Here is a 56,000-nt window from a genome sequence, read left to right on the forward strand (position 1 = left end):
GCCAAAAATCAGACCGTTGCGCCAATAACATCAGCGCGCCCGCCTAAATCATTCCCTAAGATGCCCACCGTCTCTCCAGTGTGTCCGGCCGTCTCTCCAACCCGTCCCACCGTCTCTCCAGTGTGTCACAAGCGCCTCAGCAGCGCCGGTGAAGGGGGTTCTAAGCATTACAAACATACACCGCAAGCAGAAAATCACGCCCTGAGCAACTTTTTTGCACTTTCTTATTTTACTCAATAAATTCAGATAATTAAGGTGATAAATTCGACCGATGCACCCAGGAAAGCCCATTATCACGCCTAAGGTATCCACACTGCTTTCCGTACGAGCTATGCCCGATATCAACATATTGTTGAGCTCCCCACGTCTACTACAAGACTCGTATGAGTCGCCGGGTATGAAACACACCCGCACCGAGTCGGAATTTGCCTGCACGCGGTCTGAAACGGGGATGCACCGGCAAATACTTTGCACCCTCTCTTGCGAAACGCTCTGGATTGCGTTCAGGTCACCTGACTAGTTACATACTGGCACGCAGCGAGATGACACGAACACACGCCGCCATCTTCCCACGCATATGCACCGTCGGCTTTGACGGCCTGCTGGTCTCTTTCGCCGAAACCATGGCCGAGCCATCGAACCGGGCAGCATTGGCGTTTCGAGCTGCGGTGGATTCTGAACGGTGGGAAGGTGTCATTGAAACCTCTGCGACGCTGGCGTCGACTTATATCCGATTTGAACCATCCCAATTTGCCCACGCAAACCTTCGCGACCGGGTCGAGCAGCTGTTGCGGCGGCAGGATTGGTACAAAGCGCCCCTCCCCCAGGGGCGCAGGTTATGGAGTGTCCCCACGGTTTATGGCGGCACGCTTGCCCCTCAATTAGATGAGGCTGCGGCTGCGGCCAGGCTGTCCCCCGATGAAGCCGTTCATCGATTGAGCGCCACAACCGTCCGCGTCCTGACGATCGGATTTGCTCCCGGTCAACCATATCTTGGCCCGCTCGGCCCCGAGTTCAACATACCGCGCCTCAAGAAGTTGACCCCGATGGTGCCCGAGGGCGCTTTGGTATTGGCGATTTCGCAATTTGTCCTTTTCTCGGGACCCACACCAACCGGGTGGCGACATATTGGCCAAACCGCTTTTCGCTGTTTTCGTCCTGAAGCACAGAACAGCTTTGCCCTGAAACCCGGCGACGAAATGCAGTTCGCGTCAGTCACGCGTGAGGAACTAGAGGCGATACGCGCTAATGACGTTGATGGATCAGGCGGCGCGACCTGTCAGGAGATCGCAGTTTGAGCCTGTCTGTCCTGCGCATAGGGCCTGCTTGTACAATACAGGACCAAGGCCGCCACGGATATCTGGATCAAGGGCTTTCCCGATCTGGCGCAGCAGATTTACGTGCCCTGCACGAAGGCGCCGCATTGTTGAGACAAAGTCCTAAACTTGCCGCGCTTGAAATGGCCGGAATGGGCGGTGAGTTTGAGGCCACTCATCCCATACAGATTGCACTGACGGGCGCACCGATGCAGGCCAGTATTGATGGCGCTGCCATTTCGTGGAATGCCTCCTACCACCTTGAGACCGGACAGCGGGTGATAGTCGGGGCCGCCACACGGGGAACCTATGGATATTTGCACCTGGGCGGCGGTATTGAGGTGCAGGAGTTTCTGGGATCCCGCTCAACTCACCTTACTGCCAAAATCGGGCGCGCCCTACAGGCCGGAGACAGCTTATCCACCGGGGCAGCGTCACAGCAGGCAGGACAGAAGTTGCGCGCTGAAGATCGGTTCTCGGGCGGTTCGCTGCGGGTTGTGGCCAGTTTTCAGACCGAACTGTTCGACCGGCAAACGCTGGACCGCTTTTTGCGCACGACATTCACTCGCGGGCCCCGCGCAAATCGCATGGGAATGCAGCTGGAAAGCGACGGAGAGGGTTTCGCCGCAAAGGGGCAGCTGAACATATTGTCCGAGGTCATCACCCCCGGCGACATTCAGATGACCGGCACTGGCAATCCCTTTATTCTGCTGCCCGAGTGTCAGACAACTGGCGGGTATCCCAGAATTGCGACCGTCCTTCCCTGTGACCTGCCGCGGGCTGTGCAAACCCCGGCGGGCGTACAGCTTCAGTTCAGGCTGGTCGAAATGGACGAGGCCATTTCCCTGCAAGCGGCTTTTCAAAAAGAACTGGCCAACCTGCCATCCAAGGTCGAACCGCTGATCCGTGATCCTCATGACATTGCTGACCTGCTATCTTATCAACTGGTCAGCGGAATGATCTCTGCCACAGACTAAGGAGTTTGCCGATGCCCAGCGTAGATCTTAATGCCGATATGGGGGAAAGCTTTGGCCCCTGGAGCATGGGCGATGACAAAAGCCTGTTGCGGATTATCACTTCGGCCAACATTGCCTGTGGCGTTCACGCGGGCGATCCGGACGTCATGGCGCAAACGATGACCCTGGCTGTGGAAAACGGTGTCGGCATTGGCGCGCATCCCGGCTTTCCTGACCTACAGGGGTTTGGCCGCCGCAATATGAAAATACCCCATGATAGCCTGCGAAATCTTGTTCGGTATCAGTTGGGATCGGCGATCGGTATGGCAAACGCCGTTGGAACGCAGGTCCGGCATCTGAAGCTGCACGGTGCATTGTCCAACATGTGTTCGGTCGATATCGACATGGCGCGGGCCTGTTATCAGGGCGCGCTGGACGTGAACCCAGATATCATCATCATGGTGCTGGCCGTCACCAACCAGGAAGAAGCCGTTCGGGAATTGGGCTGCAAGTGGGTCGGCGAAATCTTTGCCGACCGCGCCTATAACGACGATGGCACTCTGGTCGACCGAAGCTTGCCCGGAGCCGTCATCCACGACCCCGAAATTGCAGGGCCTCGAATTCTGGAAATGGTCCGCGAAGGGGCCATCATTACCGAAACCGGCAAAAGGCTTGAAACCGCGATCGACACGATCTGCCTGCACGGGGATGGACCAACCGCCGTTCAGATTGCGCATTCGGTCCGCGAAAACCTGATCGCGGGCGGGGTCGAAGTGACAAAGTTCCTGCGGTAATCCCGCGGGTGCAATGCGTCCGCCCGTACTCAGACTGTTGCCGAGGCTGAATTCCCTCCCTAGCATGTCAGCAAGCATATGTTCTGAATACCACAATCCCGGCAACGAACCGCACCTGGGTTGCCTAGTCTGGGCAAGGAGTAACTTTATGTCTTTTGATTTAGCGTCTTACGAACCACGCGGCGACAAGAAGAATTCGGACTTCTTCAACGAGTATTTGCCAAAAATTTACGAACGCCGTGCCAGATCTGGTGTCGCCCAGCAGGTTGGGCCCATGCGCGCTGTCGTGCTTCAGGTCGAAACTGACGTTCTTTTCGACACTCTGGTCGAGCTATATGTGATGTCGCCATACCGTCACACGGCCAGCTATCTTGGACGGACGCATAAATACTCGGTCCTGCATTCACACCTGGACTACCCGGCGCTCATCGTGATGGCTCCGCTTAGCCCGACATTCGAAGACTTCATCCCGCGCATCAACCGCATGTACCCGTTGGCACGAAACACGCCGCAAACGCGCTATGTTGGCGAAGTGTTTGGCGCCACTGACCTGAACACGCTGACCAAAACGCTGGAGGATCAGAATATCCGGTTCGAATATTCCGGCGACACCGAGAACCCGTTTTACACGCTAAAGGGCCTTCGGTTCACCACCCCTTCTGATTTCACCTGCAACCGGGTCGGTTATTCAACGCTGGATTTCAACGATACCGACAGTTTGGGTCTGGGCGACAGGGTATTGCTCAGCAGCGCAGAACAAGCGCGACTGGATGAGGCTGCTGCCTTTGGTGCCGATAGCAATATCTCTTCACTGATGTTGGGCATCGACCATCTGGCGACACGCGTTCTGGCTGGTGAGCGAGAGGATGCGATCCTCGAATTTCTGACGATGGTGCCCTACTATTTCTGGGGGGCGTACAACATTTTCGACATGAATTCGTCGACCAATGTGAACCGCAATGCCGGTGTGGATGATGACAAGAAATCCCCGGCCAAGGTATTTACAGCCAATAATACGCCTTCGTTTGTAAACTCTTTTGCCAAACGGCCCATGCCAACCGAGGATTTCGTCCGCAATTTCGGACGTCGGCTGCATCACATGGCGATCGAGATTCTGGACGGCGATCACGGTGCGGGCGAAAAGAATGTGGATTTCGTTGTGAACACTCTGAAAGACCAAGGGGTGCCATTCCTGGCCCATGTGGTTGGAGAGTGCAAAGACGATCCGAACCTCAAGCAGATCTTCTCAAAACACTCGAAGAACACTCTGCTGATCACCGAGTATATCGAGCGCTGTCATAAGTATGATGGGTTCTTTACCAAAGATAACGTCGCGGCCCTGACTGCGGCCGCCGGTCAGGATGAGCAATATCAGCACGGCCACGTATTCGACTGACCTGATCCCTGCCGCCTACTACGGCACGCTCGCTCAGCAAAAAAAGGCCACGGAATTCCGTGGCCAGACCCATCCACGAGAGTATATGTCGGGTCTTATGACGGCCCGATCATGAAACAGGTGACATTGCGGGCCTGAAGTCTGCGGCAGGCCAGATCGGCTTGCTCTCGGGTCATGCCCTGGAACGTCGCATCGAACCCGCGTGAGTTTTGATTGACCTTGCGCAGCGTGCCTTCCAATGTGGTCATTTCCGACAGGGCCGTTTTCAGTAGAACCTTTTCAGCCTCGTACCGGGTCGTATAGCGCCCCACATTCACGCCCCACAAATGACCGCCAGAGGTCGACAAGCGTGTGACGATTTCCTGCTCTGGCTCGGGCTGTTCTGCCGAGGCCAGCACCAGATCATCCGTGCGTACCGTCGGGCGCGTCGTTCCTTCGGTCGGCGTCTCTACACCTGCCGAGGCGATGGCTGCGGCGATACCGTCCTGAATCCGCGCGTCGTTCTTGGCTGCGGTTGCGGCGACATTGTTCGCCACTAGAACGGTACTCCCCCGCTGAGGTCGAAGAACAGGTCGCAGGCTTCTGGTGGGCGCGCCGCTTACGCTGGCGACTTTCGCATTCAAACCTGCATTACCGGCATAGGCCGGCCGGGCTGGTTTGCGGATCGGCGCGCGCGACGGGGCGCGGCGGAAACCCATGTCCAACAGCTCGGCTACTTTGGCATTGCGCGATGCGCCGGATTTGCCACCAAAGACAGTCGCGATGATCCGTTCGTCCTTGCGCTTGGCCGAGGCAACCAGATTGAACCCAGCTGCACGGGTATAGCCCGTCTTGATCCCATCCGCACCGCGATAGGCCGCTAGCAGGCGACGGTTCGTATTGGGAACGGTTTTGATCCCCGCATTCGTGGATTGGCGCGAAAACAGGTTGTAATATTGCGGGTAATCATACAGCAAATGCCGTCCCAGCGTGGTCATGTCCCGTGCGGTCGACAGATGTCCGGCCTCGGTCAGACCATGTGCGTTCTTAAAGGTTGTACGGCTCATTCCCATCGCCTTGGCGGTACGTGTCATGCGGCGCGCAAAGGCAGCCTCGGACCCGCTGAGGGCGACACCAATGGCAGTGGCAGCGTCATTGGCCGACTTCACCGCCGCCGCACGGATCAAATAGCGGAAAGCAATCTTCTGCCCCGAACGCAAACCCAGCTTTGAAGGCGGTTCAGAGGAAGCCTTTTTGGTGATGGTCACCTGCGTATCGAGAGTGATTTCGCCGTTCCGAACCGCTTCAAATGCGATGTACAGTGTCATCATTTTGGTTAACGAGGCCGGATGGAGGCGTGTATCGGCGTTTCGGGAATGCAGCACTTCGCCCGTTCGCGCGTCGATCACCATCGCCGCATATGGGGCAGCAATGCCCTGCGCCGGAGCGAAGGAAAACAACAACAGGAATGCTGCAAGGAATACGCCCATAGGGGCCGGAACTGTCCGCCGTACCTGCACGATTTTTGCCTCTGTCTACCTCAGGCCGCCGGGTTTTCCCGGTCAGCTACTATCTATTTTATTGCCCATCAGCGTAGCACAGCACCCCCGCGAAAGAAACCGAAAGCTCATAACTTTAACGCTTTCAGCGTATGTCAAAGACCCACTAGATGTGGCGGTGCAAACGGCGGCGCACCGCTAAACCTGCCATATCGTCAAGACTGTGTCGTCGACCGGCCCCTATTTTTGGAAACTGCGACCAAATGGCAACATCAACTCAAAGAGCGAACCAGCGCCGTCAATCCACCAAGATCGGGCAATTCGTGGTATCTGGAACTGTCGGCCGGCACGTCGGCCTGCTCGATCTCCCAGACCAGCCCATGCGCCACGTATACGCCCCAGCATCCGGCTTGAATCGGAGCAACCACATCGGACCGCATCGAATTTCCGACCATCATAGCCGCAGCGGGCCCCTCGCCATGCTGCGCGAAGATCTGGCGATAGATTTCCGGGGTCTTTTCAGACACGATCTCTACCCCGTCGAACAGATCGCCCAAACCGGACTGCGCAAGTTTGCGTTCCTGGTCTATCAGATCGCCCTTGGTGATAAGGATTACGCGGTGGGTGTCGGCAGCGCCTTCGATGGCCTGCCGAGCATAGGGCAACAGCTCGATCGGATGGGCCAACATCTCTTGCCCCGCTTCGATCAGTTGGCGAATGACCGCTGCAGGAACACGGTCTTCGGTCACTTCGATCGCCGTTTCGATCATGGAGAGGGTGAAGCCTTTGATTCCATACCCATAATGCCGGATATTGCGTTTTTCGGCAGCCAGCAATCGGTCCATCAGGTGATCCGATTCGGCATGATCTGATAACAGGTCGACAAAATGTGCCTGCGTCAGCTGAAAGAACCGTTCGTTGTGCCACAGCGTGTCATCGGCATCGAACCCGATTGTGGTTAGTTTTTCGCCCATTTGGATAACGTCCTGCTGGCTCTTTTATCTGACGCATTGGACGTTATATAAGCGCACAGATAAACCGAAGCCTGAATCGGACGTTTGCGCCTAATGTTTGAGAACCAATGGATGATGTCTGACAAACCGGACGACGATGCAGATTCGTCGATCCTGGTACAGACGCGCCCCAAGACCAAACGCCCGCCGCTGTACAAAGTGCTGCTTTTGAATGACGACTACACCCCGATGGAGTTTGTCGTTCACGTATTGGAACGTTTTTTCGGCATGACCCACGCAGAGGCGTTCGAGATCATGCTAACCGTCCACAAGAAGGGCGTCGCCGTTGTTGGTGTCTTCAGTCATGAGATTGCCGAAACCAAGGTCGGGCAAGTCATGGATTTTGCTCGCCGCCATCAACACCCCCTGCAGTGCACTATGGAACGCGAAGAGTAAGGCGACGCCTGACCTCTTTTCGGAATTGCCAATGTCCCTTCGCCTAGACCTTGCCTTGCAAAGCGGCCTTGAAATCGCGCAACCCCTGTCCGTGATTGGGCCAACGCCCGAGGAAGACCTCGCTGGGCTGGCTTCAGATACGCAGGTAGTCCAGCCATTCAAGCCGTTTCACGACCATTTTGCGGATCACGGATTCAGGGCCACGCCCGAGGCTGATGACCCGTGCCAGGATGCAATCGTGTTCCTGCCCCGCGCCAAGGCCTTGGCCCGCAGCCTTGTGCATCAGGCCTGCCTGCGCGCGGCCGGATTGGTTGTGGTCGACGGCGCCAAGACAAATGGCGTCGACAGCCTGTTGAAGGATATTCGCAAACGCGTAACCGTGCAGGGGCCCATCGCAAAAGCACATGGCAAGATCTTTTGGTTCCAGTCCGACGTAAACGCGTTCGAGGACTGGGCCGCACCCGCCTCCCAATCCGCCGACGGATTTCAGACAGCGCCCGGAGTATTTTCTGCAGACGGGGTCGACCCGGCCTCAGTAATGCTGCTTGCCGCCCTGCCTGAAAAACTGGGCGGTCGGGTCGCCGATCTGGGGGCTGGCTGGGGATACCTATCCACAGGGCTAATGGGTGCAAAGGGGCTGCAGGAATTGCATCTGGTCGAGGCCGATCACATCGCCCTGCAATGTGCTCGTGCAAATGTAAAAGACGACCGTGCACAGTTCCACTGGGCCGACGCGGTCACCTGGCGCGCGCCTGAGCCGCTGGATACGGTCATTATGAACCCGCCGTTTCACACATCGCGCTGTGCTGATCCCACGTTGGGTCAGGGATTCATCAAATCTGCTGCGCGCAGTCTGACACGGGGCGGTTCCCTTTGGATGGTCGCCAATCGACACCTACCCTATGAAATTACGCTGAACAAGGCCTTCGCGCAGGTGAAGGAAGTGACCGGGGACAATCGTTTCAAGGTCTTCCACGCCTCTCGCCCTCGGCGGTGATACCCGCTAACCTGCACCGCACATCAGGAGAACACGCATGTCCTTTTCCATAGCCGGCAAGACCGCGATCGTCACAGGTGGTGCAAATGGTGTCGGATTGGCCATCGGACGTCACTTCGCGGATGCCGGGGCCAATGTCATGTTCGCCGACATGGATGAAAAACGACTGGCCAATGAACTGGGCGAGCAGGCAGATGACAGCAACATCCGTTTCTTCGCCGGGGATCTGCGTGAAAAGCTGACGATTGCGAACCTGCTTTCGGCCACGATTGACGCTTTCGAACAGGTCGACATCCTGATAAATGGCTCGCGCCAGGTTATTCCGTCTGATCCATTGGACATGGAAGACGACTCGGTCCGCACCTTGTTGAACCAGAACCTGATGCCGGCCTTGCGACTGAGCCAACTAGTTGCCAAACGGATGATCAAGCAATCCGGTGATGATGAAAACGAAAACCCTGCGGGATCCATCATCAACTTATCTTCGATTGCTGCCCGTCGCACCCATCCCGATCTGATGGCCTATTCGGTGTCTACAGCAGCGCTTGATCAGTTGACCCGATCCCTGGCCGTTGCCCTTGCCCCAAACCGCATCCGCGTGAACTCGATCGCGCTGGGATCGGTGATGAGCGCTTCGCTGCAATCCACGCTCAAGGAAAATCGCACATTTCGGGATGATATCGAAAAGCACACACCCCTTTCCCGGATTGCCGCGCCAAACGAACTGGCCGAAACCGCACAGTACCTTGCCTCGGACGCCGCAGGTTTCATCACTGGACAAATCCTAACCATTGACGGTGGACGCACTTTGCTGGACCCCGTCGCAGCCCCGGCCCATTAAACAGATGTTCGATACTGAAAAAGCCACCGCCGCAGCCTGGTTTCGTGACTTGCGCAATGAAATCGTAAACGTTTTTGAGCAGCTTGAGGATTCCCACGACACCGGACCTTTTTCCGATGCTCAACCCGGTCGTTTCGAAGTCAATGAGACCAAACGGCATTCGGATGACGGGGCGGACGCCGGTGGCGGTTTGATGTCCGTGATGCGCGGCGGCCGCGTGTTCGAGAAAGTCGGCGTCAATGTCTCGACAGTATTCGGCCAGCTCGGGGAACGGGCGCAACAGGCAATGGCTGCCCGAAAAGGCATTCCCGGAATGACCGAGGACCCGCGGTTCTGGGCCTCGGGTATCAGCCTGGTTGCCCATATGCAGAACCCGCACGCTCCCGCTGTTCACATGAATACGCGCATGTTCTGGACACCTCACGCCTGGTGGTTCGGCGGCGGATCAGACCTGAACCCCTGTATCGAATATGACGAAGACACTGCCCATTTCCACGCAACCCAGAAGGCCCATCTGGATCCCCACGGACCGGGCCACTATCCGCGTTTGAAAGAGTGGGCCGACGAGTATTTCTTTATCCCGCACCGCAAGCGCGCCCGCGGTGTCGGCGGTATCTTTCTGGATGACTATTGCACCGGAGACTGGTCATCGGACTTTGCCCTGACACAGGATATCGGGCGGGCCTTCTTGCCAGCCTTTCTGCCTTTGGTTGAAAAGCGCAGGCAACAGAGCTTTGACGCCGTCGATAAGGATACCCAACTGATTCATCGCGGGCTCTATGCCGAATACAACCTTGTCTATGACCGCGGAACCAAATTCGGGCTAGAGACCGGGCACGACCCGGACGCAGTGCTTATGAGCCTGCCGCCCTTGGCCAAATGGGTCTAACGCCTGACCTGCTTCTGCGGTGCTTTCTACTTCCGGGGTTTCAGAACCCGAAATCCATGAAATTGTCAGAGCAATAGCGCTGCGCCGATGCCGCTGACATGTTCTCGCCAACGCGTTTGACAGTAACCGAATAGCCCGGCGTCGTATCAGCCCCTTCGGGCGCAGTCAGCGAGAATTGCACCGTCCGTGTCTGTTTGTCATAGGCCCGGGTTATGTAAATACGCTGGTTCGATTTGGTTCTAAGCGTGCGTATCGCAAAATCCCCGATCCCGCACCAATAGGCCACTGGCGCAGAACTGCCGCTGGTTGAGACCTCGTAAACGCCATTGTCACGTGGTGTCACTGTCGTTCGGAATGCGGGGTTTATACCGACCCCGAACCCAACAGCCTGGGCCATGGCAGGCACCATCATCAGCGTTAGAATACATGTTGATACAAAGTATTTCATGGTGCTCGACCCCGGACAAAATGGTTTCCTTGGGAAATCATAGAACAGATGCGCTTTCCGTAAAGCGCAGTTTCAATCCGCAAAGTGCAGCCGCCCACCAACATCCTGCGGTGCCAGCGCCACGGTTTTGATCACCGCAAAGCAAGGTTTGCCCGCCACAAGCCCAAGGGTGTCAACCGAACGTCGCGTGATCCGAGCCAGAATAGTCCCTGCAGGTGTAATGACAGAGACGATCGCACCGGGGCCTTCCCCGGCTCGGATCGTATCAACCCTGCCCTCCAGTACATTCAGCGCTGACAGGCCCTCGGGCCGCTTACTGGCAAGGATCACCTCTTGTGCGGGGATGCGAATACGCAGGCTTTCACCGACCTTATGGGGAATACGCGGCAGAAATAGGCGCGCCTCTTCGACTGCCAACTCGGTCAACCCGTCTGCATGGTGAGCTGATACCTGTACCTGAAGCACCGCACCAACGGCTCTGACACCGAGCGGGGCCACAGAAGGATCAGCCATCACTTCGGAAGCCGGGCCTTGCCGAACCACCTTGCCGTCCTGCAGGGCAACGACAGAAGTTGCCAGCCGCGCAACTTCGGCTGCCGAGTGGGTCACATAAAGGATCGGCACCGAAATCTCATCCCGAAGCCGCTCGAAATAGGGCAGTATCTCGGCCTTCCGTGCATCATCCAATGCGGCCAGAGGCTCATCCGCGAGGATCAGACGCGGGCTGGCCAATAAGGCGCGGCCTATGGCAACACGCTGCTTCTCGCCACCTGACAAGCTCAGTGGACGACGGTCCAGAAGATGCCCGATCCCCAACATCTCAATTACCTTATCGGGGTCTTCGCGCGGCACGCTTTTGGGCGCAAACCAGCGCCCATAGGACAGGTTCTGGCGCACTGTCAGATGCGGGAACAGCCGTCCTTCCTGAAAAATATACCCCAAGCGGCGTTTATGTGGAGGCAGCCAAAGGCGCTTTTCCGTATCGAACAACGTCCACCCGTCCACGGATACGCGACCAGCTTTGGGCTCCAGCAATCCCGCAACAGCGTTAACGATTGTCGTCTTACCGGCGCCGGACCTTCCATACAGAACTGTCACCCCGGCAGGCGCATCAAATTTGGCATCCAACTGAATACCTGGCAGATCATGTTGCAGATTGACCGAAAGGCTCATGTCCCCGACACCCTTGCCGCGGCGCGACGACCGACAAACTCTGACAACAGCAGCGCCCCCATCGCGATGATGACCGATATCACCACTAGCCGCATCGCCGCCGCCTCTCCACCCGGAACCTGCAGAAACGCATAAACGGCCGATGGCAACGTCTGTGTCTGTCCAGGTATGTTCGAAACAAAGGTGATCGTCGCGCCGAACTCACCCATGGCTTTTGCAAAGGCAAGGATGGTCCCGGCGATCACCCCCGGCAGAATCATCGGCAAGGTCACGGTGACAAAAACCCACAGACGCGAGGCACCCAGCGTGGCTCCAGCCTGTTCCAGCTTAGGGTCGACGGCTTCGATCGAAAGGCGAATAGCACGGACCATCAGCGGAAACGCCATGATCCCAGCGGCCAGCGCCGCGCCGGTCCAGCGAAACGCAAAGACAATTCCAAGCCCCGCCAGAGGTCCACCAATCGGGCCCTGAATACCAAAGGTCAATAGCAGCAGATATCCCGTAACAACCGGCGGCAGGATCAATGGCAAATGCACCAACCCATTCAGCACTTGTCGCCCGGGAAAGCGCCAGCGTGCCAGTGCATAGGCAACGAATACACCAAAGGGCAAAGTAACCAGCGTTGCCCAGAAAGAGACACGCAGCGACAATTTCAGCGCCTCAAGTTCTTCCGGTCCCAGCCAACCCATCGGCTAGTCGCCCGGCAGGGCAAATCCCTGCTCTGCAAAGACTGCCATCGCTGCGTCGGTCTGTAGGTAGCTTAGGAAAGCATTTGCCTCGGCTGAGGCTTGCGTTGTTACAGCGGCCGGGTAGACAATTTCCGGGTGAAGATTTGCAGGGAAAGAGGCCACCACCCGCACCCGATCCTCGGCCTGGGCATCCGATCGGTAGACAACACCCAAGGGGGCAGCCCCCGCGGCAACCAAAGCCAGAGCCGCGCGTACATTGTCGGTCTGTGCCACCTGCTGCTGAACACTATCCCAAAGACCTAGGTTTTGCAGCGCCGCTTTGCCGTAAATTCCCGCAGGCACGGCATCGACCAGGGCCATCGCAAGATGCCCACCTGACAAAGCGGCTGAGATGTCCGTCTGCGGGGAAAGCCCCTCAATTTCAACGGCCGTCGGCCCACCGATCAGGACAAGCCCATTTCCCAAAAGGTTAACCCGCGATCCAGCATCAATCAGCCCATTCTCCTGAAGGACATCCATCCAGTCACTGTTGGCTGAAATATACACATCCGCCGGGGCGCCCTGTTGAATTTGACGTGCCAGTATAGAAGACGCCGCATACGATATGACAACCTCCTGACCGCTTTGCCGTTCAAAACCCGGTACAAGTGAATCCAGAGCATTTTTCAGACTGGCAGCAGCAAAAACCAAAACATCGTCGGCCTCTGCACGCTGCGGAGTCGATATCAAACTACCCAAAACAATAGCAGCAGCCAGAAAACGGCTTGCGGATGACAGGGTCATATTGTTCCCGTCTCGTAGGTTAAGGTTCCATCAGGGGATATCTGAGGCGGCGGGGGGCGCGCAAGCATCGATAGGACGCATCGTGAATAAGAACCTTTGAAACGGGCAATTCATAGCCGCTACAACACCCAAGATATTTTGGAGGTGCCTGGTCCGAAACGACCGGTTCAGATTTCGTGATCCCTCAAAAAGTCTGATAAATCAGAGCCCGGTTGGCGGAGATATCACCCCAGATGCCCGCCTTGTCTAAATTCAGTGAAAGAAATTGTGCCAGACCCTCTTGCGCCCGCGCGCCGGCTTGGCTAAATGCAGCCTCACGGGTGATTAGCTCAGTTGGTAGAGCGCTTCGTTTACACCGAAGATGTCGGGAGTTCGAGTCTCTCATCACCCACCATTCTTTCCCTACAATGTATCAAGGTCTTACGCGGCTAGCACCTTTTGCTGTGCTGCGCATGAAACTGTGTCCGCTGCGCCTCCGCTGCACATAAACGGAGATGATGTCTCCAACACAGGAGATAAGCCACATGGGTTTCGCACGTATTCAGAAGAGGTCAACCTTGAGCCTGGGACTTATGGCATCGAAGTCCGATATGTCGAGAACCACGGCCATGCGGGGCTGAAGCTGGAATGGGACGGTCCGGATACCGATGGCCGTGAGGTGATGCAGGCCGATCCCGGTTTGTCGGTTCCCAAGGACGACGCGATCCAAGTTGGCATCCAAGTGTCGCATGCGTCTGATCAGGCGAATGTTACACTGGAGGGGTTGCCGGCAAATACCCTGATAATCAGTGGTGAGCATTCAGTGATCACCAAAGGTGATCCGGTGGATTTGTCGGGTTGTAATCTGAACCACCTGGAGCTTTCCCCGCCAGTAGGTTTCGAGGGCGTAATTCATGGTCAGATCGTTGTGTCAGACATAGACAGCGCCGGCACTCTCATCACTTCGGAAAACCCATTTGCCCTGACCGTCGGTGACGACCCTGTCAGCGCAGGGAATTCTTTGGACGAAGGACTGGCTTACGAAGCGCTGTACTCGAGTACTCCTGGAACCCTGCCTTGGGATGCTATCCATTCGACCGACAATGCCCCAGAGGTGGATGTTCTGGACGAGCCGATCTCAACCCTCGGAGATGCAAATATTACTTGTATTGAAATAGATACTTATGAGAGATTTGATTGGTAGTGAATGCAATGCCAAGCGGAGCCGACCTGCATTCTGTTCTGGGATGCGATCTTTGCCACAGACTTCTTGCCGAGACGCTAGAATCTTGATTTTGCAGACGGTCCAACACCTATATTTTCTTTGGTTGTGCCCAAGGCACAGTCTGGCCAGAATTTCAGCAAATTTATGACAGAAATCACACCTAGCTGCGGCGTTCGAAACGAATCTGCTCTAGGTGAGATCAAATGAAAAAGTTGGCGATTCTTCTTATATTTATGCCCTTCACGGCGCTTGCAGAAGAGCGGGTGTTTGAATGTCAGTCACCAGACGAACAGCATCCCGAAATGGCTGCGAAACTGATCAAATATGAAGATCAAAACAAAGGTCGTATCAAGATCGGTGACATCGACAAAGAGGTCGATGTTTTCCCGGGGCTCGATACCTTGACCTACCTGTATATCGGCGAGGATCACACGCTGAGTTATAACGTCCACCCCCAGAAAGGCACGTTCGATTTCTCTGCCTCTGGTAGTAGAACCGGTTGGGGCAAAGGAACTTGCACGGAAATCACAGGGCAATAACCCGCATCTCCTCCCAACAATGCACCGGCCTGATCCATGGGCGTGTGCTTGCGGCAAACAGTGGCTACACCCGCAGTAGCGCCACATATCTATCGGCGGGCCAACCAGCACTGTGCCTTTTTCAAATATACGCATCGCGCCGCTTCCGTCCCGAAACGGCGCGATGACATTTCAGTTAATGCGCGCCACTGCGCTTGGCGTTGACGACTGTCTGCTCCAGAGGGTTATAGCCTTCGGGAACAGGCACAAGATTTACCCTTTTTGCATAGTCCTCAAAATAGGCCTGCATCGCTGCGACACGCTCGGGCATCTGGTCCGCCAGATTGTGTAATTCCGACGGATCAGCTTCGATATCAAACAGCTCCCATTCGCCTGTGCCTTTAGGGGCCAGATTCTGCATCAGTTTATATTTGCCCTGGAATACTGCCGAGGACCCTGCAAGCTCATATCCGACCGGGTTGTTATCGTCGCGCACGGTTTCCGTCTCACCCTTCAGGACCGGCATCATACTGATACCGTCTGGCGTATAAATTTCGCGACCGTCATAGACCGGTCCGGGAACGTCTACGCCGGCAACTTCAAGAAGTGTCGGAACGATATCGCGAACAAAGGCAAATTTATCGACTTGCGATCCAGGCTCGACAACACCCGGGAATTTCACGATCAAAGGGACACGCAAACCACCCTCGGTCGAGAATGTCTTAAAGTAGCTGCCCGGAACCGCTGCGGCTGCCGCCCAGCCAGGGCCGTAATCAGCATAGACACCCTGCTGCCCCATATCCGAATAATCGCCGTCAAAATCCTCGATATAGACCTTGTCGTAATGGGCTTTGTACCAATCACGATAGGCTTCAGACAGCGGCAACTGGTTCGGATCCGGGCCGTTATCCGCAAGGAAAATGACGATGGTGTTGTCCGCAATACCTTTTTCATCCAGATAGCTCAGGATCCTGCCGATATTGACATCCATATTGTCCAGCATTCCGGCATAGGTCTGCATCCGTCGCGCGTTGAATGCTTTTTCTTCGTCGTTAAGCTTTTCCCAATCCGGCATCTGCCACGGTTCATAAGAGGTTTTCGCAAACTCCGGGTCCAATTCCACATCCGGAGAGATCAGCCCAAGTTCCTTCTGCTTTTCCAGACGCGAAACCCGCAGGGCCTCGAACCCTTCGTCATAAACGCCGTCATATTTGTCGATGAATTCTTTTGGCGCCTGATGAGGGTAATGGACGGCCTGATACCCGACCCAGGCCAAAAATGGTTTACCGTCATCCAGGTTGCTGTCGATGTAATCGATCATCGTTTGGGTATAAAAATCGGATGAGAAGTAGTCGTCCGTTGGCAGGCTGACAAGCTTGTCGTCCTCGTAATAGTGCACCCGCGTATAGAACGGGGCATAGGGCTGCTCGACCCAGTTATCCGCACCGCTTTCGCCCAGCATAAAGGATTTCTCAAATCCGCGGTCATAAGCGATCGTGCCAGGCTCATGACCTAGGTGCCATTTGCCGGTCATATAGGTGTGGTATCCTGCGTCGCGCAACAGACGCGGCAACGCAACAACTTTGTCGTTCAAATGACCTTCATAGCCAGGCTTGCCGAATTGGTTATCGGCCTGAATCTCTAACATATTGCCGAGGCCTGCGAGATGGTTGTCGACACCGCTGATCAGCATAGTCCGAGTGGGCGAGCAAGACGCTCCGACGTGGAAATTGGTGAACAGCATACCGTCATCTGCCAGTTGGTCGATCGAGGACGTTTCGATTTCACTGCCAAATGCGCCAACATCGGAAAACCCCATGTCATCTGCGATTAGAATAAGAACGTTTGGGCGTGTATCCTCAGAATCGGCAAGTGCTGCAGTCGTTGATAACGCCAAAGCGCCAAGCACAGCTAATATATTCCTTAAAGGAACCATTGAATCCTCCGTTATGTGGGAAGTCCGGGGCGTCGTGCCACGGTCGACAATAATGTCGCAGGAAACGACAATTCCGACTACAGAAAGAGACGGTCATACCATCAATTGGTATGAGCGTTCTGAATATTGGAACGAGGGTGCAAATGATTGATTCCAAAGCCATAGATGCGGTGCGCTCATTGGCCAGACACGGCAACTTTCGCGTGGCAGCGGATGCAATCGGAACCTCTCCGGCAAGTTTCTCACGCTATATCGGCCAGGCAGAAACTTATGCCGGTCAGGCGCTATTCGAACGGACAGGCCGCGGCGCAACCATCAGACCGGCGGGAAAACGCTTTCTGCAACTTCTGGACGCGTTGCACAATGCGACCAGCCAGTTTGAAGCAGGAGTCAAACGGCTGCGTTCGGTCGGCCCGGAAGTGCTGAATATCGGCTGCGGCCCCCTGACGACCCGGACGATCATCACGCCGCTTCTGGCAGAGCTGCTTGATAACTGGCCAGATCTTCGCGTCCGCGTTGATGTGCGGGCCACCATGGAACCCCTCGAAGCATTGCGGATAGGGCGTCTGGACGTGGCGGTTTGCGATCTTACGCACACGCCCAACCTAAGCGATCTGGACATTCAGGTCGTTCGAAAGGAACCCGTTTTCTTCTGCGCTCGCCCCGACCATCCCATCCATCAGGCAACTCCGGTCTCAATCGCGGAGGTGTTTCGGCATCCGTTTATAACCGCGCATATGCATCGCCACTGGCGCTCTGCCATTGCCGCCACTTTGGGGAATGACGAGAAAGCCTGGCATATTGTTGACCGATTGCCCCAGGTCGAAAGTGACGATTTCTCTTTAGTGACCGATATGGCCTGCAGAGCAGACCTGATTGCCGGAGGAATGAAGGAAGATTTTGATCAGCACCTGAAATTGGGGATGTTGAAAGAGATACGAACCACGCAACCTCTGACCTGGAACATATGCGCTGCCCGTCGCAAGGGCGTCAAATTTGCCGCGCTTGATATGTTCTGGAATCGATTGTGCCACCGGTACGGGGCGGAATAAGCCCGCCGCATGACCGGAATACCCGGCGGTTAGTCTACATCGCGGACAACGCGAAATCCGACATGATTGCTGCCCAACGACATCTCAACCGGCTGCCGCGCTGCAGGTCGGTAACGCAGACAGAAATTCGGCGCGCAAAGCCATGAGCCCCCTTTGACCAACCGCATTGCACCCATCGATGCGCTACCGAACTGGGCGGCAAAAGCCTTTTCCGGGCCGGTAGGATCAATTTGGTCGCCAGGAATGTGCCCCGGCACCCACCAGTCGGCCACGTGCTCCCAGACATTGCCCGCCATGTCATACAGGCCGTAGCCATTGGCCACATATGAAGCTACGGGTGCGGTTCCGACATGGCCATCGTCAGCCAGGTTTTCGCTTGGGAACTGTCCTTGCCAGGTGTTTGCCTTCCACCCATTGCTGGGATCATAGCTGTCACCCCAGGTGTAGTCGGCGCCTTCGATCCCGCCGCGAGCTGCAAATTCCCATTCGGCCTCGGTCGGCAGACGACCTCCGATCCACTCTGCAAATTCTGCGGCATCCTCGGGTGACACATGCACCACCGGATGGTCGCCCAGTTCCGCAATCGAACTGCCCGGTCCTGCCGGGTGTTGCCAGCTTGCACCTTTGACATAGCGCCACCATGCGTTGGGATTATTCAGCGACACCGCTTCCTTAGGCTGGGCGAAGACCATCGACCCAGGCTCAAGCAAATCTGAAGGCAGACCCGGGAAATCCTCCGCCGACAAGCCACGCTCTGCCGTTGTCTGATACCCGGTTTCTTCGACAAATTTCGCAAATTGGTCGTTGGTAATTTCTGTCCGCGTAATGTCAAAGGGCCCAACATTCACTGGATGGACCGGAGTCTCTTCCGCTTGAAAGTTTTGCGAACCCATCAGGAATTCTCCACCATCCAGCCGGACAAACTCAGGACCTGGTTTGGAACTGATACTGGTATACCAAACGGCAAAGCATACAATCGCAACCACGGGAACCGAGCCATAGGCTAGCAATCTTCTTGAAAGGGGCATGTAGCATTAACCTGTTGGATCTATCAGGGGTGAATGTAGCGATTTGGTACGGTTTTCAATCCCCTACTGTGAATGGGCAGCATTTCCCCCCTTCGACCTGAGCTTCAACGAAAGGCGCGCGCCTGCCTGCTGCGAGGCAAATTCACCGACACTTGTAAATTCATGTCAAATTGGGACCGCTGTTCAATTCAAACGATCCACAGCCGCCAAAGCACCTGACAGAGCGACTTTGATCTCTGAGGGCATGCCTCTTCCCTGTTTATATTGATTGGCCGCGATCCAACCTGCCTTGTGCCCCCGCGCGCCGATCGCCTTCATCCGTGCATCAGCCGCAGAATCCGGCAATTTTTCAACCAGGTTTCTCGAATACTCGATCTCATCGCGGGACAAAATCATACCAACCGCACTGTATACATCCATGCCTACTTGCATCGTCAAATGATCCAGCCGATGCGTTGCCCCAGACAACATGCGCGTGCAAAAGGCCGCTAGAAAATACCAGCGAAAGATCGCAAGTATGCGCTTCTGAGTATCAGTGACTGTATCCACCTCAAATAATGCCGTGGCGGATAACTTTTCAAATGCTGCACTGGCCGCCTGAGAGGCCTGAATAATCTGAACCTCGCGCACGTCTACGGGTATGACTGGCGGGACTGGTGTCACGACCGGCTGGTAAGTTTCGAAATTCATGCATGGCCTCCGGCTTTGGTTGCTGAAGGGAACATGGGGGTTCGAAAATGCATCCCGATGTGAATCTCTGCCATAGTTTGTAAGTATACCCGGTATTTTGGCTAAACTTAAAAGTCATTTTTCATATGTAACGCAAACTCAAGGACAAACTTGGCTAATTGAGTTATTAATTGTGTGGGATTTGGGCCGCATTTTTTGCTGAAATCTGGGCCTTTATGTCGCCCTAAACTCCCTTACATCTGACACGATCTTGCAGAATTTGTGCCCTTTTTACCAAATACAAACAGTCAATCCTGCTGATCAGTTTACGAGTTTGAATTTAACGAGGGGGTACAAGCGGGACTAGGGGGTGAGCGCCTGCCGGGCCGGGCTCGCCCTAGGGCAGAGCAGCTCCCCCCGCCGCCTTCCGTCAGTCGATTTTGCTTTTTTGCGAATGCGGTGTGACACCAAAACTGGATCGATAAACCCGCGAGAAATGACCGGGATTTTCAAAGCCACAAGCCAAGGCGACCTCGGTGACGGATGCTTCGGTCTGAAGCAAAAGCTTTTGCGCGCGTTCCAGGCGCAATTCCATAAAGTATTTTTTGGGCGAAGTGTTGAGATACTTACCAAATAACCGCTCTAACTGGCGCGTGGATATGCCAAGATCATCCGCGATCTTTGACGGAGAAACCGGTGCTTCAAGGCATTCGCGCATGGTATGGATAGCCCGAGCCAGATGTGCGTTACGCATCCCGTTGCGCGATTGCAATGATACCCTTTGTTTGGCCGTTGCGTTGCGGGCAGCATTATACACCATCTGGTCTGCAACCGCGATCGCCAGCTCCTCGCCGTGGTCGCGTCCGATCAGATGCAGCATAAGATCGGCAGTTGCCGTCCCACCCGATGCCGTGATGTGTTTCGCGTCTGCCACGAAGACACTGCGCACAAGGTTCACCTCTGGGAACGCTTCCATAAACGCATCGTGATATTCCCAGTGGATCGCAGCCTGAGAGCCATCCAGAAATCCGGCCTCTGCTAGAAGCCAAGCACCAGAACACAATGCCCCGATCGGCGTGCCCCGCGCACGTTCGCGTCGCAACGTCGCCAGAAGGTCGCGTGAGACATGGTTGCGCATGTGGATGCCCGACAAGACAAACAGCTGATCAGTCTTTGGAATATCGCCCAACCCGCCATGCACAAGTGTCACCACCTTATTGGAACATACTGCACGCTCTGCGTCCTCCGATATCAGCGTCCAATCATATAGCGTTTTCTCACTGACCAGATTGGCGATCCGCAGTGGTTCGACGGCACAGGAAAAGGCGAGATGCGAGAACTCCTCGATCAGAACAATGGTGATGTGCCGCATCTGAGGCATAGGGTTTTCCACTTTGTTCGGCCGGATTGGCTGAGTCTTTGTCGTTGGATTATGCTGCACGAAATTTCCATGTATACAATATGTATTTTATTCGGATACAAAAAGGAGGCAATCGAACCCAATCGATTCTTGCTGGCTGGGCTGGAGGATCCGGATGAAGGACGTCGCAAAAACCCGCAAAACGCAGCTGGCCGAGCACTTGAAGGTCTCGATCCTGACTTTGCGCCTGCAACCTGGCACCGATCTGGACGAGGTGCATCTGTCCGATGCGTTTGGCCTGTCGAGAACGCCTTTACGCGAAGTGTTCCGACAACTCGCCGGAGAAGGGTATCTGGACCTGCGAACAAACCGCAGCGCGCGCGTGTCCGAAATGTCGTATACCACCTTGCGCGATTTCTTTCTGGCCGCGCCGATGATCTATGGTGCAATCCTGCGACTGGCAGCGGCGAATGCAAAGCCTGTGCAGATTGAAGCCCTGAAAACCGCACAGCAGGCATTCAAGGCCGCGCTGCGGGATGGGGCAGCCGAAGAGCGCGCCCTGGCCAATAACCGCTTTCACGAAGTGACCGGCGAAATGTCGGGCAATGTCTATCTATTGCCCTCTTTCAACCGTTTGCTGATTGACCATGCCCGTATCGGCATGACCTTCTACCGGCCACAGTCGGGCAGGATGGTCGAAAACCTGTCCGAGGCAAGCCAGCAACACGACGCCATCATCGACGCCATAGAGGCACGCGATGAAACGGCTGCTGCGCAGCTGGCCGAAGATCACTGGAACCTGTCACGCGATCAGATCGAACTGTTCGTGATGCCCGATGCGCTGGATGTCCCAATGGGCCTCCCACCGCTTTCGAAACCTGCATGAGGACGGAATGAATCCAATTTTCCGATTTGAGGGGGTCTATACCCCGGTGGTCACGCCCTATCAGGCCGATGACAGCGTGAACTGGGACGCGCTGGCGCAGGTGATCGAGCTTCTGATCAAGAATGGCGTGCATGGTCTGATCTCGGGCGGGTCGACTGGTGAGAATTATGCGCAGACCGTGGAGGAACGGCTGGAATTGGCGCGGTTCACCCATGTGCGTCTGAAAGGCCGTTTGCCTCTGGTTGTTGGCACGGGCGCGATGTTGACGTCGGACTCGGTTGCGCTGGCGTCGGGTGCAAAGGAAATCGGGGCGGATGCGATCCTGTTGGCCAGCCCGCCCTATTCGGTGCCCACCGACCGCGAAAATGCGCTGAATGCGCTGGCCATCGACAAGGCCGCCGACCTGCCGGTAATGCTGTACAATTATCCTCACCGCACAGGCACGATGATGGGCGAGGAATTCCTGGACCGCGTCGGACGCAGCAGGAATTTCTGCGGCATCAAGGAAAGTTCGGGCGATATCAACCGGGTTCATCTTCTGGCGCGGGACTATCCGCATATCCAACTGGGATGCGGTATGGACGATCAGGCGCTGGAGTTCTTTGCCTGGGGCGCGCCGTTCTGGGTCTGTGGCGGCTCGAACTTTCTGCCTGCCGAGCATGTGGCGCTATACCAGGCCTGTGTAATCGAGGGCGATTATGCCAAGGGCCGCCGGATCATGTCGGCGCTGATGCCCTTGATGCGGGTATTGGAACAGGGTGGAAAATTCATCCAGACCATCAAGCATGGTGTCACAATGAATGGGATTGACGCGGGCACCGTTCGACCGCCGCTGAAATCTTTGAACAAAGATGACAAACGCGCGCTAGAGCAAGTGACGCGCGTGCTGAAACAGAAAATCGCTGACATCATGGCAGAGGGGTAAGGTATGACATTGCTGACGCAGGACGAATACGACTCCATCGCCGCGGGTCTGACCTTGCCAACCGGCGCCTTTATTGATGGCGCGTATCGCCCGGCGATTTCCGGGCAGTCCTTCACAACGGTTAACCCGGCGACCAACAAGAAATTGGCCAACATTGCCGCCTGTGGTGTAGCGGACGTGGATTTTGCCGTCGAGAAGGCGCGCGAAGCGTTCGAAGATGGCCGCTGGTCGAGGCTGCACCCATCCGAGCGCAAAAATGTGCTGATCCGGTTGACCAAATTGATCACACGCAATGCACGTGAACTGGCGGTGATGGAAAGTATCGACAGTGGCAAGACCATCTTTGACTGCGAGACCGTCGACCTGCCCGAGACCATTCATTGCCTGAAATGGCATGCTGAGGCGATCGACAAGATCTATGATCAGGTCTCGCCCGCCAGTGACGACCACATCGCTTTGGTCGTGCGCGAGCCGATTGGCGTTGTCGGGCTAGTCCTGCCCTGGAATTTCCCATTGCTGATGCTGGCATGGAAAATCGGGCCCGCTCTGGCTGCGGGCTGCTCGGTGGTTGTGAAACCGGCCGAGGAAACTTCACTGACGGCATTGCGGCTGGCCGAACTGGCGATGGAGGCCGGTCTGCCACGCGGCGTCCTGAACATCGTCCCCGGCGCAGGTGCCGAGGTGGGCGAACCTATCGGACGGCACATGGATATCGATATGGTGTCCTTCACCGGTTCAACCGTGACTGGCAAACGGTTTCTGAGCTATTCGGCGGAAAGCAACGCCAAAGAGGTGGTGCTTGAAATGGGCGGCAAGAATCCGGCCATTGTGATGGAAGATGCAGAAAATCTGGACCGCGTGGCGGCACATATCGTCAATGGTGCGTTCTGGAACATGGGTGAGAACTGCTCGGCCACCTCCCGCCTGATTGTCCACAAGGCCGTAAAGGCCGAGTTGCTCGACCGCATCGCCCATCATGTAAAGCAATGGAATGTCGGCGAGCCTCTGAACCCGGAAACACGATTGGGCGCAATGGTCAGCGAAGCTCATTTCGATAAGATCTGCGGATATCTGGATCAGGCCGAAAACGTGGTGATCGGAGGCAAAGCGGACAATGGCTTTGTCGAGGCCACCGTAGTCGAACTCCCTGGCAATGACGCCATCCTAGCACGTGACGAAATCTTTGGTCCTATTCTTTCGGTGATCACGGTTTCCAGCTTTGATGAGGCCATCAAGATCGCCAACGATACCGAGTATGGTTTGTGTGCGTCGATCTTCACAGCCAATGCGAAACGCGCCATTCGCGGGGCGCGGACGATCCGGGCGGGAACGGTGACTGTAAACAGTTTTGGTGAGGGCGATATCACCACGCCCTTTGGCGGTTATAAACAGTCTGGCTTTGGTGGGCGCGACAACTCGATCCATGCGCATGACCAGTATACCCAGCTAAAAACCATCTGGGTCGACCTGTCCGACGATGCGGATGAGGCCGTGGATTGAGCAGCTATGCCGCCCGAACCCTGCCAGTCCATCGCGGACCTGCGGCCTGGAGCGTCATATTAGGCGATCCACCCCCAGCCCAAGAACTGGATGGTGATCTGACGGCGGATGTCGTGATTGTTGGTGCCGGTTTCGCAGGCCTGTCAGCGGCACAGCGTTTGAGGCAGCTGCAAAGCGACGCAAAGATCATCGTGCTTGAGGCTGGCCGCGTGGCCGAAGGGGCTGCTGGGCGCAATACGGGTTTTATGATCGATCTGCCACATGACCTGGCCTCGGACAATTATTCCGGGCCGGGGGATGATCGCACCATGATCACACTAAACCGACTTGCAATTGATTTTGCCCGATCGGCGGTCGAGCAATATCAGATCGACCCGAATTTCTTTGATCCGGCTGGCAAGGTTAACGGAGCGGTGAGCGCGGCGGGACATGCACATAATATCAGCTATGCGCATCATCTCAGCACTTTGGGTGAGACCAGTGAAATGCTCGACCAACAGCAGATGCACGCCCTAACAGGGTCGCGCCACTATCGGTCGGGGCTATACACGCCCGGCACGGTTATGTTGCAACCAGCAGGCTATATTCGTGGTCTGGCTGCGGGACTGATCAAGGATGGCATTGCATTGTACGAGAGCTCTGGCGTGACCGGGTTTGAGAAGCAAGGCGGTGCGTGGCTGGTAAAAACCGCGCGCGGTACCGTCAGCACTGGTACAGTCATCCTCACGGTGAACGGGCATCTGGAAAGCTTTGGGATCGAGCGTGACCGCCTGATGCAGCTGTTCCTGTTTGCGGCAATGACCCCGGAGCTGGACACCGAAGTACTGTCGCGGCTGGGGGGGCAACCCCGCTGGAGTGTCACACCATCTGATCCGTTGGGTACAACGATGCGGCGCATTGATACGGCACAGGGCGGCAATCGGATCATAACTCGTACCTGCGCGGCCTTGCGCCCGGGCATGACCTCGACTGCTGGTGATCTGGCGCGCGCCTCGCGGGTGATGCAGCGCAAATTCGACCAGCGATTTCCGCAGTTGGCGGGGCTGGACATGCAATATCGCTGGGCCGGTCATCTCTGCCTCAGCCTGAACGGCGTCGCCGTCGCACGAGAGGTCGAACAGGGCGTAATTTCTGGCTGTGTCCAGAACGGGCTGGGCACGGCGCGCGGCACCCTGACCGGTATCGCGGCGGCAGAACGCGCCTGCGGCCAAAGCTCGAATATCACCCGGTATTTCGACGCCCAGGGTCAACCCAAACGCCTACCCCCAAAGCCATTCCGCGAGATCGGTGCCAATGCGGTGCTGCGCTGGAAAGAATGGCGCGCGCGGGACGAGTGATCAGGGCAGGCTCAGCTTGGCCATGCGGCCTCCGTCTACTGTGTAGACCTGCCCGGTGATAAAGCTGGCATCACCCGACGCCAGGAAGGCGACGAGCGCCGCAACCTCTTGTGGGCTTCCGGTTCGGGCAACGGGGTGTATGCGCTTGATATCCTCGTGAAATGTCTCCGGGTCCGGCATTGAGGCGATGAAATCCACGTTCAACTCGGTGTCGATCCAGCCAGGGGCCACGGCGTTGCAACGAATGCCCTCTGCCCCATGATCCACGGCCACCGCTCGTGTCAGACCATGCAACCCGGCTTTGGATGCGCAATAGGCGGCATGGCCGGGATTGCTGCCCAGCCCCTCAATCGAGCCGATATTGACAATCGCCCCGCCGGCCCGTCGTAAATGGGGCAGCGCCGCCTTGATCAGCAGGAACGGGGCCGTGAGGTTGACTGTCAACGTGCGCTGCCAGTCCGCAAGGCTCATCTGCTCGACGCCGGCTTCCTGCATCATGCCTGCATTATTGACCAGAATGTCCAATCGCCCGGCCTGATCAACGACCTGATTGACCACCGTTTGCGGGCTGAGGGGATCTCTGAAATCGGCCTCGAACCCTTCGAATTCCGGATCGCTCCCACGTTGCGCGGTAAAGACCCGTGCACCTTCGTGTTGCAAACGTTCCGCGATGGCGCGTCCGATACCGCTGCGCCCGCCCGTGACCAGCGCGGTTTTGCCGGTAAATCGCGTCATGAAACCGGTTTTCCTCCGTTCACTTCCAGCAATGCCCCGCACACATAGCGCGCGGCGTCCGAGGCAAGAAACATCACCACATCAGCAATATCCTCGGGCTCGGCGATACGCCCCAAGGGCACCGTCCGGCCCAGCTCGGCCACGGCAGTATCCGGATCAAAGCCGCGTTTTTCAAACCCCGACCGCAGCATCGGCGTGTTTACTTCATTCGGGCATACGGCGTTAATGCGGATGCCCTGATGCGCGTGGTCCATACCCATGCATTGTGTCAACGACGCAATGGCTGCCTTGGTCATGCAATAGACCGCGTGGTTCGGCCCAGGGCGCAGGCCCCAGCATGACGCGGTGTTCACGATGGCGCCACCACCACGCGCCGCCATGATCGGGATTGCGGCGCGACAGATGCGAAAGGGCGCCTCGACATTCACGCCCAGCGACAATGCCCAGTCGGTATCCGAGGTCTCGGTCACCGCTCCGCGGGTGATGACCCCCGCATTGTTAACAACGATATCCAGCCCGCCCAGCGCATCCGCCGCATGTTGCGGCAATGCATCTGCATAAGCACTCTCGCGCAAATCGCCGGGCAAATGGGCGTCGGCTTCGATACCCTCAACCGAAACGTCCGCAACCGCAACTCGTGCCCCTGCCTGCCGCATCCGCTGTGCAATAGCAGATCCGATGCCACCCGCAGCCCCTGTGATGAGCGCTGTTTTGCCCGTCAGCTCCATTTTCCCTCCGAGTGCTAAATAGAAACCCACCCGACAATGCAGTCGGGATAGGTCCAAGGCGAAATCTTTAATAGGTTTGGTTCAGCTCGTCAGCGGCGGGAATTTCCCGTTCACGCCGGGCAATATAGTCCAGCAGGGCCTCGTTTTTGGCCACGTCCAGTGTCGGTTCCTGGTATTCGGCCAGCAGCTTGCGCGCGTGCTTCAACGCGCGCTCAGTGATCTCAACCCCGCCTTCTGCCACCCATTGCTCAATCGAGTTATTGTCGAACATCTCGGGCATGAAAAACGCCGTTTGAAAATTGTCCTGCGTGTGCGGATGACCCAGATAGTGCCCGCCTGGACCGACCTCTGGAATGGCGGCAAGAGCTTGGTCGAAATCATCCCATTGCGGGCCTTCTGCCATGCGATAAGCCATCGCACATTGTTCAGCATCGACAATGAACTTGGCGGTGGAACAATGCATCCCAGCCTCATTCCAGCCAGCCGAATGCCAAATATAGTTCGCACCGGAATGAAGAACCGCCTGCAGCGTCGTGGCGGATTCGTAGCCGGCCTGCGCATCAAATGTCTTGGCCCCACCCAGCGTATTCGAAGTGCGCCATGGAACGTCGTAGAACCGGGCCATCTGCCCGATCATAAAGTTCATCAGGCTGATCTCGGGCGTGCCGGCCATCGGGGCACCTGATTTCATCGACACCGTCGACAGGTAGTGCCCGTAAATCGCCGGAGCACCTTTGCGAATGACTTGGGTATAGGCCAGCGCGCTCAGTGCTTCGGCGTTCAACTGCGCCACTGTGGCGGGAACCGATGCGGGCGTATTGGCCCCGCCCAGCACAAAGGGCGAGCACAAGACAGGCTGATTGCGGCGAGAAAAGGCCCGCATCGCGCCCAGCATCGTTTCGTCCCAGACCAGCGGAGAGTTTCCGTTGCAGTTGCCCGTGGTGACCGGGTGATCTTCAATGAAATCTTCCCCGAACAGGATCGCACACATCTCAATGACGTCTTCGGCGTTTCTGGGCGAAGTGGTCATACCCATGAACGTCTTGTCCGAATGTTTCATCGACGAATAGGTAATGCGCAAATGTCGCTGACTGATCGGGTGGTCGTAAGGTTCGACAATGTGATGCGCCGAGGAATGCATCGCCGGCAGCATGTGGCTTAGTTTGTGGAACATTGCCAGATCATCGAGCGTCGGATTGCGCCTCACGTCATCGAGATCGCGCAGAAAGGGCGCGCCGGTCATCGGCACAAAGATCGAGTGCCGTCCGCCCAGTCGCACGTTCTTATTCGGATCGCGAGCATGATAAGTGAAGGTGCTGGGAATGGTGGCGATCAGCTCTCGGACCAGGCCCCGGTCCAGATAGACCAGTTCGCCCTCGACCTTTGCACCAGCTTTTTTCCAATCCTCCAGTGCGATTGCATCGCGAAACTGAACACCGACATTCTCGAGAATATCCATTGAGGCGCTGTCGATCCGGTCGATCTGGCTGCCATCCATCACCTCGCATAGGGGGATGCCTCGGGTCAGGCCGGGCAACATCTCGAAATTCGGAGCAGAGCGCAGCGCGCGCCGGGCCGCACGGCCACCGGTTCGGGTCATGGTACGCATATTCACAGGGCGATCCTCCAATCCTCCCCAAAAGACTGCGGTATTTGGTCAAAGCAAGCCTCACTAATTGCGATACATGTTTGCAGGAAGCGACCCGCACCCGAAACCGCCGAAATGATCTACAGACCCATGATGACGACCAGACCTGCTATCAGTTCTGCCATGCTTAGCGCGGGATCATCTCCGCCCATATCCATGATCCACTCCATGTCGGTGATGGCATAAGAACCGTCAATGAACTGGCTGACACCAAACCCGGTCGTCACAGAAACATTGCCTGATCTTTACCGCACGTATCGGAAACACGGCACTCAACATCATCGTTTTGGAAAATTTCTTCTGGCGCACAATCTTAAAAAGTCCAATATTTGAGTGAGAAGAATTAACCTGAAGACCACCAACGGCTACACCTGTCATGTCCAGACGCCACTATAATCTGCCGCCACTCACCACGCTGTCGGCCTTCGAAGCCGCTGCGCGCCATCTAAGCTTTAAGCATGCGGCTGAAGAACTGTCGGTAACGCCGGGCGCGGTCAGTCATCAGATCAAAGCGTTGGAAGGTGATCTTGGCACCGCCTTGTTCCAGCGCAAACACCGAGGGGTCGAACTGACGGAAGACGGCAAAGCGCTGTATGACGCGCTGGCTTCTTCGTTTACCCGCATCTCAAAAACACTGGCAACAATCCGCGACCGTGCCACCGTCGAAAAGGTAACCGTAGGATCAACCACTGCAGTGGCTGCTCTTTGGTTGTCGCCATCGGTAATCCGGTTCTGGCGCGAAATGCCTGAAGTAAATGTTGACCAGCTTTCACAGGATCGACCATTTCGGGATCGGCCGGATATCGATTTCTTTATTCGCTACGGCCGGGACGGCAACGGTGACCTTTCGCACACTCCTCTGTTTCGGGATTGTCTGGTCCCCGTCGCCTGCCCAGAGGTGGCGGATCGGTTGGCCGGTGCAAGCCTTGAAGATCTCGCCGCTGAACGACTGATACATCTGGACTCTGAAGACCGCAGCTGGACCACTTGGCCCGAATGGTTTCAACAACTCGGGTACACGGGAACCATTCCGATCGATTCTCGTGTGAACAGCTATTCGGTAGCCCTCCAGCGGGCGCGTAAGGGGGCCGGGCTGGTTCTTGGATGGCAACGCTTGATCCAACCCATGCTGCAATCGGGAAAGCTGGTGGCAATCGGGCCCCACCTCCAGATCGCTCCAAACCAGTTTTATCTGGTTGGCCGCTCGGATGAAGACTTGTCCGAAAGTGCCCGGGCGCTGAAAGATTGGATCATTCAAGAGGTTCAGGACGGTTCGGTTTAGGTGAAATCACCCTGTGATGAGGTTTTCTGATATTGAGTGGATGCCAGCGTATCCGCCAATAGAGAACAAACAACACCTGCAGGAGAGCCCGATGAACAAGCATACTGCGCTGTCTTCCGTTCTGGTCGATGTGAATGTCGCAAACGGCCTGCCAAACGAACACTATATCGACCCGGCACTTTTCGCCGAAGAGCGTAGATCGGTTTTGTACGCCAACTGGTCCGGGATCGGCTTTGGCAAAGACGTGCCCGAGGAAGGCGATGCCATGCCGGTCGATTTCCTAGGCATGCCTTTACTAATCGTGCGGGATCGGGATGGTGAGGTTGGCGTATTTCAAAATACCTGCCGTCACCGCGGGATGATCCTTGTCGATACCCCTCGCAAGATAAGTGGCGCGATCCGTTGCCCCTATCACAGCTGGTGCTACAGCCTGAAGGGAGAGCTGCGTGCGACGCCACATGTTGGCGGCGCCGGTCACAACACCCATGAGGACGTGGATCGCAAATCTCTGGGCCTGATCCGTATTCGCTCTTATGTCTGGCGGGACGTGGTCTTTGTGAATGTGGACGGCAATGCACCCGAATTCGAAGAGGCGCACGCCGCCCTATTGGAACGCTGGAAAGAGTTTGATCAACCAGTACATCACGGCGGTGAGGCCTCTTCGTTCAAGTTGGAGGTCAAGACCAACTGGAAGCTGGCGGTTGAGAACTATTGCGAAAGCTATCACCTGCCCTGGGTGCATCCCGGCCTGAACAGCTATTCGCGACTTGAGGATCACTATAACATCGAAGTGCGCGGGCACTATTCCGGTCAAGGCACGCTTGTCTATCGACAACTCACTGACCATGACGGCACCACATTCGCCGATTTCGACGGGCTCAGCGATCGATGGAATGAGGGTGCAGAGTATGTGGCCGTGTATCCGAATGTTCTTTTGGGTGTGCAGCGTGACCATGCCTTTGCCATTGTCCTGGAACCGGTTGATCACGAAAATACCGTTGAGCATATCGAGCTTTATTATGCCAAAAGCATCGAAGACACACCTGAACATGATGGCCTGAGGGCGGCAAACGCCCAGCAATGGAAAACTGTGTTTGAAGAGGATGTGTTCGTTGTTGAAGGGATGCAAAAGGGTCGGCACGGAATGTTGTTCGACGGCGGTCGATTCTCTCCGGTGATGGATGGTCCGACCCATAATTTCCATCACTGGGTTGCGACACAGATTGAAAGCGGTCGCGCCGACTGAACCAGCTGTCTGGCCACGCACGACTGGCCAGACGCGACGGAGACCCGATGGACAGAACAGAACTGGATCGCTTGCTACTTGAGGCGCATGATCATGATGATCCTGCCGCGTTGGTCCGCTATTACACTATTGCAGCAGATGAATGCGAAGCGGTGCAAGATATCGACGCGGCCTGTTTTTACCTGACCCACGCCTTTATATTCGCCCTGGAAGCCGGGGCCTCTGAAACAGATGAATTGAACCACAGACTGGTCGCGTATGGACGTGCATAGTGGTGGGCATCGGAGACTAACCTTGGTTTATATCTGTTCAATCCCACGTGAAATTTAAACCCGTTGTCTTGGGTTCAGTACTGGTAACACATGACGACAAGACCAAAATTTTGGATGACAGACTCATGAAGACAAATGCACAGGCAGTGGTAATCGGCGGTGGTGTGATTGGGTGCTCGATCCTGTATCACCTGACCAAATCGGGGTGGTCAGACGTGGTGCTGTTGGAACGGGATGAACTGACATCCGGCTCGACCTGGCACGCGGCGGCGAACATCCACGGACTGCATGACAGCACCAATATCAGCCGCATCCAACACTATACGATGACGCTGTACAAAGAGCTTGAGGCTGAAACCGGCCAAAGCTGCGGCGTGTTCCAGCCCGGCTCGTTATATCTGGCCCAAACCGAAGAGCGCGAGCACCAGCTGAGGCTGCAGGCCGCCAAGGCCAAGCTGTACGGGATGAATTTCTATGAGATCAGCATCGAAGAGGCGCAGCGTCTGAACCCGCTGGTCAATTACGATGGCATCCGATGTGTCATGTACGAACCTGATGGCGGTAATGTTGATCCCTCGGGGGTCACCAACGCCTACGCTGTCGGCGCGCGCCAGCGTGGGGCCGAAATCCACCGCTTTACGCCGGTCACTGCGACAGATCAGCAAGAAGACGGCACCTGGATCGTACGCACCCCTAAGGGGGACATCCAAACGCCGTGGGTTGTGAATGCCGCCGGTCTTTGGGGCCGCGAAGTTGCCATGTTGGCCGGGATCGAGCTACCCCTGCAACCGACCGAGCATCAGTATTTCGTCACCGAAACCATGGCTGACGTCGCGGCGCATGATACCCGCCTGCCCTCGGTCAGTGACCGCGATGGCGAGTACTATTTGCGGCAGGAAGGTCAGGGCCTTTTGGTGGGGGCTTATGAAAAGGATATGAAATTCTGGGCCGAGGACGGCACACCCCTGGATTTTGCCCATGATCTGTTTCCCGACGATCTGGAGCGGATCGAAGAGAATATGATGAACGCCATCGAACGCGTACCTGCCGTGGGCGACGCCGGGATCAAACGGGTCATCAACGGACCGATGATCTGGTCACCGGATGCCAACGTTCTGATGGGACCAGTGCCCGAGGTCGACGGCTATTTCTGCTGCAACGGCATCATCCCGGGATTCTCGCAATCGGGTGGCATGGGCCTGATGGCGGCGCAGTGGATCATCGAAGGCGAAACCCAATACGACATGTTCGCCTGGGACGTGGCGCGGTTCGACACATGGGCCACCAAAGATTTCACCAAAGCCCGCGTGCAGGACCAGTACGCACACCGCTTTGCCATCCACTTCCCAAATGAAGAACGCAGCGCAGGACGCCCTGCCCGGACCCGCCCGATTTATGATAGGCAAAAGGACATGGGTGCCGTCTTTGGCCTGAATGTCGGATGGGAACACCCGCTGTGGTTCGCAGAAGCGCCCGGCGCCACGGACACCAACGGATTCACCCGCCAGAACTGGTGGGAACCGGTGGGCGCGGAATGCCGGATGCTGCGCGATCGGGCCGGGATCATCGACATCTCAAACTTTGCCAAATATGTTTGCAAAGGTCCGGGAGCCGAGGGTTGGCTTAATGCCGTATTCGCAAATTCCATGCCGAGATCGGTTGGTCGATCCTGCCTGACCCCGCTGATCTCAAAACGGGGTGGTATTGCCGGCGATTTCACCGTGACCCGCGTGGCCGACGACGAATTCTGGATCATCGGCTCGGGCATGGCCGAGCGCTATCACAAACGGTTCTTCAAACAGGTTCCGCTGCCCGACGGCACCCGTTTCGAAAGCCGCACCGAAGAGACTTGCGGCTTTAACGTGGCTGGACCGAAATCGCGGGAAATCCTGCAACGGCTTACGAATACCTCGCTCAGCCCCGAGGATTTCCCCTTCATGCGCTCGCAACAGATCGAAATCGCCGGAATTGCGGTCCTGGCGCTGCGTGTCTCCTTCACCGGCGATCTGGGCTGGGAGGCGCATTGCGCCGCGAAAGATCAACTCCGCCTGTATGAGGCGCTGATCGAGACCGGAAAAGAGTTCGGCGCAGGCCCAGTTGGCAGCCGCGCACTGATGTCGCTGAGGATCGAAAAGGGCTATGGGTCTTGGGGGCGCGAATACAGCCCCGAATACTGGCCACACGAGGTCGGTTTGGACCGGTTGTGCAAATTCGACAAATCGTTCCTAAACAAAGATGCCGCCAATTCTGCCATGACCTCTCCGGCCAGAGAGCAGCTTGTCCTGCTGCATCTGGACGAAGCCGACACCGCAGCTTCGAACGCTGACGCGACCGGAGGCGAACCCATTTTCATGGACGGGCGCGGAATCGGTCGGGTGACATCGGGCGCTTATGGCTATTCCGTGGGTATGTCGCTGGCCTTGGGCTATGTTTCGGGTGCCGGGGCCGGCGATAGGGTCGAGGTCATGGTATTAGGGCGCCCGCATAGGGCAACGATCCTGAAAGAACCGCCCTTTGATCCAACTGGAACGATCTTGCGCGGCTAACCCAGTCCGCATTAGATCCTTTAAGCGAGCTGTGGACATTGCCTTCGGGTTGTGGCGCTATCCGGTCAGTAATCTGATCTGCTCCATCCAGAGGATAGGCTGATGACAATCTTCCTGACTATTGCGCTGTTCATTGCGCTGTTTCTTGTTGCGATGAATCTTTGGACACGCAAGCTGACCCGTGACGGCCGGATGCGTGTCCCACAACCGGGGGTTATCATTCCCGTGCGCGGCGGCAATATCCACTATGTGGAAAAGGGCGACCCTTCCAATCAGACGGTTGTGCTCATTCATGGGCTGGCCGGGCAGTTGCAACATTTCACCTACGCCTTGATGGATAAACTGGCCGAGGATTTTCACGTCATTGCCGTGGATCGCCCCGGTTGCGGATACTCAACTCGTGAGACGGCAGAGCTTGGGCGGTTGCCCGAACAGGGCCGCATGATACATGAATTTCTAGAGGCAAAGGGGGTCAGCAACCCAATTCTGGTCGGCCATTCGCTGGGTGGCGCGGTTTCTCTGGCGATGGCGCTGGATTACCCGGACAAGATCAAAGCGCTGGCCCTGCTAGCTCCGCTTACTCAGGCGATGCCCGGGCCGCCCGCCGTGTTCAAACCGCTTGAAATCCGGACGGCATGGCTGCGCAGTCTGATCGGCAACACGATTGCCGTCCCGCTGGCCGCAAAAACCGCACCGCACACCCTTAGCGCGGCATTTGCGCCAGAACCCGCGCCCCAAGACTTTCTGGACCGCGCCGGCGGCGCTTTGGGGATGCGTCCATCCGCGTTTATCAGCGCCTCACAGGATGTGATCGGGATTGAACAGAGCATGCCGGCCCAGGTCGCCCGTTATGGCGACCTGAAAGTGCCTGGCTCCATATTGTTTGGAGCACAGGATGCGCTCTTGTCAGCCACGCAACACGGTGAATCAATGCAGGCGTTTGGTCTGAGTTTTGAACAGATCGAAGGGCTGGGCCATATGATCCCCCTGACAGTCCCGGACATCTGCAACAACTTCATTCGCGGCGTGGTACAAAATACAGAACCCAGGGCGACGGTTGTGCCGAATTCGGATTAGTCCCAGCTAAAATATTCCCAACAAAGGCGCCATTTCCCTCTTGACCCTCCCCAACCCCTCCCTTAAATCGCCATTCACTCATGGCGGAGTAGCTCAGTTGGTTAGAGCAGCGGAATCATAATCCGCGTGTCGGGGGTTCAAGTCCCTCCTCCGCTACCAAATTCCCATAACATATCAGTTAGAAACGTGAACTCAGCGTTGCTCTCACGTACCGCAAACATGGTTTGGGTGGCATTTTGGGTAACAGCAGACGAATTTTGTGTTCAAAAAGAACTGGGAATCGTCACGAAAAAGCGGGAAACGCCACACGCCGCAACCAGTCCCATTTCGCTCCAAGAGTTGAGATGCAGGCTCTCAGGGGCACCGGTGTAATCGCTAACTTACCCGCCGGTACCGAAGAAGTTGAGTAGACTTCTTAGTGATCAAGACGAAAGCAGCTTTGCACACACAGCCTTTCTTTCTCCATTTACAAATAATAACATTCATTTTATTGATTGTGTATGGATGGAAATACATTTTCTCGCCGCACTTTCTTGTACAGCGCCGCTTGCCTTGGGATGCTTGGTACTCAATCCAGGATCGTGAGGGCCGAGTTGCAACTCGGCCCTTCAGCTAGGATTTCAACCGTATCAGACGGGTACCTGTCATTGCCACCGGAAATGATCTTTGGGTCCATGCCGAAAGAAGAACTCGAACAGCTTCTGAATCGCAATCGAGTGGACGCGACCAAGTACGAGCCAGAGTGCAACGTTGCGCTCTATCGTGATGGTAAAAACACGGTGTTATTCGATGTCGGAGCTGGGCCGGATTTCATGCCCACGTCTGGCAAACTTATGGAAACTGTTGAAACAATCGGCCTGTCGCCCGAAGACGTTTCGCACGTGATTTTCACCCATGCGCACCCGGATCACATCTGGGGCATTTTGGATGACTTCGACGACCTGCTTTTCCCCAACGCGACGCATCACTTTGGCCGTAAAGAGTGGGATTATTGGTGGAACCCTTCAACGGTAGATTCAATAGGAGAAGATCGCGCTGCGTTCGCTGTAGGCGCGAAGCGCCGGATGGCAGAAATTGAGGATCAGGTGGCGTTCTTTGACGACGGACAAGAGATCCTTCCAGGCATTGCCGCCCGTGCAAGCTTTGGGCACACACCCGGCCACATGGCGTTTGAAATCCGCAGCGGCAGTGAATCCGTGATGATTGTCGGCGATGCGTTGGGAAATCCACACGTGGCTTTTGAACGGCCTGATTGGCACAGTGGCACCGATCAGGATCCACAGGCAGCTGCAGCAACTCGTAGTTTGCTGCTAGATCAGATTTCTCGCGAGCAAATGAAGATAATTGGCTTCCACCTGCCGAATGGTGGAATCGGCCGGGTCGAAAAAACTGGCTCTGCGTATAAGTTCATTGGAGAACCAACATGATACGAACGCTTGCGATTGCCTTGGCCTTGGCCGCACCAGCTTGGGCAAGCGAGGAAATTGCAGACCAATATCCGCAAAGCGTGCTGTATTCCAAACCGGTCGAGTATATCCCTGGCGTCTATTCCGCCATTGGCGCAACCGCACCACCAACCTACGAAAACTCTGGTCACAACAACAATCTCAGTTTCATTGTAACCGGTGAAGGTGTGGTCGTCATAAACGGCGGTGCAGCCTATGTCCTTGCCGAAGCGCTTCACAAGGAAATTCAGGCCATCACGGATCAGCCGGTCAGACTTGTCTTCAACGAGAATGGCCAGGGGCACGCGATGCTCGGCAACGCTTACTGGTCAGAACTCGGCATTCCGATCATCGCACATTCCGAAGCAGCGGCCGAATTCGAGGAATATGGCCCGCAAATTCTGCAGGGAATGCAGCGATACAATCAGGACAAGGCAGACGGAACATTCCTGGCTGGCCCAACCGAGACATTCGATGATGAGTACGTGGTTGAGATGGGTGAATTCCGGATTGAGGCAAAGTACCTCGGCCCTGCCCATAGTCCCGGCGATATCTCGATCTGGTTGCCGAACCAAGGCCTTGTCATTGCGGGCGACATGGCGTTTCACGAACGCATGCTGCCAATCTTTCAAGACACCTATACAGCGGATTGGCTTGTAACTTGGGACACCGAATTCGAGGCTTTAGATGCCACTTATGTGATACCGGGACACGGCCATCCTACGAACATGGATCAGGTGCGCCGCTATACACGCGACTACCTGATATATCTGCGCGGCAAGATTCAAGAGCATATGGATGCAGGAGGTGATCTGGCTGAGGCTTACTACGTCGATCAGTCACCTTATGCCAACCTGGACACGTTTGAAGAACTGGCCACGAAAAATGCAGGGCGCGTTTTCGAACAGATGGAATTCGAGTAGCTCAGGAATGTTGCGGAACAGGGATTAGCATCAATAGTCTATGCGTGCTGATCGCCCCGACCCACATGAAAAATACGGCAACCCATGCGGTCAATGACAGGGCGGACCCTCCTGAAAGCCCGGCACCCACCGCGCAACCTCCCGCCAGCATGGCCCCAAACCCCATGAGAACAGCCCCTACGAGGTAGCGTTCCATCGGAGTATCCGAGCCAAATCGTTCGATCCTCCACTCACCTGCAGTCAAGGCTGAGCCTGCCGCGCCAATTACTACGCCTGGGACAAGGCCGATACCGAAGGACAACACAACGTTTCGACTTGCAACCAACGCCATTAGTGTGTCCGTGGCCGGTCCGGTAAAGGTGACAGAAGACACAGGCACGACTTCAAAAGATGCTTGCGCGATGGCAAATGTTATCAACCAGCCGAGCGCCACAGCCAGGCCAACTCCTGCGGCCGCTATGATCCTTATAGGCGCGACTTTCCGGTGGGACGCAAAGACAATGGCCGACACCAATCCCAACGCTGCAACGGCTGTATAAACCGTTGGCGAGAGCCCAAGTATTTCTGAAAGATCACGCGGCGCGCCTCCTGGGACAGCCCAGATACCAGACAGCAACTCGCGGGCGGGACTAAGAACACCTGTGTAGGCGGCTTGAGCCACTAAGGTCAAAACCAATCCCGTAACCAGGGCGCGCAAATTACCGCAGGAGGCTAATACCAAAAGGCGAGATGCACATCCACGCGCCAGAACCATGCCTGCGCCGAACATCGCTCCACCGATTACCGCGCCGCTCAGGCTACCTGTCGACGCGATTGCACGTGTCTCGGAAAGGTCTAGCCACTCAAACGCGATAAGCGCCTGTACCAAGGCGAGCGCAGTGGTGAAGGCGATCAGCCAAACCGCCAAGCGGGGACCTAGCTCACCTTCGGCGACTTCGACTGCCGACGCTCTTAAACAAAAGTGAGACTTCTGAGCCGTCACGCCGAACAAGATACCGACGAGCACTCCGGCAAATGCCAAGGCACCAGAGTCTCCCAACAGATCGATGAGTCTCTCCATCAGCAGAAACTCTCACTTCGTAGCGTGTGCATCCTTGTCTTCGGTCAAGTTGTCATTGTGCGACCATTGGCCTGCGCGCCAACTGGCATTGCGTCCACAGCTCACCCAATGCAGATACCAGTCGATCCACGTCTTCAGTAGAATGCACCGGCGACGGTGTAATCCGTAGACGCTCCGTTCCCTTGGGAACGGTTGGATAGTTGATCGGCTGGATGTAAATTCCATAGTCACGCATCAGTACATCAGAGATGAAGCGACACTTAACCGGATCGCCGACCATGACCGGAATGATGTGACTTGGGTTCGGAGTATGGGGAATACTCAGTTCGTCCAGCCTGTCTCGAACTTCGCGCACTCGCTGCTGGTGCAGATATCGTTCCGCATTGCTTTGCTTCAGGTGCCGAACCGAGGCTGCCGCACCTGCGGCTACGGCCGGAGGCAATGCAGTGGTAAAGATAAACCCGCTGGCAAAGGACCGGACGAAGTCCACAAGCTCTTTCGACGCCGCGATGTATCCACCGACGACACCGAAGGCTTTGCCTAATGTCCCCTCGATAACGGTTAGGCGATCCATCAGGCCTTCACGTTCGGCGATGCCACCGCCGCGCGGTCCATAAAGCCCTACGGCGTGAACCTCATCCAAATAGGTCATCGCGTCATAGCGATCCGCCAGATCACAGATCTCGGCAACTGGCGCTATATCACCATCCATGGAATAGACGCTTTCGAACGCAATGAGCTTTGGTGCGTTGGCTGGTATGTCAGCAAGCTGCCTTTCAAGGTCTGCAATATCATTGTGCTTCCAGATCCGCTTTTGACAACGGCTGTGGCGAATTCCCTCAATCATCGAGGCATGGTTCAACTCGTCTGACAGTACGGTGATACCAGGAATGCGGGAGGCCAAAGTTCCCAAAGCCGCCCAGTTTGAAACGTAGCCGGACGTAAATAGCAATGCCGCCTCTTTGCAGTGCAAGTCGGCAAGTTCCTGTTCCAGCAAAACGTGCTCATGAGTGGTTCCAGAGATATTCCGCGTACCTCCCGCCCCGGCACCACACTCATCAATTGCTTGGTGCATTGCTGCAAGAATGCAGGGGTGTTGACCCATGCCAAGATAATCATTTGAGCACCAGACAGTGACTTTTTCGGGACCGTCTTCTGCGTAATTGCGCGCGGTTGGGAATGCACCGCACTGCCTTCCGAGATCCGCAAAGACCCTATAGTTCCCTTCCTCTTGAAGCTGGTCCAGCTGATCACGAAAAAACTGCTGATAGTTCATTTCAATTTCCTACGGCCTCTTCGACGATCTCGGATAACAGGGTCTGAACCTTTTGCATTGGCCCGTCAGGGTAGCCTCGATATCCCACCATCACGCCACTGTTGTCCTCGGCTACAAAAATCCCGTAGGGGCAGAATCCGATATTCATAGGGTCGGCTTCCATCACCTCGCGCGAGATTTTTGCCGAGCAGAAAATGAAGATGTCTGCGGCCGCAAATATCTGCTTGTCACTGCCGACATCAGCGCCCGTGCGATTCAACATGTCGCCTACATGGCTTACATGGTCGATGACCAGTCCCTGTCCGACAATCGCGGACTCGACGGCGAAGGTTGCATCATCAAAACTGCCGTCAAATGGGGCGGTGATGATCTCTTCCGCAAACGCATGGCTCACCAGAACATTGGAAAACGCGGCTACAGCGATAAAGTGTTTCATGATTTTAATCCTCCTCTTGAACCGCATCTTCTCAGATTGCTCATCAAGGTCTTTGACACCAGTCAAAACCCCTGAATACCTTAACCGAACATGTCTGAAGTGATACCAGCGTACCAACCCAGCGACTCTTCATAAGTTGCTTTTCTCAAGTCCGCATCTTCGCCGGTCTGGCTGATAAAGCCGTCCACTTTGGCAATCTTTTCGGGAGTCGCTTCATAAGTTGCGCCAACCTTGACGCCATCATCGGTGTCGATGAGCGACCAGCACGTGTTGGAGAACTTGGCCGGAAACACTTTGGACCCGGTCAACGCACCTCGCACGGCATTCGCACAGACTTTCGCCTGACTGTTGGCCGAGAAGCCGGATTTGGGCATGTCACCCTGTTGGCTGGCGTCACCAAGAACGTAGATATCCAGGTCGGCTTTGGAGGACATATCCGCGGCGTTCACGGGTGCCCAGTTACCATCGGTCACCCCTGCCATTTCCGCAATGCGTCCGGCTTTCATCGCTGGGATCACGTTGCAGACATCGACCTTGGTTTCTTCGCCGTCGATCGTAACAGTCATTGCATCCGGGTTTACGGCGACATTGCCGCCGCCGAAATCTTCGCCGATCCAGTCAACCATTCCTTCGTAGTGGTTGGCCCAACCCTCTTGGAACAATGACATCTTGGAAAACTTCGGTTTCGGGTCGGCAACGATGATCTTTGCTGTCGGGTTGTTCGCCTTCAGAACATGCGCAACCATTGAAACCCGCTCATACGGTCCGGGTGGGCAACGGTACGGATTCGGTGGCGCGACCATTGCAAATGTACCACCTTCAGGCATTGCCATGATCTGCGCCTTGAGAAGCTCGGTCTGAGATCCAGCCTTGTACGCATGCGGCATTTTATTTTGCGCCGAGACGTCCCAGCCCTCGACCGCACCATCAACAAAGTCGATACCCGGGCTCAGGATCAGCTTGTCATATGGAACGGATCCGCCACCTGCCAAGGACACCGTCTTGGCATCGCGATCCACCCCTGTGGCCCAATCATGCACCACGTTGATGCCGTAGTTCGCGGCAAGCGTGCCATAGCTGTGGGCAATGTCCGAAAGCTCCTGAAACCCTCCCAGATACAGGTTTGAGAAGAAACAGGTGTAATAGGTCCGCGACGGCTCGATCAACGTTACGTCGATCTCACCCCTGCTGTCTTTTGCGATGTAGCGCGCAGCAGTTGCACCGCCCGCACCGCCGCCGACAATTACCACGCGTGGTTTGCCTTGCGCCAACACCATCGGTGCCGACAACCCGGCTGCTACCACCCCGGCGGCTCCAAGAAATACTCGTCTATTTAGCGTCATCGCGATTCCTCCTCTTGGACACAGTCACTATGGATTATTGAAGTAGGCAGCCAATGCCGCGATCTCGTCATTGCTCAGCCGTCCGGCAATCATTCGCATGACCGGATGTGGCCGCTGTTTGTCTTTATATGCGTGCATGGCGACCACGAAGTCTTCGTCAGGCCAGTACACGATCGAGGGAATGCCCTCATCGCCTCCGTCGATCTGATGGCACGTTGTACATTCGCTGCTGAGATATGCGCCGTACTCCGGATCTCCTTGAATCGCCAAGATCGCGGGGTCGATAGAATGATCCGTGCCCTTCGCCGTCGGGTCCGCTTCTGGGATGTCCTGAGGATTGTCGGAAAAATCCCGCAAATAGGCGATCACGTTGGCGCGGTCTTCCGGGTCTTTCAGGCCACCAAAACTCATCCTGGTGCCTGACGCGAATGCACGTGGGTTTTCGATGTACGCAGACAGTGTGTCAGCGTGCCACTCCAGACCCGAGCTACCCGCGCGCGCAAGGCTTTTGGAATAGCTAAAGCCATCCAGACCAGCTGCCCTGCGCCCAAAAATCCCATTCAGATGCGGACCGATTTTGTTTTCGGCCCCCTTTCCAACCTGATGACAGCCTTTGCATTTGGCGAACACGGCTTTCCCTGCCTCAGCATCGCCAAGGTCTTCTGCAGCGTAGGTCGATGAAGCAGTAGCCCCAAAGAACGCGGCACAGACAAGCGCGTTCGACCAACGCATCGTCAACTTCCAAACGTCTTAAGATAGATGATCAAAGCTTCGATATCGTCCTGTTTTCTAAGACCTGCAAAAGACATCCTTGTGCCTTTCATGTATTCCTTGGGCTTCGTAAGAAAGGCAGTCATTTCTTCATCGGTCCAGACTAGTCCTGCCTCCGCAGACGCCTGCATCGCTTTGGAGTATTTGAAGCCCTCGACCGATCCAGCATTAGCTCCGATTACCCCGTTCAGAGCAGGCCCAGTGCTGTGCTTTGCACCTTCACCAATTTGATGGCAGGATTTACACTTCTTAAAGACTTTCTCTCCTGCAGCAGCCAGTTCTGTAACCTCGTCTGTCACTTCGGTTTCTTGAGCGGCCGGTATGGCTGCGGCCTCTTCATCAGGCTTTGGCGCTGCAGTTGGAATGAACGAGGGGCCTTCTGCCGAAAACGTCGGCAACTCATCCGGGCTGGCATTATTCATGACCGAGTTCGAACCACCCTCCGCGGGAGTCTCAACCAGAAAAACAGAACGCATCGTGACGGCGGTCTCTGCCTTGCAGTTTTCCATGCAAGGCTCTTCGCGCCATTCAGTGTATTCGGTCTCGGGTCGTACATCGACTACGAAACCGTCCATATTGTACATTTTGAACTCGGAGAAGTTTTCGTTGTTCAGCTCGAAATCGTCATCCACCAAATCATTGGAGTAGAGGATGTATGCGACAATTGCGTAGGTCTCATCCGCTGTCAGCGTGCCCGCTTCACCAAAGGGCATTGAGCGGGAAATGTAATCCCAGGCAGTCGACAAATGTGGCCAATATGACCCAACGGTTTTTACAGGATCTTCGTCTGCAAGCGTGTCAAACCCACCGGCCAGAACAGGCCAGTTATCGGCACCTTCAGCAAATTCACCGTGGCATGACGCACAGCGGGCGACAAACACCTCTTCTCCGGTCCAGACGTCGCCTGAACCTACGGGTAGGCCACGCCCATCAGGCAAGACGTCAACGTCCCAGGCCGCAATCTCTTCCTTCAGTGCCGACCGCCCAAGCCCAAGGCTGCCCTCGCGGAAGGGCGCGGTAGCGGTCAAGTTCGCACCATTGGCGACCCGTTCTGCCGCCGCAGCCTGGATTTCTTCGACTTTGATCTCCAGTTCGGCTGCTCGTTTGGATTCTGCTTCCGCATTCTCCTGGGCAACTGCTGCATGCGCCTCAACCTGCCCTATCCGGGTCTCCAATGTCTCAATCTTCGAGTGGCCGTAATTCCGGTTCGCGAAAGACACAGCTACCGCAAGCACCAACGCCGTTCCGCCAAATACGGGCAGGAAAACATGACTAAGAGACTTCAACATTCTCGGCGATCCCTTCTGCGCTCACGTACCAAGTCTGGATACAGTTGTTGTGGTAGACCGAGTTTTCTCCGCGTTTTTCACGCAACTGGTCTTTGGTTGGTTGCACATAACCGGTCTCGTCTATTGCCCGGGCCTGCAAGAGCATTGGCGCCCCGTCCCAGTTCGTATCGAGATAGAAACGTGTAAGAGCCTTGGTGTCGCCCTGCTTACCAAGACGCGCTGTCTCCCATGTGATCCCACCGTCCTTTGACACATCGACCCGTGTAATTTGTCCGTGGCCTGACCAGGCAAGCCCGGAAATGACCAGCGGACCCGGTCCGTGTTTGATCGGCATTTGCGGGCTGGGTGAGGTGATGACAGATTTAGCATCCATCACCCAAGTCCATTTCTGGGCCGTGCCATCGACGTAAACATCGGTGTATTTTGATGTTTCTTCGCGGCTTTCGACCGCCAAATCGACAACCTCGATCCGGCGCAGCCACTTGACCCACATGTTGCCTTCCCAACCCGGCACCACGAGACGCACAGGGTACCCATGCTCCATCCGCAGCGCTTCGCCATTCGCCTTGAATGCAACCAAAACGTCATCCAGCGCTTTTTCCATCGGGATAGAACGGCCATTGGACGACGCATCTGCGCCCTCAACATAGACCCATTTTTCAGGTGAGATGTCGGCACCTGCTTCCTGCAACAGCGCGCGCAGCGGAACACCGGTGTATTCCATGTTGTGAATCATGCCATGAGTAAATTGGACGCCGTTGAGTTGCGCACCAGCCCACTCCATACCTGTGTTCGCCGCACATTCGCAGAAATACACGTGGTTTTCGCGCGGGAACCGCTCAATGTCTTCGTATGTAAAGACAAGCGGGCGATCAACCAGCCCGTTGATCATCAGGCGGTAGTCCTCCTTGCGCAGCTCGATCGCGCCTGAATGGTGACGCTCAAAGGCGCATCCCTGCGGAGTGATCGTGCCATCGAGCGCGTGGATCGGCGTGAAGTTGATCGACGAAATCGGAGAGGCGGTCAGCCATTCCACATTGCGGCGCACGACATGGGATTCAAAGCTGATCGGCATGCCATAAGGAGTCTCATCAACACCTGCCCCCGTATAAGATGCCCAATCCTGAAGCTCTGTTATCAGTGGGTCGGGTGTTTCTGCCGCTGCCGCACCTGCAACGGATCCTGCGGCGACCGCGGCACTGCCTTTCAGGAAGGCCCGGCGGGACGGTTTGAACGCGTCATCCATATCTCTTAGGTCTCCATCGGTTTCTTAAGCGCCGATTACTTCGACACTGGTGTTCTCTTGCACCGTTACGGTGCCAAGGTTGCGAACATGGTTTTCGACGACATCCCAAATCGGCGGGCCCTCGGTGCCTTCGTTGACGCTGGCCCAACCGGCCACGACATAGGACTTGGCCGGGTCGATCGCCTCACCGGTTTTCAACAGCGTCATGTCGCTGATCCTCTGCCCCTGCGGCTTGGTTACGTCGATCCGATAACCCAACCCGCCAACGCGGACCATGTCGCCACCCTGCTGGTAATAGGGGTCGGGATTGAACAGATTGTCGCCGACATCTTCCAGGATGACATGGATGAACTCCCCGGTCATTTCTGTGCGATAGGCGTTCGGATAGGACATCGAGGTGACGTTCCAAATATCCTCTCGCGTTATTTCTTGCCCCGGCAGGATTGACGGCCCCCAACGGACGCCGGGCGACATTGCGATATCTGCCTCACGCTCATTGATCAGAGCATCGCAGATCAGGTCATCCCAAGTGCCGTTGAAGTTGCCGCGGCGGTACAGCAACGAGTCCGTTTTGCCGATCACCTCACTCAGCGCCGCCTCATAAGGCGCGCGCTGATCATTTATCAGAGCAGTGATCGCAGGATCTGGTGCAATAACATCAGAGAAAATCGGGATAAGCTTGTGCTTTAGCCCCATCATCTGCCCATCGCGCACGTCGAGATCTACACGGCTGACGAATTTGCCGTTCGATCCAGAGGCGATGATATGCGTTTCACCCACCAGAACCGGCTCGGGCAGCGCGTCATGGGTGTGGCCACTGAGGATAACGTCTATCCCCTGAACACGACCCGCCATCTTCTTATCCACATCAAAGCCGTTATGGCTTAGGACAACAACGACATCGGCGCCGGCATCGCGAACTTCGTCCACCATTTCCTGCATGTTCTCATCCCGGATCCCGAACGAGTATTCGGGGAACATCCATCCCGGATTTGCAATCGGCATGTAAGGGAAGGCCTGTCCGATCACCGCAATCTTGGAACCGCCCCGATCAAAGAACTTGTAGGGTTTGAACATCTCTGCGGGTTCATCCCATTCCGCATCAAAAATGTTCTGCCCCAAGGCGGCAAAAGGCAAACCTTCGACAATCTCATTGACCCGATCACTGCCCAACGTGAACTCCCAATGGAAAGTCATCGCATCGGGTTTCAGCGCATTCATGACGTTGACCATGTCCTGACCGGCCGTCTGATAGCAGGTGTAAGAACCGTGCCAAGTATCACCCCCGTCAAGAAGCAACGCATCAGGACGGTCCGCTCGAATGGCGTTGATGACAGTTGAGACCCGATCCAAGCCACCCACCCGACCGTAGGTCTTGGCCAGTGACTCAAAATCGGTGTAGGTCAGCGCATAGGCCGACGGGCTTCCATCTTCTATCCCGTATGCCTTGCGGAACGCGGCGCCAGTAACATGCGGCATCTGTCCTCTTGCATCGCCAATACCAAGATTGACTTCGGGTTCACGGAAATAAATTGGTTTGAGTTGCGCGTGAATGTCGGTGACATGAATCAGGCTGATATTGCCAAAGGTCTCGAACTCTAGCAGTTGATCCTGCGTTAGACTTTGCTGCGCAGCAAGCTTGGCCCAGTTGCCAAACCCGGACGCTCCGAACAGAGCCGAGGCCGCCATTGAAACCTGCAAGAAGTCACGTCGAGAAATCATCTATCAGCTTTCCTTTTACACATATATATGTGTGAATGTTATATAAGTGAAAAACCCGCTCCGGGCATTGCCCAGGCGGGTCATTCGTTATTGACGTACAGCTGGGGTTTCGACTGAAAGCCCGTTGCCACGCGAAGCGACATAGAGCTCCAGTGCCCGGAACTCGTCCGACCCTTCGGCAAAGGTTTCCGCACGCGTATCGCGAATACAACCGCGGAACCGATTGTGGCGCGAGATCAGTTTGGCCTGCTTCAAACGATAGGTAGGGAATCCATTTATCATCCCCTGGCTCAGGTGATCCGCTCGGATCATATTGCCCCAGTTTTCTTCATGACAGTTGGCGCAGCTCAGTTCCAACTGACCGTAGCGGGTATAATAGATTTCCTTGCCCTCTTGCCAGAATGGCGCGGCATTACCATCAATAGCAACGTTCATGGGCATCCCGCGTGACTGCAGACCGATCAATGCGACCATACCCTGCATGTCACCACCAGACCATTTCCAGGCATCGGCCTCCATGCGATCGGTACGGCACTTGTTGATCAGATCTTCCATAACCACCAGCTCGCCGCTTTCAGCATCGACCTTGGGCATGGACGCCTGCAGTCCTTTGAAGCTTTCCACTCCATCATGGCACGAGGCACAACTTTCACCTGCAGCACCATCAACTGCCTCATAGAGGTCGGCTGCCTGATCGACGAAGATCATTGCCGGATTGTCAAAATCATCAATCTGCAGTGCCTGAGTTTCATCTGTGCGGAAATGCCAACCCGAATAGATCGTGTCCAAATTCTCCAGATGCGCCGAGGCCTCGGTGACCGAGGTCATATTCAGCTCGTCATTGATCACAAGATTATCTTCGTCCGGTCCAGCCATTGCTGCCACTGGGAAAGCCAGAACAGCCGCGATCGCCGTAAGTGCCTTGGTATTCATTACGTTCCTCCCTTGGTGGGCCAGCGCCAGAAATCACAACCAGCGCTAGCCTTCCTTAGTGGTCGAGCCGTCAGGCGATCTCGATCGTTTTCTTCTCGTCGTAAACTGAGCCATCATCATCGTACCAGGTGAAGACAAACTCACCGGCCTCGGGCACGGTTGCTTCGAACTGGAAGTACGGATTTGTCGAAATCGCAGGCTCCATAGTCACATCAATCACCATTTCACCGTTAAACTCGCAGGTGAAACGGTTGATGATCGAACGCGGGATGACGTTGCCTTCTTTATCCTTGCGCTGGCCGCTTTCCATCTTGTGGCTGATCAGTGTCTTGATCGTAACAGCTTCGCCAGCAGCGGCTGTCTTTGGAACCTTGACGCGGGGCTTTACACCGGATGCCATTGGTTAATCTCCTGTTCTTCAGGGCGCGTGGCGATTAACCGCCGCACCCTCCGATTGTCACTTTTACGGTCGCGGACGCTTTGGCAAAACTGCCATCTGCCATCTTCGCCACGGCAATGACATCCTGCGTTCCGGCAAGACGGATGCGGGTTGAAGCGGCTTGTTCAGCAGCCAGCGGGCCGAAATTGAACGTTGCCACGCCCGGTTCGGGGTTGCCTGCGGCCACGATCAGAATTGCAGCTGCGCCCGGAGCACTGACTTCGATTGGTACCGTGTTTCCGTTTTCCGCGATTTCCGGTGCCGTCAGTGTAACACCGCCATCAGCCACATCTGCCCCGCCTGAAAATGCGGAGATCGCATCTTCAGCAGCTGCATTCGCTCGTAGCGGCATAATTGTCAGGAACGCGGCGCCCAGCCCAAGGGCCAGAGTCTCGCGGCGAGAGAGTTCCATTTTCAATCTCCTTTGAATCTTCGAAAAGTCACGCCAGAAGGCGAGATTATTCCTCTTTCAGTGTCGCTAGAAACGCGACCACGTCCTCGATTTCCTGTGCAGTCAGGATCGTCGTTAAAGGCGCCGTTGGCGCTTTGCCCGTATAGGCATCGCCTGGACGGATATATCCGTCATCCTTGTAGAACGCCGGCATTACCGTGCCTTCGAACGTCATTTTCGCGTTTGCGACTAAACCGCGAAGCTCTGCTTCGGTCCAACGATCACCGGCGCCATCCAGCATCGGGCCAACCTCACCATGGAACGGAATGTCCGCCAAAGCTGAGACCGCGTGGCAGGCCACGCAATTACCTTTGGACTTGTCGCCAACGATGAGTGCGCCATTTGCCGCGTCCCCATTAACATCGGTCAGAGAGACCTCGATTGCACCATAGTCGTCATAGGGTACGTCTTTCGGACTTGTCTCTTCGGCAAATGCGGCAACGCCCATCATAGCGGATGCCAGTGTTAAGAGTCTCAGCTTCATGATCCCTCCCATTTGCTACCGCGCCTGTGGCGCTTTGCGACCCAAAGACTTTGTGCACCGTAGTCGACGAACATGGTTTATCGCAACATCAAATTCATCATAATGAATTTTTTTATCTGTAACGCCCAATCTCACTCCTGCGAAATATTGTTTCGCTCCTGAATGCGCCGCGCGTGATACCTTTGGAAATCTTCGCCATTATCAAGTTCATATCGCTTCTGATCGACCCAGGTGAAAAGGTCTAAGGTTGTTCCCTTGGAGAATGCTCCCGGCATTACAGCAACGGCAGCATCGATGGCTGAGGCATCCTCGGGCACCTCTTCCGGCAGAAATACAAGCGTTGGGGTAAACAGAATCCCCCATTTGCGCATCAGCGCTCTCTGCTCATTCTCTTCTCCGTCAAAATCAGTGGCCGTGGTGCTTCCATGCAAATCCAGCTGGACGACAAAAAAGTTCTCTTCGATAAACGCCGCCATGTCGGGCTGTGGGAAAACCTCTTCGTGCATCTTTTTACAGTAGATGCAGCCCCGTTGTTCAATGAACAAAACCAACCGCTTACCTTCACCTGACGCTTCTTCAAGATCCTCGCGAAGATCTTTGAACGTGTCACGCATCCACGGTGTTTTATGCAATCCATCGTCGCCCAGATCAGCAGCAGAGACTGCAGCCCCTATCATGCATGCGATCAAAACTGACAAAGTGCGTTTCATGTCTTCCTCCCGGATTAACCTATGGCCGCAAGCCAGGGCATATAGTCCAGCATCCATTGTGCGATGTGATTGATCGAGTTGGTTGCGATCAGGACCCCGAACAGGATCAACAGCCCCCCCATTGCCATTTCGATCTGCGGCAAGTGCTTCCTGAACCGCACCATCCATTGCATGAAGGGGCGAACCAAAAAGGCCGCCAGAACAAACGGTGCAGTCATTCCAACCCCGTAAACGAACAGAAGCCCCGCGCCCCGCCAAGCCGTTTCGGTTCCGGCCGCTGTAAACAGGATTGCAGCGAGCACCGGCCCAACACAGGGCGTCCAGCCAAAAGCAAATGCCAATCCAAGTACATATGCCCCAGTGAGGCTCACGTTTGATGTCTCGCCAATATCTGCACGTAACTGCCGATACAGGAACCCGATGCGAATTAACCCCAGGAAATGCAGGCCCATCGCTATGATGATGGCTGCAGCAATCCAACGCAGAATATCGAAGTATTCTCGTACCAGCTGACCAAATATCGAAGCCGTGGCCCCGAGAGCCATAAAGATGGTTATAATTCCAGCCGCAAATGCGATTGCAGCAAGCGTTGCCCGGCGGCGAACCTCGCTGGAAATGGCGGATGTCGCTGTAATCTGCTCCATCCCGACACCCGCCAGATAACTGAGGTAAAACGGCACAATTGGCAGGATGCAGGGCGACAGAAAGGACAAAAGTCCGGCGACCAAAGCTCCTGCAAATGTAATGTCGAGCATGGTCAAACCTGTCCTGGCGCGCTATCATTCACACATTCAAAATTATAAAGATATGTCACTGCGGTCAATCGGAGCTTTGGATGCGCCACCTAATCCTACGTTTGCTTGCGATCACGTTGCTTGTTTTTCCCATGGCTTTACGGGCAGAAATGACACTTCTGATGGCAGAAGAAGATGGGTGCATGTGGTGCGCCCGCTGGGACTCCGAAATTTCAGAAATCTACCCTAAGACACCTGAAGGAAATGCCGCACCGCTTCGGCGTGTCGATATCCACGCAGCCATGCCTGACGACATCGCATTGGAACGGCCTCTCTACTACACACCAACCTTTGTTCTGTTGGACAATGGCCGAGAGGTCGGACGAATCGAAGGCTATCCCGGTGAAGACTTTTTCTGGGGTGTGTTGGGCGTTTTACTGCGTGACGCTGGGATACTAATTGAGACCTCTGGATAAACTGCGGTATATTACATAAACTGTTTTGAATGCGTGAAGCCATGAAAGCGAGGCGATCTTGTTGGACAAATCTTCGAACCTGCCTGTGTTCTCCAAGGACATGTGCGCCGAAGACATGGACAGAATGATGGAGAATGCTCAGACCGCGTCAAATTTCCTCAAGGCAATCAGCCATGAGGGGCGCCTGATGATTTTGTGTTATCTGTCGTCAGGGGAAAAATCGGTCACGCAGATGGAGGAAATGCTCTCAGCGCGTCAAGCCGCGGTATCTCAACAACTCTCCCGCTTGCGCTTCGAGGGCTTGGTGAAGACACGACGCGAGGGGAAAACGATCTACTACAGATTGGCTGATGATCGTTCGACCCAAATCCTGGAAGTCGTTTACGACCTTTTCTGCAGGGAGAAGTAGAAGCCGGTCAGAAAGCCGCCAGCTTTGGGAGGAGACTGGCAATGCTTGAAGCATTGGGAGACACAAATACCGTTGCTCTGATCGGTTTGATTGGTGGCATCGTATTGGGATTGGCCGCACGCATCGGCCGTTTTTGCACGTTGGGTGCAATCGAAGACTACCTTTACGCAGATGATGACCGGCGGCTGCGCATGTGGGCAATGGCAATCGGTGTTGCGATTGTCGGCAGCCACACCGCTATGGCGTTGGGGGGACTTGACCCTGTCGGAACAAGGTATCTTGCGCAGACCTGGAACCCCCTCGGTTCGATCGTGGGGGGCCTCATGTTCGGGTACGGAATGGCCATCTGCGGTAACTGCGGCTATGGTGCGCTGGCAAGGCTGGGAGGTGGTGACCTTCGATCATTCGTTATTGTTTTGATCATGGGTCTTTCCGCTTATGTCGTAATGTCCGGACCCCTCGCCTATCTCCGGGTATGGATATTTCCAGAGGAAATGGATCTCAATGGCCCCCAGAGCATTAGCTTTCTTGCCGAACGGTTGACCTCTATTCCAGCTTGGCTCATTGGCTCTGTTATCGGTGTGGCTTTGGTGTTTTTTGCTTTGGCAAGCCATCGCTTCCGCCGCACTCCGGCACAGGTGTTTTGGGGGTCTGTAGTTGGACTGGCAATCGTTTCGGGCTGGCTTGGCACGAATTGGGTTGCAACACATGGTTTCGATGGTGAGCCGGTGCAAACCCATACCTTCGCGGCACCCCTGGGTGACACAATATTCTACCTTATGACTGCGTCCGGAAACACTTTGTCCTTTGCGGTCGGATCAGTCTCCGGCGTTCTCATTGGCGCGTTTCTGGGGTCGTGGTCTAAGGGCCATTTCCGATGGGAAGCATGCGAAGATCCACGTGAACTCAAGCGACAAATGCTGGGCGCTGCGATTATGGGTCCAGGTGCGATCATCGCGGTTGGTTGCAGCGTCGGTCAAGGCATATCTGCATTCTCACTTCTGGCCTACAGCGCGCCCGTAACATTCGCTGCAATCTTTGCAGGCGCAGCACTTGGATTGAGACAGCTCGTGTCTGGATTGTCCTTCATAACTGAGCGTTGAGTTCACAGTTCAAATCAGCGGGAATCCGGGTTTGCACCGGTGCAGCTGATGCGCTGCACCAAGACCTAAAGAAACCCGGTTAATTTGTGATGGTGCTGGCGACTCTGCCATCACAAAAGCAAGCCAAAACGCTCTCTTTCCGACTTTGTCCTCGATCTCGCTTCTAAGGACATACCAAGGCTTATCGAGCCCTTGCTTCAGCCTGTTCTCTGCGCCCTCAGAAGGTCGTGACAAACGCGCAAACGAAAAATGTGTTATGATGGCCCCTTAGAAAAGGGGGCTACTATGTACAATCCCGTATCATCTATCTCAAAATTTCGGATCGGCTTGTCGGCTTTGAACATCGCCGAACAGAAGTCAATTTTTGACTGCCTTCCCGCCACTGTTCAGGCGGCAGTGTGGCAAGACCGGCTTAGTGAAGGCATTGCGGCACTGTCTGACAGGTCTCAGTGCCGGTTACTTTCCGAGCTACAGGATTTACTCAATCCTGACTGCTACTCCGAAGACAAAGCGAACCATACGGCCACTTCTCGTCTTGAGGAGTTGTCGCCCGTGATCGAGAAGGTTTTTCCAGATCACTCGGTGTTTCATAAATATACGCAGCAACTCGGCGACAATGCTTGCGAAAGCCCGATTATCGAAATTGCCAAAGGCGCGCCGCCTACCTGCACATGTTCGTCTTCGAGATCCTGTATGTGGTGGCACAATGATTGTGGGGCAATGCAGGAATGTCTTGCCGGTGGGTGCAAGAAGACTAACGTTGGATGCGGGGTCCTGTGGCTTCAGACATGCGATGGCCTTTGCACTGGGAACTGGTGCTGAAGAACGCAGGAAAGCTCTACCTATTCTGGCAGCAAAGCTATTGCTTTCTTTGCCGAATTACAGGCCTGTGTTGAGGTCTAAATCAGGCGCGTCGCGCGTCACGGTGTGGCGATCAACTTTCCCGGATTTTTCGATCTGAACAATCAGAGATTCAGCACGTTGAAAGCGGTCAAAATAGGGAAAGGTGACGTGGTCCAGATGCGTCATGTCCTGGCACTGCATCTGATAGTCTGCCCTGAATTCGGTATGCACATTTGATCCGTTGTCTACGACCGGTCCCAACCCTTCACCAGACAGGGTGACATTGGCCGAGACAGTGAAACACCCCGCCTCTTCAGACAAACTGAACAGATCAAGGGGGTTGGACAATTCAGAAATGGCTCCGGCGACCGAGGCCTGATCGCCTTCGGTTTCCGCTGGGCCTTCGAACCCCAGGACGTCAAGACCAGGAACCACAAGGGAAATTGAAATCCCGGCTTCCGAAAAGGAAACCGCCAATCGTCCCTGCCCATGCTCGTGCTGATTTGCAACCTGAGACTGAGGCAACGCGTTTACCGGGAAAAGCGTTAATACAAACACTAAGAACTTCATGACCAAGGAACCATCTGAAAAGAATCAACTAAGCGACTCTAAACTGAAAAAACATTCGCGCAATCGCGTCACGATACACCAAAGCCCACTAGAATTGGGTAGGAATGAGCTATTTTCGCTCACAATTTACCTGACTATAAAACTCAGGTTGACTTAGTTGACTATTTCTATCAGTTATTTGGTCGAGCGTCGCATCGCGCGAACCCATTGTTATCTGACAAGAAAGACTACCCCCCAATGAATACCCCCCTGATCCTGACAAGCGCCATGGCTCTGATGACCGCCACCTCTGCTTTTGCAACCGAGACCCCCTCGAAAGCAGATGTTCTGAATACTTACGCCAATATCGCCGAGGCGAAGTACGATGACAGCCTGATTGCAGCCAAATCGCTGCAGCGCGCCGTGACCGCGCTGATTTCCGATCCAAACGACGCAACACTAAATGCCGCCCGTTCCGCTTGGATTGCGGCCCGCGTCCCTTATCAGCAGACCGAGGTTTATCGGTTCGGAAATGCGATCGTTGATGATTGGGAAGGTAAAGTGAACGCATGGCCCCTGGATGAGGGCTTGATCGACTATGTAGACACCACCTACGGCGGCCCGAGCGACGAGAATGAGTTCGCCGCATTGAACGTCATCGCCAACCCAAGCTTTGAACTTTCAGGCGAACCAATCGATGCCAACGACATCACCCCGGAACTGCTGTCGGGCACCTTGCACGAAGCAGACGGGATCGAGGCCAACGTCGCCACTGGTTACCACGCGATTGAGTTCCTGTTGTGGGGCCAGGACCTGAACGGCCACGGTGAAGGCGCGGGTAGCCGTCCATGGACGGACTATGCCCAAGGTGATGCCTGCACCGGCGGCAACTGTGACCGTCGCGCCCAGTACCTTGAGGCCGTGACTGAACTGCTGGTCACCGATTTGGAATGGATGGCGACCCAGTGGCAGGACGGAGGCGCGGCCCGAACCTCCCTGACCGAAAATGAGAGCGCAGGAATAAGCGCGATCCTCACCGGAATGGGCTCGCTGTCCTATGGTGAGCAGGCCGGTGAGCGGATGCGTCTTGGCTTGATGTTGAACGATCCCGAGGAAGAGCATGACTGCTTCTCGGACAACACACATAACAGCCACTACTATGATGGTCTTGGCATTCAGAACGTCTATTTGGGCAGCTATACCCGCATCGACGGAACTCCTGTCAGCGGCGCATCGCTTTCGGACTTGGTGATTGCCTCCGACCCATCGCTGGACGCCGAGATGAAGCTGAAGCTGGCCAACACGATGCAGGCGCTGGGTCGGATCAAATCCACAGCCGAGGCCGGGTTCGCCTATGACCAGATGCTGGAACGCGGCAACGAAGGTGGCGAAGTTTTGATCATGGGAGGTGTGAACGGGCTGGTGGACCAGACCAAGACAATCGAGCGGATCGTCACCATTCTGGACGTCGATCAGATTGAGTTCGAAGGTTCTGAAAGCCTGGACAACCCGACGGCTGTTTTCCAGTAAACCTAGCGGTTCGGGGGCGGAGGACTATCCCGCCCCCAACTTATTTTCGGCGAACTGACAGTATGCCGCAGGACACGCACTTAATAACTGACTAATATAGTCAGAATACAATCCAGAGCGCCACCTCCATGATCGTCTGCCATTGCACTAAGATCACAGACACCGAGATTCATGCCGCCATCGACTGGATGCGCGTTTCCGACCCTAGGGCAGTCATAACCCCTGGCAAGATCTATCATGCCCTTGGAAAATCAGCGGATTGTGGCGGATGCATGCCGCTTTTCCTAGACACCATGCGCGCCAGCGATAATCTGGAAGTCCCCATGCAGCTTTGTGCATTACGCACCAAGGCATCACAGGAGAGTGTAGATGAAGGGCGATCCCAAAGTCATAGAATACCTCAACAAATCTCTGCGGCATGAATTGACGGCAGTCAGCCAGTATTGGCTGCATTACCGTCTGCAAGAGGATTGGGGCCTGACCCACATGGCAAAGAAAAGCCGTGAGGAAAGCATCGAAGAGATGGGTCATGCCGACAAGCTGATCGAGCGCATAATCTTTCTGGAAGGTCACCCCAACCTGCAGAAACTGGACCCGCTTCGGATTGGACAGACCCCGAAGGAAACTCTGGAATGTGATTTGGCTGCCGAGAATGATGCGCGTGCCCTGTACGTTGAGGCCCGTGAATATTGTCGAGAGGCGGGCGACTA

The 56,000-nt window shown here is 55.6% G+C and carries 59 protein-coding genes and 2 tRNA genes (1 of these 61 running past the window's edge); 32 read left to right on the forward strand and 29 right to left on the reverse strand.

Features of this window, described 5'->3' with window-relative positions:
* The first annotated feature begins 542 nt into the window (after positions 1-542).
* The 4 genes from AC2FFF_RS04970 to AC2FFF_RS04985 all read left to right on the forward strand — a co-directional run bounded on the left by AC2FFF_RS04970 (position 543) and on the right by AC2FFF_RS04985 (position 4,462).
* Positions 543-1,298 (forward strand): 5-oxoprolinase subunit B family protein, encoded by a 756-nt coding sequence (locus AC2FFF_RS04970; RefSeq protein ID WP_281972410.1) that lies wholly within the window; start codon positions 543-545, stop codon positions 1,296-1,298.
* Positions 1,295-2,293 (forward strand): 5-oxoprolinase subunit C family protein, encoded by a 999-nt coding sequence (locus AC2FFF_RS04975; protein WP_282021549.1) that lies wholly within the window; start codon positions 1,295-1,297, stop codon positions 2,291-2,293. Before AC2FFF_RS04970 ends, AC2FFF_RS04975 begins: the two co-directional genes overlap by 4 nt.
* 11 nt (positions 2,294-2,304) lie before the next feature.
* Entirely contained in the window at positions 2,305-3,066 is a 762-nt protein-coding gene (locus AC2FFF_RS04980; protein ID WP_282021550.1) for a LamB/YcsF family protein, read from the forward strand.
* A gap of 148 nt (positions 3,067-3,214) precedes the next feature.
* A complete protein-coding gene (locus AC2FFF_RS04985; protein WP_281972413.1) occupies positions 3,215-4,462 on the forward strand; it encodes a hypothetical protein in 1,248 nt (415 codons plus the stop codon).
* Between the two features lie 95 nt (positions 4,463-4,557).
* Here the strand turns inward: AC2FFF_RS04985 and AC2FFF_RS04990 are convergent, their stop codons facing one another.
* Together AC2FFF_RS04990 and AC2FFF_RS04995 are read right to left on the reverse strand one after the other, a co-directional pair.
* Positions 4,558-5,931, reverse strand: a complete 1,374-nt coding sequence (locus AC2FFF_RS04990; RefSeq protein ID WP_142635921.1) for a D-alanyl-D-alanine carboxypeptidase family protein — start codon at positions 5,929-5,931, stop codon at positions 4,558-4,560.
* A gap of 281 nt (positions 5,932-6,212) precedes the next feature.
* Positions 6,213-6,914 (reverse strand): HAD family hydrolase, encoded by a 702-nt coding sequence (locus AC2FFF_RS04995; protein ID WP_281972414.1) that lies wholly within the window; start codon positions 6,912-6,914, stop codon positions 6,213-6,215.
* Between the two features lie 93 nt (positions 6,915-7,007).
* Between AC2FFF_RS04995 and clpS the strand changes: the two genes are divergently transcribed.
* From clpS to hemF, 4 genes are read left to right on the forward strand one after another with little or no spacing between them, the layout of a single operon-like run.
* Positions 7,008-7,349 (forward strand): ATP-dependent Clp protease adapter ClpS, encoded by a 342-nt coding sequence (clpS, locus tag AC2FFF_RS05000; RefSeq protein WP_142635917.1) that lies wholly within the window; start codon positions 7,008-7,010, stop codon positions 7,347-7,349.
* 31 nt (positions 7,350-7,380) lie between these two features.
* Positions 7,381-8,346, forward strand: coding sequence for a class I SAM-dependent methyltransferase (locus tag AC2FFF_RS05005; protein ID WP_281972415.1), 966 nt, complete (start codon positions 7,381-7,383; stop codon positions 8,344-8,346).
* A gap of 37 nt (positions 8,347-8,383) precedes the next feature.
* Positions 8,384-9,187 carry an SDR family NAD(P)-dependent oxidoreductase gene (locus tag AC2FFF_RS05010; RefSeq protein WP_142635913.1) on the forward strand — a complete coding sequence of 268 codons (804 nt, stop codon included), beginning with the start codon at positions 8,384-8,386 and terminating at the stop codon, positions 9,185-9,187.
* Positions 9,188-9,191: 4 nt separating this feature from the next.
* Complete coding sequence (hemF, locus tag AC2FFF_RS05015) at positions 9,192-10,076, forward strand: oxygen-dependent coproporphyrinogen oxidase (protein ID WP_496750561.1); 885 nt, start codon at positions 9,192-9,194, stop codon at positions 10,074-10,076.
* Between the two features lie 40 nt (positions 10,077-10,116).
* Here hemF and AC2FFF_RS05020 read toward each other — a convergent pair whose 3' ends face one another.
* From AC2FFF_RS05020 to modA, 4 genes are all read right to left on the reverse strand, one after another.
* Positions 10,117-10,524: a hypothetical protein gene (locus tag AC2FFF_RS05020; RefSeq protein ID WP_282021553.1), complete on the reverse strand. Its 408-nt coding sequence runs from the start codon at positions 10,522-10,524 to the stop codon at positions 10,117-10,119.
* Positions 10,525-10,596: 72 nt separating this feature from the next.
* On the reverse strand, positions 10,597-11,697 hold the full coding sequence (gene modC, locus AC2FFF_RS05025; RefSeq protein ID WP_282021554.1) for a molybdenum ABC transporter ATP-binding protein: 1,101 nt from the start codon (positions 11,695-11,697) through the stop codon (positions 10,597-10,599).
* A complete protein-coding gene (gene modB / locus AC2FFF_RS05030) occupies positions 11,694-12,386 on the reverse strand; it encodes a molybdate ABC transporter permease subunit (protein WP_142635905.1) in 693 nt (230 codons plus the stop codon). Before modB ends, modC begins: the two co-directional genes overlap by 4 nt.
* A 3-nt stretch (positions 12,387-12,389) precedes the next feature.
* A complete protein-coding gene (gene modA / locus AC2FFF_RS05035; protein WP_142635903.1) occupies positions 12,390-13,169 on the reverse strand; it encodes a molybdate ABC transporter substrate-binding protein in 780 nt (259 codons plus the stop codon).
* A 318-nt stretch (positions 13,170-13,487) separates the two neighbouring features.
* On the opposite strand from modA, the gene AC2FFF_RS05040 reads away from it, so the two are divergent.
* The 3 genes from AC2FFF_RS05040 to AC2FFF_RS05050 all read left to right on the forward strand — a co-directional run bounded on the left by AC2FFF_RS05040 (position 13,488) and on the right by AC2FFF_RS05050 (position 14,912).
* Positions 13,488-13,563 (forward strand) — tRNA-Val (locus AC2FFF_RS05040).
* 66 nt (positions 13,564-13,629) lie between these two features.
* Positions 13,630-14,352: a hypothetical protein gene (locus tag AC2FFF_RS05045; RefSeq protein ID WP_142635902.1), complete on the forward strand. Its 723-nt coding sequence runs from the start codon at positions 13,630-13,632 to the stop codon at positions 14,350-14,352.
* Between the two features lie 224 nt (positions 14,353-14,576).
* The gene (locus tag AC2FFF_RS05050; protein WP_142635900.1) at positions 14,577-14,912 is read left to right on the forward strand and encodes a hypothetical protein; all 336 of its coding nucleotides are present in this window, start codon (positions 14,577-14,579) and stop codon (positions 14,910-14,912) included.
* Between the two features lie 175 nt (positions 14,913-15,087).
* Here the strand turns inward: AC2FFF_RS05050 and AC2FFF_RS05055 are convergent, their stop codons facing one another.
* Positions 15,088-16,827: an arylsulfatase gene (locus AC2FFF_RS05055; RefSeq protein ID WP_496750564.1), complete on the reverse strand. Its 1,740-nt coding sequence runs from the start codon at positions 16,825-16,827 to the stop codon at positions 15,088-15,090.
* Positions 16,828-16,970: 143 nt separating this feature from the next.
* On the opposite strand from AC2FFF_RS05055, the gene AC2FFF_RS05060 reads away from it, so the two are divergent.
* Positions 16,971-17,879 (forward strand): LysR family transcriptional regulator, encoded by a 909-nt coding sequence (locus AC2FFF_RS05060; RefSeq protein ID WP_281972419.1) that lies wholly within the window; start codon positions 16,971-16,973, stop codon positions 17,877-17,879.
* Between the two features lie 29 nt (positions 17,880-17,908).
* Here AC2FFF_RS05060 and AC2FFF_RS05065 read toward each other — a convergent pair whose 3' ends face one another.
* Positions 17,909-18,907: a formylglycine-generating enzyme family protein gene (locus AC2FFF_RS05065; protein ID WP_282021558.1), complete on the reverse strand. Its 999-nt coding sequence runs from the start codon at positions 18,905-18,907 to the stop codon at positions 17,909-17,911.
* A 72-nt stretch (positions 18,908-18,979) separates the two neighbouring features.
* Here AC2FFF_RS05065 and AC2FFF_RS05070 point away from each other — a divergent pair, with 72 nt between their 5' ends.
* A complete protein-coding gene (locus AC2FFF_RS05070) occupies positions 18,980-19,126 on the forward strand; it encodes a hypothetical protein (RefSeq protein WP_496707901.1) in 147 nt (48 codons plus the stop codon).
* On the opposite strand, the gene AC2FFF_RS05075 is transcribed toward AC2FFF_RS05070, so the two are convergent.
* Positions 19,091-19,597, reverse strand: coding sequence for a hypothetical protein (locus AC2FFF_RS05075; RefSeq protein WP_281972421.1), 507 nt, complete (start codon positions 19,595-19,597; stop codon positions 19,091-19,093). The genes AC2FFF_RS05070 and AC2FFF_RS05075 overlap by 36 nt on opposite strands.
* A gap of 409 nt (positions 19,598-20,006) precedes the next feature.
* The gene (locus tag AC2FFF_RS05080; RefSeq protein WP_142635891.1) at positions 20,007-20,957 is read right to left on the reverse strand and encodes a GlxA family transcriptional regulator; all 951 of its coding nucleotides are present in this window, start codon (positions 20,955-20,957) and stop codon (positions 20,007-20,009) included.
* Positions 20,958-21,111: 154 nt separating this feature from the next.
* Between AC2FFF_RS05080 and AC2FFF_RS05085 the strand changes: the two genes are divergently transcribed.
* The 4 genes from AC2FFF_RS05085 to AC2FFF_RS05100 are packed head-to-tail and all read left to right on the forward strand — an operon-like array spanning position 21,112 to position 25,584.
* The gene (locus AC2FFF_RS05085; protein ID WP_271948135.1) at positions 21,112-21,822 is read left to right on the forward strand and encodes a GntR family transcriptional regulator; all 711 of its coding nucleotides are present in this window, start codon (positions 21,112-21,114) and stop codon (positions 21,820-21,822) included.
* Positions 21,823-21,829: 7 nt separating this feature from the next.
* Positions 21,830-22,747 (forward strand): dihydrodipicolinate synthase family protein, encoded by a 918-nt coding sequence (locus tag AC2FFF_RS05090; RefSeq protein ID WP_281972422.1) that lies wholly within the window; start codon positions 21,830-21,832, stop codon positions 22,745-22,747.
* Positions 22,748-22,750: 3 nt separating this feature from the next.
* Entirely contained in the window at positions 22,751-24,247 is a 1,497-nt protein-coding gene (locus AC2FFF_RS05095; protein WP_496882879.1) for an aldehyde dehydrogenase, read from the forward strand.
* Positions 24,244-25,584 (forward strand): NAD(P)/FAD-dependent oxidoreductase, encoded by a 1,341-nt coding sequence (locus AC2FFF_RS05100; RefSeq protein WP_281972424.1) that lies wholly within the window; start codon positions 24,244-24,246, stop codon positions 25,582-25,584. Before AC2FFF_RS05095 ends, AC2FFF_RS05100 begins: the two co-directional genes overlap by 4 nt.
* On the opposite strand, the gene AC2FFF_RS05105 is transcribed toward AC2FFF_RS05100, so the two are convergent.
* The 4 genes from AC2FFF_RS05105 to AC2FFF_RS05120 form a co-directional block, all read right to left on the reverse strand.
* Positions 25,585-26,319, reverse strand: coding sequence for an SDR family NAD(P)-dependent oxidoreductase (locus AC2FFF_RS05105; RefSeq protein ID WP_281972425.1), 735 nt, complete (start codon positions 26,317-26,319; stop codon positions 25,585-25,587).
* Positions 26,316-27,047, reverse strand: coding sequence for an SDR family NAD(P)-dependent oxidoreductase (locus tag AC2FFF_RS05110; RefSeq protein ID WP_271948145.1), 732 nt, complete (start codon positions 27,045-27,047; stop codon positions 26,316-26,318). The genes AC2FFF_RS05105 and AC2FFF_RS05110 overlap by 4 nt, the downstream gene beginning before the upstream one ends.
* A 67-nt stretch (positions 27,048-27,114) precedes the next feature.
* On the reverse strand, positions 27,115-28,656 hold the full coding sequence (locus AC2FFF_RS05115) for a trimethylamine methyltransferase family protein (protein WP_142635980.1): 1,542 nt from the start codon (positions 28,654-28,656) through the stop codon (positions 27,115-27,117).
* A gap of 119 nt (positions 28,657-28,775) precedes the next feature.
* Positions 28,776-28,922, reverse strand: coding sequence for a hypothetical protein (locus tag AC2FFF_RS05120; RefSeq protein WP_416383911.1), 147 nt, complete (start codon positions 28,920-28,922; stop codon positions 28,776-28,778).
* A 149-nt stretch (positions 28,923-29,071) separates the two neighbouring features.
* Here AC2FFF_RS05120 and AC2FFF_RS05125 point away from each other — a divergent pair, with 149 nt between their 5' ends.
* The 8 genes from AC2FFF_RS05125 to AC2FFF_RS05160 all read left to right on the forward strand — a co-directional run bounded on the left by AC2FFF_RS05125 (position 29,072) and on the right by AC2FFF_RS05160 (position 37,486).
* Positions 29,072-29,977, forward strand: a complete 906-nt coding sequence (locus tag AC2FFF_RS05125; protein WP_281995309.1) for a LysR substrate-binding domain-containing protein — start codon at positions 29,072-29,074, stop codon at positions 29,975-29,977.
* Positions 29,978-30,068: 91 nt separating this feature from the next.
* The gene (locus AC2FFF_RS05130) at positions 30,069-31,223 is read left to right on the forward strand and encodes an aromatic ring-hydroxylating oxygenase subunit alpha (RefSeq protein WP_142635876.1); all 1,155 of its coding nucleotides are present in this window, start codon (positions 30,069-30,071) and stop codon (positions 31,221-31,223) included.
* A 47-nt stretch (positions 31,224-31,270) separates the two neighbouring features.
* A complete protein-coding gene (locus AC2FFF_RS05135) occupies positions 31,271-31,495 on the forward strand; it encodes a hypothetical protein (RefSeq protein ID WP_281972427.1) in 225 nt (74 codons plus the stop codon).
* A 125-nt stretch (positions 31,496-31,620) separates the two neighbouring features.
* A complete protein-coding gene (locus tag AC2FFF_RS05140) occupies positions 31,621-34,041 on the forward strand; it encodes a GcvT family protein (protein ID WP_496750567.1) in 2,421 nt (806 codons plus the stop codon).
* Positions 34,042-34,143: 102 nt separating this feature from the next.
* Entirely contained in the window at positions 34,144-35,118 is a 975-nt protein-coding gene (locus AC2FFF_RS05145) for an alpha/beta fold hydrolase (protein ID WP_281972429.1), read from the forward strand.
* An 82-nt stretch (positions 35,119-35,200) separates the two neighbouring features.
* Positions 35,201-35,277: transfer RNA gene (locus AC2FFF_RS05150), tRNA-Met, on the forward strand.
* 341 nt (positions 35,278-35,618) lie between these two features.
* Positions 35,619-36,545 carry an MBL fold metallo-hydrolase gene (locus AC2FFF_RS05155; protein WP_281972430.1) on the forward strand — a complete coding sequence of 309 codons (927 nt, stop codon included), beginning with the start codon at positions 35,619-35,621 and terminating at the stop codon, positions 36,543-36,545.
* Positions 36,542-37,486 (forward strand): MBL fold metallo-hydrolase, encoded by a 945-nt coding sequence (locus AC2FFF_RS05160; RefSeq protein ID WP_281972431.1) that lies wholly within the window; start codon positions 36,542-36,544, stop codon positions 37,484-37,486. The genes AC2FFF_RS05155 and AC2FFF_RS05160 overlap by 4 nt, the downstream gene beginning before the upstream one ends.
* Position 37,487: 1 nt before the next feature.
* On the opposite strand, the gene AC2FFF_RS05165 is transcribed toward AC2FFF_RS05160, so the two are convergent.
* The 14 genes from AC2FFF_RS05165 to AC2FFF_RS05230 all read right to left on the reverse strand — a co-directional run bounded on the left by AC2FFF_RS05165 (position 37,488) and on the right by AC2FFF_RS05230 (position 50,401).
* Positions 37,488-38,546: a YeeE/YedE family protein gene (locus AC2FFF_RS05165; RefSeq protein WP_281972432.1), complete on the reverse strand. Its 1,059-nt coding sequence runs from the start codon at positions 38,544-38,546 to the stop codon at positions 37,488-37,490.
* A 52-nt stretch (positions 38,547-38,598) separates the two neighbouring features.
* The gene (gene hemA, locus AC2FFF_RS05170) at positions 38,599-39,822 is read right to left on the reverse strand and encodes a 5-aminolevulinate synthase (protein WP_281972433.1); all 1,224 of its coding nucleotides are present in this window, start codon (positions 39,820-39,822) and stop codon (positions 38,599-38,601) included.
* A gap of 1 nt (position 39,823) precedes the next feature.
* Positions 39,824-40,258, reverse strand: coding sequence for a DUF302 domain-containing protein (locus AC2FFF_RS05175; protein ID WP_281972434.1), 435 nt, complete (start codon positions 40,256-40,258; stop codon positions 39,824-39,826).
* A gap of 80 nt (positions 40,259-40,338) precedes the next feature.
* Entirely contained in the window at positions 40,339-41,601 is a 1,263-nt protein-coding gene (locus tag AC2FFF_RS05180) for an NAD(P)/FAD-dependent oxidoreductase (protein ID WP_281972435.1), read from the reverse strand.
* Positions 41,602-41,628: 27 nt separating this feature from the next.
* Positions 41,629-42,333 (reverse strand): c-type cytochrome, encoded by a 705-nt coding sequence (locus tag AC2FFF_RS05185; protein ID WP_142635858.1) that lies wholly within the window; start codon positions 42,331-42,333, stop codon positions 41,629-41,631.
* 2 nt (positions 42,334-42,335) lie between these two features.
* Positions 42,336-43,661: a c-type cytochrome gene (locus AC2FFF_RS05190; RefSeq protein WP_281972436.1), complete on the reverse strand. Its 1,326-nt coding sequence runs from the start codon at positions 43,659-43,661 to the stop codon at positions 42,336-42,338.
* On the reverse strand, positions 43,645-44,907 hold the full coding sequence (gene soxC / locus AC2FFF_RS05195) for a sulfite dehydrogenase (RefSeq protein WP_496882880.1): 1,263 nt from the start codon (positions 44,905-44,907) through the stop codon (positions 43,645-43,647). Before soxC ends, AC2FFF_RS05190 begins: the two co-directional genes overlap by 17 nt.
* 24 nt (positions 44,908-44,931) lie before the next feature.
* Positions 44,932-46,629 (reverse strand): thiosulfohydrolase SoxB, encoded by a 1,698-nt coding sequence (soxB, locus tag AC2FFF_RS05200; protein ID WP_496676314.1) that lies wholly within the window; start codon positions 46,627-46,629, stop codon positions 44,932-44,934.
* An 87-nt stretch (positions 46,630-46,716) separates the two neighbouring features.
* Positions 46,717-47,562: a sulfur oxidation c-type cytochrome SoxA gene (soxA, locus tag AC2FFF_RS05205; protein WP_496676316.1), complete on the reverse strand. Its 846-nt coding sequence runs from the start codon at positions 47,560-47,562 to the stop codon at positions 46,717-46,719.
* A 70-nt stretch (positions 47,563-47,632) separates the two neighbouring features.
* Positions 47,633-47,962 (reverse strand): thiosulfate oxidation carrier complex protein SoxZ, encoded by a 330-nt coding sequence (soxZ, locus tag AC2FFF_RS05210; RefSeq protein ID WP_142635848.1) that lies wholly within the window; start codon positions 47,960-47,962, stop codon positions 47,633-47,635.
* A 34-nt stretch (positions 47,963-47,996) separates the two neighbouring features.
* On the reverse strand, positions 47,997-48,413 hold the full coding sequence (gene soxY / locus AC2FFF_RS05215; protein WP_142635846.1) for a thiosulfate oxidation carrier protein SoxY: 417 nt from the start codon (positions 48,411-48,413) through the stop codon (positions 47,997-47,999).
* A gap of 46 nt (positions 48,414-48,459) precedes the next feature.
* Positions 48,460-48,936, reverse strand: coding sequence for a sulfur oxidation c-type cytochrome SoxX (soxX, locus tag AC2FFF_RS05220; RefSeq protein WP_142635844.1), 477 nt, complete (start codon positions 48,934-48,936; stop codon positions 48,460-48,462).
* 131 nt (positions 48,937-49,067) lie between these two features.
* Complete coding sequence (locus tag AC2FFF_RS05225) at positions 49,068-49,646, reverse strand: thioredoxin family protein (RefSeq protein ID WP_271948175.1); 579 nt, start codon at positions 49,644-49,646, stop codon at positions 49,068-49,070.
* Positions 49,647-49,660: 14 nt separating this feature from the next.
* Positions 49,661-50,401 carry a cytochrome c biogenesis CcdA family protein gene (locus AC2FFF_RS05230; protein ID WP_142635840.1) on the reverse strand — a complete coding sequence of 247 codons (741 nt, stop codon included), beginning with the start codon at positions 50,399-50,401 and terminating at the stop codon, positions 49,661-49,663.
* 80 nt (positions 50,402-50,481) lie between these two features.
* On the opposite strand from AC2FFF_RS05230, the gene AC2FFF_RS05235 reads away from it, so the two are divergent.
* The 4 genes from AC2FFF_RS05235 to AC2FFF_RS05250 all read left to right on the forward strand — a co-directional run bounded on the left by AC2FFF_RS05235 (position 50,482) and on the right by AC2FFF_RS05250 (position 53,190).
* Entirely contained in the window at positions 50,482-50,856 is a 375-nt protein-coding gene (locus AC2FFF_RS05235) for a hypothetical protein (protein ID WP_142635838.1), read from the forward strand.
* A gap of 100 nt (positions 50,857-50,956) precedes the next feature.
* A complete protein-coding gene (locus tag AC2FFF_RS05240) occupies positions 50,957-51,265 on the forward strand; it encodes an ArsR/SmtB family transcription factor (protein WP_142635976.1) in 309 nt (102 codons plus the stop codon).
* Positions 51,266-51,306: 41 nt separating this feature from the next.
* Entirely contained in the window at positions 51,307-52,368 is a 1,062-nt protein-coding gene (locus AC2FFF_RS05245) for a YeeE/YedE family protein (protein ID WP_142635836.1), read from the forward strand.
* Positions 52,369-52,653: 285 nt separating this feature from the next.
* Positions 52,654-53,190, forward strand: a complete 537-nt coding sequence (locus tag AC2FFF_RS05250; protein WP_416383912.1) for a bacteriocin fulvocin C-related protein — start codon at positions 52,654-52,656, stop codon at positions 53,188-53,190.
* Positions 53,191-53,247: 57 nt separating this feature from the next.
* Here AC2FFF_RS05250 and AC2FFF_RS05255 read toward each other — a convergent pair whose 3' ends face one another.
* Complete coding sequence (locus AC2FFF_RS05255; protein ID WP_496676332.1) at positions 53,248-53,781, reverse strand: ZrgA family zinc uptake protein; 534 nt, start codon at positions 53,779-53,781, stop codon at positions 53,248-53,250.
* A gap of 237 nt (positions 53,782-54,018) precedes the next feature.
* Between AC2FFF_RS05255 and AC2FFF_RS05260 the strand changes: the two genes are divergently transcribed.
* The 3 genes from AC2FFF_RS05260 to bfr form a co-directional block, all read left to right on the forward strand.
* A complete protein-coding gene (locus AC2FFF_RS05260; protein WP_281972441.1) occupies positions 54,019-55,290 on the forward strand; it encodes an imelysin family protein in 1,272 nt (423 codons plus the stop codon).
* A gap of 128 nt (positions 55,291-55,418) precedes the next feature.
* A complete protein-coding gene (locus tag AC2FFF_RS05265; RefSeq protein WP_142635828.1) occupies positions 55,419-55,712 on the forward strand; it encodes a (2Fe-2S)-binding protein in 294 nt (97 codons plus the stop codon).
* Positions 55,660-56,000 carry the 5' portion of a bacterioferritin gene (bfr, locus tag AC2FFF_RS05270; protein ID WP_142635826.1) on the forward strand. 145 nt of this gene lie beyond the right edge of the window, so 341 of the gene's 486 nt are visible here — the first part of the coding sequence; its start codon is at positions 55,660-55,662; its stop codon lies off the right edge, out of view. Before AC2FFF_RS05265 ends, bfr begins: the two co-directional genes overlap by 53 nt.

Source organism: Ruegeria sp. YTSA226, from assembly GCF_059609905.1.

Excerpts from the sequence above, each read along its gene's own strand:
- AC2FFF_RS04970 (WP_281972410.1), top strand. The coding sequence starts at position 543 with ATGACACGAACACACGCCGCCATCTTCCCACGCATATGCACCGTCGGC.
- AC2FFF_RS04980 (WP_282021550.1), top strand. The coding sequence starts at position 2,305 with ATGCCCAGCGTAGATCTTAATGCCGATATGGGGGAAAGCTTTGGCCCC.
- AC2FFF_RS04985 (WP_281972413.1), top strand. The coding sequence starts at position 3,215 with ATGTCTTTTGATTTAGCGTCTTACGAACCACGCGGCGACAAGAAGAAT.
- AC2FFF_RS04990 (WP_142635921.1), bottom strand. The coding sequence starts at position 5,931 with ATGGGCGTATTCCTTGCAGCATTCCTGTTGTTGTTTTCCTTCGCTCCG.
- AC2FFF_RS04995 (WP_281972414.1), bottom strand. The coding sequence starts at position 6,914 with ATGGGCGAAAAACTAACCACAATCGGGTTCGATGCCGATGACACGCTG.
- clpS (WP_142635917.1), top strand. The coding sequence starts at position 7,008 with ATGTTTGAGAACCAATGGATGATGTCTGACAAACCGGACGACGATGCA.
- AC2FFF_RS05005 (WP_281972415.1), top strand. The coding sequence starts at position 7,381 with ATGTCCCTTCGCCTAGACCTTGCCTTGCAAAGCGGCCTTGAAATCGCG.
- AC2FFF_RS05010 (WP_142635913.1), top strand. The coding sequence starts at position 8,384 with ATGTCCTTTTCCATAGCCGGCAAGACCGCGATCGTCACAGGTGGTGCA.
- hemF (WP_496750561.1), top strand. The coding sequence starts at position 9,192 with ATGTTCGATACTGAAAAAGCCACCGCCGCAGCCTGGTTTCGTGACTTG.
- AC2FFF_RS05020 (WP_282021553.1), bottom strand. The coding sequence starts at position 10,524 with ATGAAATACTTTGTATCAACATGTATTCTAACGCTGATGATGGTGCCT.
- modC (WP_282021554.1), bottom strand. The coding sequence starts at position 11,697 with ATGAGCCTTTCGGTCAATCTGCAACATGATCTGCCAGGTATTCAGTTG.
- modB (WP_142635905.1), bottom strand. The coding sequence starts at position 12,386 with ATGGGTTGGCTGGGACCGGAAGAACTTGAGGCGCTGAAATTGTCGCTG.
- modA (WP_142635903.1), bottom strand. The coding sequence starts at position 13,169 with ATGACCCTGTCATCCGCAAGCCGTTTTCTGGCTGCTGCTATTGTTTTG.
- AC2FFF_RS05050 (WP_142635900.1), top strand. The coding sequence starts at position 14,577 with ATGAAAAAGTTGGCGATTCTTCTTATATTTATGCCCTTCACGGCGCTT.
- AC2FFF_RS05055 (WP_496750564.1), bottom strand. The coding sequence starts at position 16,827 with ATGGTTCCTTTAAGGAATATATTAGCTGTGCTTGGCGCTTTGGCGTTA.
- AC2FFF_RS05060 (WP_281972419.1), top strand. The coding sequence starts at position 16,971 with ATGATTGATTCCAAAGCCATAGATGCGGTGCGCTCATTGGCCAGACAC.
- AC2FFF_RS05065 (WP_282021558.1), bottom strand. The coding sequence starts at position 18,907 with ATGCCCCTTTCAAGAAGATTGCTAGCCTATGGCTCGGTTCCCGTGGTT.
- AC2FFF_RS05070 (WP_496707901.1), top strand. The coding sequence starts at position 18,980 with ATGGGCAGCATTTCCCCCCTTCGACCTGAGCTTCAACGAAAGGCGCGC.
- AC2FFF_RS05075 (WP_281972421.1), bottom strand. The coding sequence starts at position 19,597 with ATGAATTTCGAAACTTACCAGCCGGTCGTGACACCAGTCCCGCCAGTC.
- AC2FFF_RS05080 (WP_142635891.1), bottom strand. The coding sequence starts at position 20,957 with ATGCCTCAGATGCGGCACATCACCATTGTTCTGATCGAGGAGTTCTCG.
- AC2FFF_RS05085 (WP_271948135.1), top strand. The coding sequence starts at position 21,112 with ATGAAGGACGTCGCAAAAACCCGCAAAACGCAGCTGGCCGAGCACTTG.
- AC2FFF_RS05090 (WP_281972422.1), top strand. The coding sequence starts at position 21,830 with ATGAATCCAATTTTCCGATTTGAGGGGGTCTATACCCCGGTGGTCACG.
- AC2FFF_RS05095 (WP_496882879.1), top strand. The coding sequence starts at position 22,751 with ATGACATTGCTGACGCAGGACGAATACGACTCCATCGCCGCGGGTCTG.
- AC2FFF_RS05105 (WP_281972425.1), bottom strand. The coding sequence starts at position 26,319 with ATGACGCGATTTACCGGCAAAACCGCGCTGGTCACGGGCGGGCGCAGC.
- AC2FFF_RS05110 (WP_271948145.1), bottom strand. The coding sequence starts at position 27,047 with ATGGAGCTGACGGGCAAAACAGCGCTCATCACAGGGGCTGCGGGTGGC.
- AC2FFF_RS05115 (WP_142635980.1), bottom strand. The coding sequence starts at position 28,656 with ATGCGTACCATGACCCGAACCGGTGGCCGTGCGGCCCGGCGCGCGCTG.
- AC2FFF_RS05125 (WP_281995309.1), top strand. The coding sequence starts at position 29,072 with ATGTCCAGACGCCACTATAATCTGCCGCCACTCACCACGCTGTCGGCC.
- AC2FFF_RS05130 (WP_142635876.1), top strand. The coding sequence starts at position 30,069 with ATGAACAAGCATACTGCGCTGTCTTCCGTTCTGGTCGATGTGAATGTC.
- AC2FFF_RS05135 (WP_281972427.1), top strand. The coding sequence starts at position 31,271 with ATGGACAGAACAGAACTGGATCGCTTGCTACTTGAGGCGCATGATCAT.
- AC2FFF_RS05140 (WP_496750567.1), top strand. The coding sequence starts at position 31,621 with ATGAAGACAAATGCACAGGCAGTGGTAATCGGCGGTGGTGTGATTGGG.
- AC2FFF_RS05145 (WP_281972429.1), top strand. The coding sequence starts at position 34,144 with ATGACAATCTTCCTGACTATTGCGCTGTTCATTGCGCTGTTTCTTGTT.
- AC2FFF_RS05155 (WP_281972430.1), top strand. The coding sequence starts at position 35,619 with ATGGATGGAAATACATTTTCTCGCCGCACTTTCTTGTACAGCGCCGCT.
- AC2FFF_RS05160 (WP_281972431.1), top strand. The coding sequence starts at position 36,542 with ATGATACGAACGCTTGCGATTGCCTTGGCCTTGGCCGCACCAGCTTGG.
- AC2FFF_RS05165 (WP_281972432.1), bottom strand. The coding sequence starts at position 38,546 with ATGGAGAGACTCATCGATCTGTTGGGAGACTCTGGTGCCTTGGCATTT.
- hemA (WP_281972433.1), bottom strand. The coding sequence starts at position 39,822 with ATGAACTATCAGCAGTTTTTTCGTGATCAGCTGGACCAGCTTCAAGAG.
- AC2FFF_RS05175 (WP_281972434.1), bottom strand. The coding sequence starts at position 40,258 with ATGAAACACTTTATCGCTGTAGCCGCGTTTTCCAATGTTCTGGTGAGC.
- AC2FFF_RS05180 (WP_281972435.1), bottom strand. The coding sequence starts at position 41,601 with ATGACGCTAAATAGACGAGTATTTCTTGGAGCCGCCGGGGTGGTAGCA.
- AC2FFF_RS05185 (WP_142635858.1), bottom strand. The coding sequence starts at position 42,333 with ATGCGTTGGTCGAACGCGCTTGTCTGTGCCGCGTTCTTTGGGGCTACT.
- AC2FFF_RS05190 (WP_281972436.1), bottom strand. The coding sequence starts at position 43,661 with ATGTTGAAGTCTCTTAGTCATGTTTTCCTGCCCGTATTTGGCGGAACG.
- soxC (WP_496882880.1), bottom strand. The coding sequence starts at position 44,907 with ATGGATGACGCGTTCAAACCGTCCCGCCGGGCCTTCCTGAAAGGCAGT.
- soxB (WP_496676314.1), bottom strand. The coding sequence starts at position 46,629 with ATGATTTCTCGACGTGACTTCTTGCAGGTTTCAATGGCGGCCTCGGCT.
- soxA (WP_496676316.1), bottom strand. The coding sequence starts at position 47,562 with ATGAATACCAAGGCACTTACGGCGATCGCGGCTGTTCTGGCTTTCCCA.
- soxZ (WP_142635848.1), bottom strand. The coding sequence starts at position 47,962 with ATGGCATCCGGTGTAAAGCCCCGCGTCAAGGTTCCAAAGACAGCCGCT.
- soxY (WP_142635846.1), bottom strand. The coding sequence starts at position 48,413 with ATGGAACTCTCTCGCCGCGAGACTCTGGCCCTTGGGCTGGGCGCCGCG.
- soxX (WP_142635844.1), bottom strand. The coding sequence starts at position 48,936 with ATGAAGCTGAGACTCTTAACACTGGCATCCGCTATGATGGGCGTTGCC.
- AC2FFF_RS05225 (WP_271948175.1), bottom strand. The coding sequence starts at position 49,646 with ATGAAACGCACTTTGTCAGTTTTGATCGCATGCATGATAGGGGCTGCA.
- AC2FFF_RS05230 (WP_142635840.1), bottom strand. The coding sequence starts at position 50,401 with ATGCTCGACATTACATTTGCAGGAGCTTTGGTCGCCGGACTTTTGTCC.
- AC2FFF_RS05235 (WP_142635838.1), top strand. The coding sequence starts at position 50,482 with ATGCGCCACCTAATCCTACGTTTGCTTGCGATCACGTTGCTTGTTTTT.
- AC2FFF_RS05240 (WP_142635976.1), top strand. The coding sequence starts at position 50,957 with ATGTGCGCCGAAGACATGGACAGAATGATGGAGAATGCTCAGACCGCG.
- AC2FFF_RS05245 (WP_142635836.1), top strand. The coding sequence starts at position 51,307 with ATGCTTGAAGCATTGGGAGACACAAATACCGTTGCTCTGATCGGTTTG.
- AC2FFF_RS05250 (WP_416383912.1), top strand. The coding sequence starts at position 52,654 with ATGTACAATCCCGTATCATCTATCTCAAAATTTCGGATCGGCTTGTCG.
- AC2FFF_RS05255 (WP_496676332.1), bottom strand. The coding sequence starts at position 53,781 with ATGAAGTTCTTAGTGTTTGTATTAACGCTTTTCCCGGTAAACGCGTTG.
- AC2FFF_RS05260 (WP_281972441.1), top strand. The coding sequence starts at position 54,019 with ATGAATACCCCCCTGATCCTGACAAGCGCCATGGCTCTGATGACCGCC.
- AC2FFF_RS05265 (WP_142635828.1), top strand. The coding sequence starts at position 55,419 with ATGATCGTCTGCCATTGCACTAAGATCACAGACACCGAGATTCATGCC.